Annotated in this window: 57 protein-coding genes and 1 pseudogene (2 of these 58 cut by a window edge); 30 read left to right on the top strand and 28 right to left on the bottom strand. The window is 71.0% G+C overall.

Going from position 1 to position 55,182, the window contains the following annotated elements; all coding sequences use genetic code 11:
• On the bottom strand, positions 1-62 hold the beginning of the coding sequence (locus tag J4573_RS47835) for a DUF2207 domain-containing protein (RefSeq protein WP_208263091.1). It extends 1,735 nt beyond the left edge of the window; the window shows 62 of its 1,797 coding nt (coding positions 1-62); it begins with the start codon at positions 60-62; its stop codon lies beyond the left edge, outside the window.
• A 69-nt stretch (positions 63-131) separates the two neighbouring features.
• Between J4573_RS47835 and J4573_RS47830 the strand changes: the two genes are divergently transcribed.
• From J4573_RS47830 to J4573_RS47815, 4 genes are all read left to right on the top strand, one after another.
• Positions 132-1,157, top strand: coding sequence for a neutral zinc metallopeptidase (locus J4573_RS47830; RefSeq protein ID WP_208263090.1), 1,026 nt, complete (start codon positions 132-134; stop codon positions 1,155-1,157).
• Positions 1,158-1,289: 132 nt separating this feature from the next.
• On the top strand, positions 1,290-1,682 hold the full coding sequence (locus tag J4573_RS47825; RefSeq protein WP_208263089.1) for a helix-turn-helix domain-containing protein: 393 nt from the start codon (positions 1,290-1,292) through the stop codon (positions 1,680-1,682).
• The gene (locus J4573_RS47820; RefSeq protein ID WP_208263088.1) at positions 1,679-2,185 is read left to right on the top strand and encodes a hypothetical protein; all 507 of its coding nucleotides are present in this window, start codon (positions 1,679-1,681) and stop codon (positions 2,183-2,185) included. Before J4573_RS47825 ends, J4573_RS47820 begins: the two co-directional genes overlap by 4 nt.
• 191 nt (positions 2,186-2,376) lie before the next feature.
• Positions 2,377-2,739 (top strand): DUF2516 family protein, encoded by a 363-nt coding sequence (locus tag J4573_RS47815; protein WP_307797499.1) that lies wholly within the window; start codon positions 2,377-2,379, stop codon positions 2,737-2,739.
• Here J4573_RS47815 and J4573_RS47810 read toward each other — a convergent pair.
• A complete protein-coding gene (locus J4573_RS47810) occupies positions 2,724-3,494 on the bottom strand; it encodes an SGNH/GDSL hydrolase family protein (protein ID WP_307797498.1) in 771 nt (256 codons plus the stop codon). The genes J4573_RS47815 and J4573_RS47810 overlap by 16 nt on opposite strands.
• Positions 3,495-3,551: 57 nt before the next feature.
• Between J4573_RS47810 and J4573_RS47805 the strand changes: the two genes are divergently transcribed.
• A complete protein-coding gene (locus tag J4573_RS47805) occupies positions 3,552-4,286 on the top strand; it encodes an alanyl-tRNA editing protein (protein WP_208263087.1) in 735 nt (244 codons plus the stop codon).
• A 248-nt stretch (positions 4,287-4,534) separates the two neighbouring features.
• Here J4573_RS47805 and J4573_RS47800 read toward each other — a convergent pair whose 3' ends face one another.
• Entirely contained in the window at positions 4,535-5,239 is a 705-nt protein-coding gene (locus J4573_RS47800; protein ID WP_208263086.1) for a TetR/AcrR family transcriptional regulator, read from the bottom strand.
• Positions 5,240-5,310: 71 nt separating this feature from the next.
• On the opposite strand from J4573_RS47800, the gene J4573_RS47795 reads away from it, so the two are divergent.
• The 3 genes from J4573_RS47795 to J4573_RS47785 all read left to right on the top strand — a co-directional run bounded on the left by J4573_RS47795 (position 5,311) and on the right by J4573_RS47785 (position 9,265).
• Positions 5,311-7,626 (top strand): MMPL family transporter, encoded by a 2,316-nt coding sequence (locus J4573_RS47795; RefSeq protein ID WP_208263085.1) that lies wholly within the window; start codon positions 5,311-5,313, stop codon positions 7,624-7,626.
• A gap of 82 nt (positions 7,627-7,708) precedes the next feature.
• On the top strand, positions 7,709-8,011 hold the full coding sequence (locus tag J4573_RS47790) for a hypothetical protein (protein WP_208263084.1): 303 nt from the start codon (positions 7,709-7,711) through the stop codon (positions 8,009-8,011).
• 66 nt (positions 8,012-8,077) lie between these two features.
• Complete coding sequence (locus tag J4573_RS47785; protein ID WP_208263083.1) at positions 8,078-9,265, top strand: type III PLP-dependent enzyme; 1,188 nt, start codon at positions 8,078-8,080, stop codon at positions 9,263-9,265.
• On the opposite strand, the gene J4573_RS47780 is transcribed toward J4573_RS47785, so the two are convergent.
• Together J4573_RS47780 and J4573_RS47775 are read right to left on the bottom strand one after the other, a co-directional pair.
• Complete coding sequence (locus tag J4573_RS47780) at positions 9,219-10,115, bottom strand: cytochrome d ubiquinol oxidase subunit II (RefSeq protein WP_208263082.1); 897 nt, start codon at positions 10,113-10,115, stop codon at positions 9,219-9,221. The genes J4573_RS47785 and J4573_RS47780 overlap by 47 nt on opposite strands.
• Complete coding sequence (locus J4573_RS47775; protein WP_243774759.1) at positions 10,112-11,506, bottom strand: cytochrome ubiquinol oxidase subunit I; 1,395 nt, start codon at positions 11,504-11,506, stop codon at positions 10,112-10,114. The genes J4573_RS47780 and J4573_RS47775 overlap by 4 nt, the downstream gene beginning before the upstream one ends.
• A gap of 92 nt (positions 11,507-11,598) precedes the next feature.
• Between J4573_RS47775 and J4573_RS47770 the strand changes: the two genes are divergently transcribed.
• The 3 genes from J4573_RS47770 (at position 11,599) to cutA (ending at position 13,544) form a co-directional block, all read left to right on the top strand.
• The gene (locus J4573_RS47770) at positions 11,599-11,982 is read left to right on the top strand and encodes a BlaI/MecI/CopY family transcriptional regulator (RefSeq protein WP_208263081.1); all 384 of its coding nucleotides are present in this window, start codon (positions 11,599-11,601) and stop codon (positions 11,980-11,982) included.
• Complete coding sequence (locus J4573_RS47765; RefSeq protein WP_208263080.1) at positions 11,979-12,887, top strand: M56 family metallopeptidase; 909 nt, start codon at positions 11,979-11,981, stop codon at positions 12,885-12,887. Before J4573_RS47770 ends, J4573_RS47765 begins: the two co-directional genes overlap by 4 nt.
• A gap of 333 nt (positions 12,888-13,220) precedes the next feature.
• Positions 13,221-13,544 carry a divalent-cation tolerance protein CutA gene (gene cutA / locus J4573_RS47760; RefSeq protein WP_208263079.1) on the top strand — a complete coding sequence of 108 codons (324 nt, stop codon included), beginning with the start codon at positions 13,221-13,223 and terminating at the stop codon, positions 13,542-13,544.
• Here cutA and J4573_RS47755 read toward each other — a convergent pair.
• The 7 genes from J4573_RS47755 to J4573_RS47725 form a co-directional block, all read right to left on the bottom strand.
• On the bottom strand, positions 13,519-14,685 hold the full coding sequence (locus J4573_RS47755) for an NsdA family TPR-like regulatory protein (protein ID WP_208263078.1): 1,167 nt from the start codon (positions 14,683-14,685) through the stop codon (positions 13,519-13,521). The two genes, cutA and J4573_RS47755, sit on opposite strands and share 26 nt — an antisense overlap.
• An 822-nt stretch (positions 14,686-15,507) precedes the next feature.
• Positions 15,508-15,975: a pyridoxamine 5'-phosphate oxidase family protein gene (locus J4573_RS47750; protein ID WP_208263077.1), complete on the bottom strand. Its 468-nt coding sequence runs from the start codon at positions 15,973-15,975 to the stop codon at positions 15,508-15,510.
• 31 nt (positions 15,976-16,006) lie between these two features.
• Entirely contained in the window at positions 16,007-17,464 is a 1,458-nt protein-coding gene (locus J4573_RS47745; protein ID WP_208263076.1) for an MFS transporter, read from the bottom strand.
• A 72-nt stretch (positions 17,465-17,536) separates the two neighbouring features.
• On the bottom strand, positions 17,537-18,025 hold the full coding sequence (locus J4573_RS47740; protein ID WP_208263075.1) for a MarR family winged helix-turn-helix transcriptional regulator: 489 nt from the start codon (positions 18,023-18,025) through the stop codon (positions 17,537-17,539).
• 31 nt (positions 18,026-18,056) lie between these two features.
• Positions 18,057-18,671 (bottom strand): TetR/AcrR family transcriptional regulator, encoded by a 615-nt coding sequence (locus J4573_RS47735; RefSeq protein ID WP_208263074.1) that lies wholly within the window; start codon positions 18,669-18,671, stop codon positions 18,057-18,059.
• Positions 18,671-19,510: a class I SAM-dependent methyltransferase gene (locus J4573_RS47730; RefSeq protein ID WP_208263073.1), complete on the bottom strand. Its 840-nt coding sequence runs from the start codon at positions 19,508-19,510 to the stop codon at positions 18,671-18,673. The genes J4573_RS47735 and J4573_RS47730 overlap by 1 nt, the downstream gene beginning before the upstream one ends.
• A gap of 72 nt (positions 19,511-19,582) precedes the next feature.
• Positions 19,583-21,019, bottom strand: coding sequence for an MFS transporter (locus J4573_RS47725; RefSeq protein WP_208263072.1), 1,437 nt, complete (start codon positions 21,017-21,019; stop codon positions 19,583-19,585).
• A 107-nt stretch (positions 21,020-21,126) separates the two neighbouring features.
• Between J4573_RS47725 and J4573_RS55800 the strand changes: the two genes are divergently transcribed.
• Genes J4573_RS55800 through J4573_RS47710 form a run of 3 tightly spaced genes read left to right on the top strand, consistent with a single transcriptional unit; the run spans position 21,127 to position 25,943 of the window.
• On the top strand, positions 21,127-24,171 hold the full coding sequence (locus J4573_RS55800; RefSeq protein WP_208263071.1) for a helix-turn-helix transcriptional regulator: 3,045 nt from the start codon (positions 21,127-21,129) through the stop codon (positions 24,169-24,171).
• Between the two features lie 37 nt (positions 24,172-24,208).
• Entirely contained in the window at positions 24,209-24,847 is a 639-nt protein-coding gene (locus J4573_RS47715) for a TetR/AcrR family transcriptional regulator (protein ID WP_243774758.1), read from the top strand.
• Positions 24,837-25,943, top strand: coding sequence for a winged helix DNA-binding domain-containing protein (locus J4573_RS47710; protein WP_208263070.1), 1,107 nt, complete (start codon positions 24,837-24,839; stop codon positions 25,941-25,943). The genes J4573_RS47715 and J4573_RS47710 overlap by 11 nt, the downstream gene beginning before the upstream one ends.
• An 18-nt stretch (positions 25,944-25,961) precedes the next feature.
• On the opposite strand, the gene J4573_RS47705 is transcribed toward J4573_RS47710, so the two are convergent.
• The 4 genes from J4573_RS47705 to J4573_RS47690 form a co-directional block, all read right to left on the bottom strand.
• A complete protein-coding gene (locus tag J4573_RS47705) occupies positions 25,962-26,603 on the bottom strand; it encodes a response regulator transcription factor (RefSeq protein ID WP_208263069.1) in 642 nt (213 codons plus the stop codon).
• The gene (locus J4573_RS47700; RefSeq protein WP_208263068.1) at positions 26,581-27,873 is read right to left on the bottom strand and encodes a sensor histidine kinase; all 1,293 of its coding nucleotides are present in this window, start codon (positions 27,871-27,873) and stop codon (positions 26,581-26,583) included. Before J4573_RS47700 ends, J4573_RS47705 begins: the two co-directional genes overlap by 23 nt.
• A complete protein-coding gene (locus J4573_RS47695) occupies positions 27,874-28,350 on the bottom strand; it encodes a hypothetical protein (protein WP_208263067.1) in 477 nt (158 codons plus the stop codon).
• 86 nt (positions 28,351-28,436) lie between these two features.
• A complete protein-coding gene (locus J4573_RS47690; protein WP_208263066.1) occupies positions 28,437-28,946 on the bottom strand; it encodes a MarR family winged helix-turn-helix transcriptional regulator in 510 nt (169 codons plus the stop codon).
• Between the two features lie 82 nt (positions 28,947-29,028).
• Between J4573_RS47690 and J4573_RS47685 the strand changes: the two genes are divergently transcribed.
• Positions 29,029-29,820, top strand: coding sequence for a dioxygenase family protein (locus J4573_RS47685; RefSeq protein WP_243774757.1), 792 nt, complete (start codon positions 29,029-29,031; stop codon positions 29,818-29,820).
• An 88-nt stretch (positions 29,821-29,908) separates the two neighbouring features.
• On the top strand, positions 29,909-30,235 hold the full coding sequence (locus J4573_RS47680) for a Cif family virulence factor (RefSeq protein WP_208263065.1): 327 nt from the start codon (positions 29,909-29,911) through the stop codon (positions 30,233-30,235).
• Between the two features lie 142 nt (positions 30,236-30,377).
• Here the strand turns inward: J4573_RS47680 and J4573_RS47675 are convergent, their stop codons facing one another.
• Complete coding sequence (locus J4573_RS47675) at positions 30,378-31,226, bottom strand: NAD-dependent epimerase/dehydratase family protein (protein WP_208263064.1); 849 nt, start codon at positions 31,224-31,226, stop codon at positions 30,378-30,380.
• A gap of 359 nt (positions 31,227-31,585) precedes the next feature.
• Between J4573_RS47675 and J4573_RS47670 the strand changes: the two genes are divergently transcribed.
• Positions 31,586-32,095 carry an O-acetyl-ADP-ribose deacetylase gene (locus J4573_RS47670; protein WP_208263063.1) on the top strand — a complete coding sequence of 170 codons (510 nt, stop codon included), beginning with the start codon at positions 31,586-31,588 and terminating at the stop codon, positions 32,093-32,095.
• Positions 32,096-32,173: 78 nt separating this feature from the next.
• On the opposite strand, the gene J4573_RS47665 is transcribed toward J4573_RS47670, so the two are convergent.
• The 3 genes from J4573_RS47665 to J4573_RS47655 all read right to left on the bottom strand — a co-directional run bounded on the left by J4573_RS47665 (position 32,174) and on the right by J4573_RS47655 (position 35,224).
• A complete protein-coding gene (locus J4573_RS47665) occupies positions 32,174-32,635 on the bottom strand; it encodes a universal stress protein (protein ID WP_208263062.1) in 462 nt (153 codons plus the stop codon).
• A 96-nt stretch (positions 32,636-32,731) separates the two neighbouring features.
• Positions 32,732-33,520 (bottom strand): TIGR03084 family metal-binding protein, encoded by a 789-nt coding sequence (locus J4573_RS47660; RefSeq protein WP_208263061.1) that lies wholly within the window; start codon positions 33,518-33,520, stop codon positions 32,732-32,734.
• 18 nt (positions 33,521-33,538) lie between these two features.
• Positions 33,539-35,224 carry an AMP-binding protein gene (locus J4573_RS47655; RefSeq protein ID WP_208263060.1) on the bottom strand — a complete coding sequence of 562 codons (1,686 nt, stop codon included), beginning with the start codon at positions 35,222-35,224 and terminating at the stop codon, positions 33,539-33,541.
• Positions 35,225-35,315: 91 nt separating this feature from the next.
• Here J4573_RS47655 and J4573_RS47650 point away from each other — a divergent pair, with 91 nt between their 5' ends.
• Positions 35,316-36,122 (top strand): class I SAM-dependent methyltransferase, encoded by an 807-nt coding sequence (locus J4573_RS47650; protein WP_208263059.1) that lies wholly within the window; start codon positions 35,316-35,318, stop codon positions 36,120-36,122.
• A gap of 51 nt (positions 36,123-36,173) precedes the next feature.
• Here J4573_RS47650 and J4573_RS47645 read toward each other — a convergent pair whose 3' ends face one another.
• Positions 36,174-36,932, bottom strand: a complete 759-nt coding sequence (locus J4573_RS47645; RefSeq protein WP_208263058.1) for an SDR family NAD(P)-dependent oxidoreductase — start codon at positions 36,930-36,932, stop codon at positions 36,174-36,176.
• A gap of 17 nt (positions 36,933-36,949) precedes the next feature.
• Positions 36,950-38,494, bottom strand: a complete 1,545-nt coding sequence (locus J4573_RS47640) for a CocE/NonD family hydrolase (RefSeq protein ID WP_208263057.1) — start codon at positions 38,492-38,494, stop codon at positions 36,950-36,952.
• Positions 38,495-38,678: 184 nt separating this feature from the next.
• On the opposite strand from J4573_RS47640, the gene mshA reads away from it, so the two are divergent.
• The 3 genes and pseudogenes from mshA to J4573_RS47625 all read left to right on the top strand — a co-directional run.
• The gene (gene mshA, locus J4573_RS47635) at positions 38,679-40,064 is read left to right on the top strand and encodes a D-inositol-3-phosphate glycosyltransferase (protein WP_208263056.1); all 1,386 of its coding nucleotides are present in this window, start codon (positions 38,679-38,681) and stop codon (positions 40,062-40,064) included.
• Positions 40,061-40,555 (top strand): type III secretion system chaperone family protein, encoded by a 495-nt coding sequence (locus J4573_RS47630; RefSeq protein WP_208263055.1) that lies wholly within the window; start codon positions 40,061-40,063, stop codon positions 40,553-40,555. Before mshA ends, J4573_RS47630 begins: the two co-directional genes overlap by 4 nt.
• A gap of 55 nt (positions 40,556-40,610) precedes the next feature.
• Positions 40,611-41,348: pseudogene (locus tag J4573_RS47625) on the top strand (phosphoglyceromutase); the annotation flags it as partial.
• A gap of 362 nt (positions 41,349-41,710) precedes the next feature.
• Here the strand turns inward: J4573_RS47625 and phoU are convergent.
• Complete coding sequence (gene phoU, locus J4573_RS47620) at positions 41,711-42,370, bottom strand: phosphate signaling complex protein PhoU (RefSeq protein WP_208263054.1); 660 nt, start codon at positions 42,368-42,370, stop codon at positions 41,711-41,713.
• A 192-nt stretch (positions 42,371-42,562) separates the two neighbouring features.
• Here phoU and J4573_RS47615 point away from each other — a divergent pair, with 192 nt between their 5' ends.
• The 3 genes from J4573_RS47615 to J4573_RS47605 all read left to right on the top strand — a co-directional run bounded on the left by J4573_RS47615 (position 42,563) and on the right by J4573_RS47605 (position 45,340).
• Positions 42,563-43,831 carry a sensor histidine kinase gene (locus J4573_RS47615; RefSeq protein WP_208263053.1) on the top strand — a complete coding sequence of 423 codons (1,269 nt, stop codon included), beginning with the start codon at positions 42,563-42,565 and terminating at the stop codon, positions 43,829-43,831.
• An 86-nt stretch (positions 43,832-43,917) separates the two neighbouring features.
• Complete coding sequence (locus tag J4573_RS47610; RefSeq protein WP_504740202.1) at positions 43,918-44,589, top strand: winged helix-turn-helix domain-containing protein; 672 nt, start codon at positions 43,918-43,920, stop codon at positions 44,587-44,589.
• A 223-nt stretch (positions 44,590-44,812) separates the two neighbouring features.
• Positions 44,813-45,340: a hypothetical protein gene (locus J4573_RS47605; RefSeq protein WP_208263051.1), complete on the top strand. Its 528-nt coding sequence runs from the start codon at positions 44,813-44,815 to the stop codon at positions 45,338-45,340.
• Positions 45,341-45,430: 90 nt separating this feature from the next.
• Here the strand turns inward: J4573_RS47605 and J4573_RS47600 are convergent, their stop codons facing one another.
• Positions 45,431-46,279 carry a hypothetical protein gene (locus tag J4573_RS47600; RefSeq protein ID WP_208263050.1) on the bottom strand — a complete coding sequence of 283 codons (849 nt, stop codon included), beginning with the start codon at positions 46,277-46,279 and terminating at the stop codon, positions 45,431-45,433.
• 131 nt (positions 46,280-46,410) lie between these two features.
• Positions 46,411-47,163, bottom strand: a complete 753-nt coding sequence (locus J4573_RS47595; RefSeq protein ID WP_208263049.1) for a hypothetical protein — start codon at positions 47,161-47,163, stop codon at positions 46,411-46,413.
• A 343-nt stretch (positions 47,164-47,506) separates the two neighbouring features.
• Between J4573_RS47595 and J4573_RS47590 the strand changes: the two genes are divergently transcribed.
• A complete protein-coding gene (locus tag J4573_RS47590; RefSeq protein ID WP_026414839.1) occupies positions 47,507-47,989 on the top strand; it encodes a CarD family transcriptional regulator in 483 nt (160 codons plus the stop codon).
• Positions 47,990-48,011: 22 nt separating this feature from the next.
• Positions 48,012-48,494, top strand: coding sequence for a 2-C-methyl-D-erythritol 2,4-cyclodiphosphate synthase (gene ispF, locus J4573_RS47585; RefSeq protein WP_208263048.1), 483 nt, complete (start codon positions 48,012-48,014; stop codon positions 48,492-48,494).
• Between the two features lie 85 nt (positions 48,495-48,579).
• Here ispF and fahA read toward each other — a convergent pair whose 3' ends face one another.
• From fahA to J4573_RS47570, 3 genes are read right to left on the bottom strand one after another with little or no spacing between them, the layout of a single operon-like run.
• The gene (gene fahA, locus J4573_RS47580) at positions 48,580-49,782 is read right to left on the bottom strand and encodes a fumarylacetoacetase (RefSeq protein ID WP_208263047.1); all 1,203 of its coding nucleotides are present in this window, start codon (positions 49,780-49,782) and stop codon (positions 48,580-48,582) included.
• Entirely contained in the window at positions 49,769-50,599 is an 831-nt protein-coding gene (locus J4573_RS47575; protein ID WP_208263046.1) for a hypothetical protein, read from the bottom strand. Before J4573_RS47575 ends, fahA begins: the two co-directional genes overlap by 14 nt.
• A 29-nt stretch (positions 50,600-50,628) precedes the next feature.
• Complete coding sequence (locus J4573_RS47570) at positions 50,629-51,867, bottom strand: DUF2637 domain-containing protein (protein ID WP_208263045.1); 1,239 nt, start codon at positions 51,865-51,867, stop codon at positions 50,629-50,631.
• A gap of 172 nt (positions 51,868-52,039) precedes the next feature.
• Between J4573_RS47570 and J4573_RS47565 the strand changes: the two genes are divergently transcribed.
• From J4573_RS47565 to cysS, 4 genes are all read left to right on the top strand, one after another.
• On the top strand, positions 52,040-53,230 hold the full coding sequence (locus J4573_RS47565) for a homogentisate 1,2-dioxygenase (protein ID WP_208263044.1): 1,191 nt from the start codon (positions 52,040-52,042) through the stop codon (positions 53,228-53,230).
• 3 nt (positions 53,231-53,233) lie between these two features.
• A complete protein-coding gene (locus tag J4573_RS47560) occupies positions 53,234-54,121 on the top strand; it encodes a DUF6585 family protein (protein ID WP_208263043.1) in 888 nt (295 codons plus the stop codon).
• A gap of 59 nt (positions 54,122-54,180) precedes the next feature.
• The gene (locus tag J4573_RS47555; protein WP_243774755.1) at positions 54,181-54,585 is read left to right on the top strand and encodes a PPOX class F420-dependent oxidoreductase; all 405 of its coding nucleotides are present in this window, start codon (positions 54,181-54,183) and stop codon (positions 54,583-54,585) included.
• A gap of 121 nt (positions 54,586-54,706) precedes the next feature.
• On the top strand, positions 54,707-55,182 hold the 5' end (the start) of the coding sequence (gene cysS, locus J4573_RS47550) for a cysteine--tRNA ligase (protein ID WP_208263042.1). 922 nt of this gene lie beyond the right edge of the window; only the first 476 of its 1,398 coding nucleotides appear in the window; its start codon is at positions 54,707-54,709; its stop codon lies beyond the right edge, outside the window.

Below are 55,182 nucleotides of genomic sequence, written 5' to 3'. Positions count from 1 at the left end.
GTCAGGGGGAGAAGGGCGGCGATGGCCATCGAGATGGTCAGCGTCCGCAGGCGACCCAACATGGCCGGAAATGGTAGCGGTACCCGGCATACGTGCGGTTACCTGCGCGTCTTATGCGATGATTTTTCGCTATGGCAGGCCACTATCCCCCTCCGGCGGGCCCGTATCGCCCCCCGCCGCCCCCGGCGGCTCCGCCGTACGGCCCGCCTGGTCAGGTCGTGCACCCGTACTACTACGCGCCTCCCAGGCGGCCACCGCAGCGTTCGGCGGGCGGCGCGATCGTGGGCATCATCGGCGGCCTGGCGGCCCTCGCGGTGATCGCGATCGTCGGCCTGTCGGTGCTGGGCTCCCTCGCGAGACAGACCACAAGCGGCCAGACCGGGTCGTCCGGGACCACGTCCGGAAACTCGCAGACCGGTGCGGGCGTCGGCGCGCAGTCCGGTCAGGCGGCGGCCACGAACAACAAGCTGTACGCCACCGGCTCGCTGAGCCCGGTCGGCTGCCGGCTGCCACCGATCGGCCCCGCTCCCGCGTCCATGAACCGCTTCATGAACACCCTCAGCGACTGCCTCGACAAGTCGTGGAGCTCCCAGTTCGCCAAGGCGGGCATCTCCTACGCGCCGCCGCAGCGGGTGTTCTGGCTGCAGTCGGGGCGCAGCCCGTGCGGCACCTACCCGGCTCCGGGCGCCTCGGCGTTCTACTGCCCGGCCAACAACACCATGTACGTGGGGCTGCGCAACGTCGTCGAGACCTCGGGCGGCGAGTCGCTGGACCACTACGCGGTGTTCGCCCGGGTGATCGCGCACGAGTACGGCCACCACGTCCAGGACCGCTCCGGGATCCTGGAGTACGGGCACGAGCAGATGGAGCAGTCGGGCACCGCGGGCCGCACCGAGGCCAGCCGCCGCATCGAGCTCCAGGCGCAGTGCCTGGCGGGCGCGTTCCTCGGCGTCGAGGCGCCGACCCTGCCGATGACCCGCGACCAGTACGTCGCGATGGTCATCGACGTGCAGGGGCGCGGCGACGAGCGGCAGCCGGTCGACAAGCGCGACCACGGCTCCGGGCGCAACTACGCAGGCTGGGTGATCCGCGGTTACCAGCGCCACCAGCTGACGTACTGCAACACCTGGACCGCCACCCCGTCGATGGTGAACTAAGCCCCTTTTCGCACGTTGTTCCTGGTGTGAGGCACTCACTCCGGCGGCGCCCGCCACCGGTGTGAGTGGACTCACAGCAAAGTGCTAGCAAGCGTGCTTGCAATTGCAAGCACCCTGACGCAGGGTGGAGACATGGCAAGTTCGAAGGTCGGCTCCATCGGGGAGTACATCCGGGAGCAGCGCACGCGGGCGAAGATCTCGCTCCGCCAGCTGGCCGATGTCTCAGGGATCTCCAACCCGTACCTGAGCCAGATCGAGCGCGGCCTGCGCAAGCCGAGCGCCGAGATACTGCAGCAGATCGCGAAGGGTCTGCGCATCTCGGCCGAGGCGCTCTACGTGCAGGCGGGCATTCTCGAGGAGCGCGAGGCCGACACCGACGTGGAGGCCGCCCTCCGGGCCGACCTGCTCCTCACGGAGCGGCAGAAGCAGGTGTTGCTCGACATCTACCTGTCGTTCCGCAAGGAGAACGAAGTTGCCGGCGTGCAGTCCGAGGACTCTATAGATGGAAAGGAAGAGGTCGGATGACGCTTGCCAGCAACCTCCGAGACAACAACTTCGTGTACACCGTGGCGGGCGCGGGTGACCTCGCGGCGGAGAAGTTCCGCGACCTCCCCGAGCAGGTGAACAAGGCTCGCGAGACCGCCAGCAAGTACCAGGGCGACCTGCGCGGCACGGTCGACAAGTACCGCGACCAGGCCCGCGAGACCGCCACCAAGTACCAGGGCGAACTGCGCGACACCGTCGGCAAGTACCGCGGCGAGGTCCGTGAGAACGTCGGCAAGATCCAGGACCGGGTCGAGGTCAAGGACCTGCCCGGCGCCGCCGTCGCGTACGTGACCCACTTCGGCGCCCAGGCCGCCCAGTTCCTGAACGAGCTGAACGAGCGGGGCAAGAAGGTCGTGCACCGCGAGGCCGAAGAGGTCGCCGAGATCACCGCCGAGAAGCCGGCCCCCAAGGCCAAGGCCGCTCCGCAGAAGAAGACGACCGGTCAGGCCAAGGCCTCCACGGCCAAGAAGACCGACGCCTGATCTCGCTGCTCAGACGAAGCCGTTTGGCGTGCGAGAGCCCGGCCGGGACCACCCGGCCGGGCTTTTTCACGCCTTGCCAGGCGCCGCTAGGATGCGGGGCCCGGCTAGACCTGGTGCGTAGGCTGGGACAGGGATCCAGACGGCCGGCGGTACCGAGCCGCCGTCGATGACGGCGGGAGCGCTGATAACCGGTGACATTGACAGTCTTGGGCTACTTCTTCTGGCTCCTTCTGATCATCGCGTTCGCGCTGGAGGCCTGGGCGCTGTTCGACGCGCTGACCGTTCCCGTGGACGCCTATGCCGCCGCGAGCAAGCAGAGCAAGAAGCTGTGGATGATTATTCTGATCGTCGCCACCGTGCTCGGCTTCGCCAACGCCGTCGCGCCGCTGTTCGGCGCCTCGCCGCTCAGCCTGTTGCTCGGAATCCTGCCGGTCGCCGCGTTCATCGCGGCCGCTGTCTATTTGGCCGACGTACGTCCCGCTGTGGCGCCGTACAAGAAGCGCGGCGGTGGCCGTGGCGGGCGTGGCAACCAGGGCCCCTACGGCCCCTGGTGACCCTGACCCGCGTTCACATGCGCTGAGTGGCGCGCCCGCCCGGCGATCGGGTGCGCCAGGCCGAGCCCGCGCAGGTCGGTGACCAGCCGCCCGGCGAGGTAGCGGTTGCCCGCCGGGTTCGGATGCGTGCCGTCGGAACGGATGAAGCGCCGCGCGTTCCCCGCCCGGGTGTGGATCTTCCCGGTGATCCAGCGCTGCCCGAGCGGGTCGATGAACGGGATCCGCAGCCGCCCGGCCGCGTCGCGCAGCACGTCCCGCACCCTGAGCGCGGTCGGCCCCGGATCGCCGCCCCACAACGGCCCCATCAGCACGACATGGGCGCGGGGCCAGCGCTGCTTGATCTCGCCGAGCAGCGCGACGGCCCTTTGCTCGACCAGGCCCGGCGGGTACCAGACGTCGTTGTGGCCGCCCGAGACCATCACCATGTCGGGCGTCGGCCGCCATCCCAGCTGCTCGTCGAAGAGCGTGCCGAACGTCTTGCCCGTGAGCCCCGTGCCGACGAACCCGGTGCCCACGTGCCCGGCGAGCACGATCTGCCAGCCGAGAGTGCGGGCCGCCTCCGCCGCGTACGCCCGTTCCGGCGTGATCCCGCGGATGCCCATCGTGTAGCTGTCGCCGAGCGCGAACACCACCGGCGGCCTTCGCGGATCGGGCTGCTCGGCGCGTACGAGAGGCGGCGACATCCGTACCGTCGAGGCCACGCACGCGCCCAGGACCAGCAGTGCCGCCAGGACGGACAAGACCGGTCGGCGCACCGCTGCCCTTTCGTGATCGCTCCTGCCACCAGGCCGCACAGGCCTAAAGTGACGATTATGGGCACTCACCAACTCGGGCGTACGGCTCGCCTCGAACTCGATGACCAATCGCTACGCGAATGGGACGCGCTCGTGCTCGATTCCGGACCCGAGGGGGTGGTCCTCGACAGGTCCGCATTTTATCCCGGCGGCGGAGGCCAACCGCCCGACCACGGCGTGCTCCTCTGGCAGGGCGTCCAGACCCGCATCGCCGGCGTCCGCAAGGGCGACGACATGGTCCTGATCCCCGTCGAGGACGACCCGCTGCCCCCGGTCGGCACGACCGTCCAGTGCGCCGTGGAGGACGACCGCCGCACCGCCCTGATGCGCACCCATTCCGGCCTGCACCTGCTCTGCGGCGTGGTCTTCCGCGACTACGGCTGCCTGGTCACCGGCGGCAACATGGAGCCGCTGAGCGCCCGCATGGACTTCGACCTGCGCGAGGTGCCCGAGGGCTTCAAGCAGACCGTCGAGGACGCGTGCAACCTCGAGATCGAGGCCGACCGCCGCATCGACGTCAAGGAACTCCCGCGCGCCGCCGCGTTCGAGATCCCCGACATCATCCGCACCGCCACCAACCTGGTCCCGCCCGAGGTCAAGGACGTCCGGATCGTCGACATCATCGGCCTGGACACCCAGGCCGACGGCGGCACCCACGTCGCCTCCACCCGCCAGATCGGCCGCATCCAGGTCGCCAAGGTCGAGAACAAGGGCCGCGGCTTCCGCCGCCTCCGCATCAAGATCTCCGACTGACCTGACCAGGACGCTCAGCCCGCACGCGAGCGCGCTACCTGCCGCCGGACGCAAAGCCGGAGGCGAGCGTCCGGCGGCAGATCGCGAAGCCGGAGGCGAGCGTCCGGCGGCAGATCGCGAAGCGATGTCGCGCTCGCCGCTTTGGCGGTTCGGGCCCGAGCCGCCAGGCGAGGGCCCGAGGCCGCAAAAGCCAATAATTGAGCCGGGCGCAGGGGAGCGGGCGCCACCGCGCCCCTGCGCCCGACGTATCAGGGGAGCGCGCCCGTGCGCCGCGCCGAGTCGCGCGCGTCCGCCAGGTTGGAGACGTTTCCACCGGGGGCGGTGGGGGCTGGGGCCCTGGTCAGGGGCTCTACGGAACTCAGGCCGTGTTCGACGATGACGAGGGCTCGGTCGAGGGCGGCGCGGGTGGAGGCGGGGTCGTAGCCGTTCTGGCGGCAGTGGATGATGACCGCCTGCATGCAGCCGACCGCGACGCCGGAGACGGCGACGGCGTCGATCTCGGTGATCTCGGGGACGAGCTCGCGCAGGATGGTCTCGATCTCCTGCTGGGTGTCGTTCAGGCGCTGGAGGGCGCGGGCCTGGAGGCCGGGGCGCTCCAGAACGAGACGGACCTGGACGGCGCCGTACTCGCCGTGCTCGGAGACCAGCGCGTCCATCGCGTAGACCATCGCGTGCCGCATGGTCTCCAGCGGCGTTTCGCCGGGCGGGCGGTCGCCCAGGCGCTCGCCGATCTCGGCCAGCCGGTCGTCGACCTCGGCGAAGACGACGTCCTCCTTGCTCGGGAAGTAGCTGAAGAACGTGCGGGGCGACACGTCGGCGGCCGCGGCGATGTCGGCGATCGTCGTCTCCTCGTAGCCGCGCTCGGCGAACAGCCTGAGGGCGGCGGAGGCGAGCGCCCGGCGGGTGCGCTCCTTCTTGCGTTCGCGCAGGCCGGGCCGGTCCACGTGATGCATGTCACTCAATTTACCACGACTGCAAACTTGCAGCTATTGCAAATCTTCATCGTGCGTGTTTTTCTCCGATCATGGCGCGAATACTCGAGAGACTGGGCCGTCTCTGTGTCCGGAGGCGGCGCACGGTCTTCGAGATCTGGATCGTGGTCATGCTCGGGGCCGGCGTCCTGGGGCTCACCCAGGGCGGCATGTTCGTTCAGCAGAGCACCCTGCCCGGAACCGAGACCCAGAAGGCGATCGACACCCTGCGGCCGGACTTCCCGGCGCTGGCGGGGCCGACCGCCACCGTCGTCTTTCATTCCACGGCGAATGCGAGCCCGGGGGACTGGCGGGTCGCGCTGTCGGTCGGCAGGTCCATCGACAACCTGACCAAGCTCGACCGCGTCGCGTTCGCCGAGAACCCGTACGTGCAGGGGATGGGCGGCCTGAAGAGCCACGACGCGGTCGTGGTGCGGGTCAACCTCAAGGGCACGATGGGCGACGTCAGCGCCGGCGACCTCGACAAGTTCAACGAGGCCGTCGAGCCCGCGCGGATGGCGGGCCTGGACGTGAAGTTCGGCGGCATCGTCGCCATGATCCTGAACCAGCCGAAGGGCGGGCCGCAGGAGGGCGTCGGCATCGTGCTGGCGCTGCTGGTCCTGCTGCTGGCGTTCGGGTCCTATCTGGCCGCGGGCATCCCGATCCTGGTGTCGCTGGGCGGCATGGTCGTCGCCTATTCGATGATCCATTTCGCCGCGTCGCTGACCGAGGTCCATCCGACCGCGCCGATGGTCGCGGCGATGCTCGGGATCGGCGCGGGGATCGACTACGCCCTGTTCATCGTCACCCGATATCGCCAGCAACTGGCCGAGGGCGACGACGTGGAGACCGCCGTCGGCCATGCCATGGCGCACTCCGGGCACGCGGTCGTCTTCGCGGGCGGAACGGTGGTCTTCGCGATCTGCGGCCTCTTCCTGTCCGGCATCGCGTTCATCGGCCGCATCGGGCTGGCCTCGGCGGTCGCGGTCGGCATCATGGTCCTGGCCGCGCTGACCCTGCTGCCCGCCGTGCTCGGCGCACTCGGCACCCGCATCGACAAGTACAGGCTTCCGCGCGTACGGCCCGAACGCAGCTCCAAGCGCTGGATGGCGTGGGGCCGTCACGTGGACCGGCATGCCTGGCCGTACGCCATCGTCGCGACCCTCGTGCTGCTGGGGTTGGCCATCCCCACCTTGAGCCTGCGCTTCGGCGTGATGTCCGACAGCATCTCGTCCCCGAAGATGGCCTCGCGGCAGGCGTACGACATCGTCGCCAAGGAGTTCGGCCCCGGGGTCTACAGCCCGTTCGTCGTGGTGGCCAAGGTGCCCGGCGCGGAGAAGCGCACCAAGACCCCCGTTCCCGTTCTGAAGGGGCCGGACGGGCTGAGCGGCCTCACCGGCCCAGCGGGCGCGCAGCCGTCCGCCAAGCCCGAGGCGCCGCTGCCCAAGGGCGCCCCCGACCCGAACAAGAAGCCCGACAAGCAGGCCGTCCTGGTCGGCGAGGAGCTCAAGCAGCGGATCTCCGAGGTGCCCGGCGTCGCGTACACCGCCGACCCCGTCATCACCGGCACCACGGCCACGATCCAGGTGATCCCGTCGACCGCGCCGCACGTCGAGGCCACCACCGACCTCGTGCACCGGCTCCGCACGGTCGAGATCCCGGCCGTCGCCAAGACCCACCCGGGCACCGCCGTCTACCTCGGCGGCGAGAACCCCGCGATCATCGACCTGGCCGACACCGTCGGCGCGCGGATGCCGAACGTCGTCATCGCCGTCGTCGGGGTCGCGCTGCTGCTGCTGATCATCGCGTTCCGGTCGATCATCGTGCCGATCAAGGCCGCACTGATGAACCTGCTGTCGATCGGGGCGTCGTTCGGCGTCGTGACCGCGGTGTTCCAGTGGGGCTGGGGCGTGCACCTGCTCGGCGTCGACCAGGCCATCCCGATCATGTCGTTCGTGCCGCTGTTCATGTTCGCGCTGATCTTCGGGCTGTCCATGGACTACGAGGTGTTCCTGCTGTCGCGGATCAAGGAGGAGTACGACCGGACCGGCGACCCGCACGAGAGCGTCGTGGTCGGCATCGGCGCCACCGCCCGCCTCATCACCTCGGCCGCGCTCATCATGATCTTCGTGTTCGGCAGCTTCGTTCCCCAGCCGGACCCGACCGTGAAGATGATGGCGCTCGGCCTGGCCGTCGCCGTCGCGGTGGACGCCACGATCGTGCGGCTGGTCCTCGTTCCGGCGCTGATGAGCCTGCTCGGCCACGCCAACTGGTGGTGGCCGGGCCGCAAGCGCCCCGTGCCGCCGCCTCCGCCGCCGACCCCGTCCACCCCCGAGCCGCAACAGCTCGAACTCGAACCGGTCCGCTGAGCCCGAGTGCCCCGGCGCGGTGGTGGCGTCATACTCTCAAGCTGACATCGAGGGAGACCCGGCACCCGGCGAGAGGGCCCATGTGAGAGACACCGCGAACGCTCATGGGACCCGGGTCGTCCGGGCGGGTGCTGAGGCCGCCGACCGGGCCCGGACCATGGCGTCGCAGGTCAACGGCTGGGGCGGTCATCTCACGCTCGCGCAGCACACCGAGATGCTCGCCCAACTGGTCGAACTCACCGGCCAGGTCTCCCGCGCCGTACGGTCCGAAGCCGGTTATCTGGGCACCCGCCGCCCGGTCGCCGAGGGCCTTCAGCAGGTCGCGGACGGCATCGACGAGGTGCAGCGCAACCTCCAGCGCCTCCAGGAGGATCTCGCCCCGTGACGGTGGCGTGCTGAACTGATGGTGATCGCGGCAGTACGCTCGCCTGGTGATCGGGGGAGACGCGTGATGATCACGGATGCGGTCCGTGAACGTGCCAGGGCGCTGGCCGAGGATGAGGGACTCCCGGCGTTCGTGTACGACCTGGACGCGCTGCGCTCGCACGCGGCGGCCGTCCGGAGCGCGCTCGACGTGCCGGGCGGGCCGGAGCTCTTCTACGCGGCCAAGGCGAACGCCGACGAGCCGATCCTGCATGCCCTGGAGCCGTACGTCGCGGGCTTCGAGGTGGCCTCGGGCGGCGAACTGGAGCACGTGCGGCGCGTGTTGCCCGATGCCCGCCTGGCGTTCGGCGGCCCCGGCAAGACCGACCAGGAGCTGGCGACCGCGCTGCGCCTGAACGTCGAGCGCATCCACGTCGAGAGCCCGTACGAGCTGGCCCGCCTCGCGCAGCTGGCGCAGGAGATCGGCCGCGAGGTCGACGTCCTGCTGCGCGTCAACCTCAAGAGCGACAGCGGCAGGAAGGGCGTCGCGCTCTCGATGTCGGGCCCGTTCGGCATGGATCCCGAGGCGATGGAGGCGTGCCGCCCGATCCTCGAACGCGCGCCGTGGATGCGGTTCCGCGGCGTTCATGCACACCTCGCGTCGGGCCTGGACGCGCCGGACATGGTGCGGCAGTCCGCCGAGATCGTGGACTGGGCCCGCTCGTACGGCGACGTCGAGGAGGTCAACGTCGGCGGCGGGATGGCCGTCGACTACGCCGACCCCGGCCGGATCTTCGACTGGGCCGCGTACGCCAAGGGCGTGGCGACGCCGGACGTGCGGCTGCGCATTGAGCCGGGCCGCGCCCTGAGCGTCTACTGCGGCTGGTACGTCACCGAGGTGCTGGACGTGAAGCGCGCCCACGGCGACTGGTACGCGGTGCTGCACGGCGGGACCATGCACCTGCGCACGCCCGTCACCAAGCAGCATGACCAGCCGTTCACCGTGATCCCCACCGGCGGCCCCACCGGCGACTCGGGCGGCCACCCCGGCGGCGACTCGGGAGGTGACGGCCCGGCCACCGCCGAGCCCGTCACCCTCGTCGGCCAGCTGTGCACGCCCAAGGACGTGTTCGCCCGCGAGATCTCAGCGGGCCGGATCGCCGTCGGCGACGTGGTCGCGTTCGCCATGGCGGGGGCGTACGGCTGGAACATCTCCCACCACGACTTCCTCATGCACCCGAAGCCCGGCTTCCACTACCTCTCTGAAAGAGGATGAACAGCCAGGTCATCGACGGCACGAGGATGAGCGCCCCGACCCCGAGCGCCACGAACACCACCTGCAGCACGCCGTTCTCGGCGGCGGCCGAACGCAGGTGCAGATCGGCCATCTCGGCCGCGCCCCACAGCACGGTCACGACCGCGAGCGCGCCGGTCACCCGTACGGCCAGATAGGCGCGGCCCGCGAGCAGTCCCAGCGAGACCGCGCCCGCCACCGCCGACAGGATGATCAGCGGCGAGTGGACGCCGAACGCGGCGGCGCCCGGCAGCGCGAACAGCCCGACCGCGACGCCCGACATGAGCGCGTAGCCGCGGAAGCGCTGGGCCGCGGTCTCGTCGCCCAGCCGCCGCGCGTCCCAGATCAGGTAGACGGCCGCCAGGTAGGCGCACAGGGCGGTGGTCAGCACGCCGCCGTACAGCCCGGCCAGGCTCAGCCAGCTCGACTCGCCGGTCGCCACCGTCGTCGCCACCGACCCCAGGCAGTACGGCGTGAGGACCGACGCGACGCCGAAGATCCACGCGTAGGCGCGCTGGTCCGGCACGGCCTTGCTGAACACGAACGTGCTGCCGCGCGCGACGATGCCCAGCACCGCCAGCGACAGCGGCACCCAGTGCGCCGCCATGACGTCGGCGAAGACGGGCGGGAACGCCGTCCACGTCATGACCATCACGAAGATCAGCCAGACGTGGTTGGCCTCCCAGATCGGCCCCATGGCGTGCTCGATGACCTTCTGGTCGCCGCGCCGGGGCGAGATCAGGTGCCACAGCCCGGCCCCGAAGTCGGCGCCGCCGAACAGCAGGTAGGCCGACAGCCCGACCAGGATCAGTCCCAATGCGATGTCGGTCATGAGACCGGCACCTCCTCACGCTCTGGAAGCTCGGCGGGCTCGGGCGGTTCGGGGCGGCGCATGCGGCGCAGCACGCTGATGGTCGCGACGGTGAGAACGGTGTAGACGGCCAGGACCACGTACAGGCCGTAGCGCAGGCCCGGGTTGGGGTTCACGGCCTCTTCGGTGCGCATGACCCCGTACACGATCCAGGGCTGGCGGCCGACCTCCGTCGTGGTCCAGCCCGCCTCCATGGCGATCGCCGCGGCGACGCCCGCCAAAGTGGCGGCGCGCAGGAACCAGGGCTTCCACGGCAGGTCGCGGTGCTTGCTCAGCTCACCGGCACGCGCCACCGACCGGCGGCGGCGCCACCAGCTGTAGGCCCACCAGGCGGCGAGGCTCAGCAGTGCCATGCCGATGGTGATCATGATCTCGAACGACGTCTTCACGACCTCGGCGGGCGGCCGGACGTCCTCGGGGAAGGCGTCCATGCCGCGCAGCGTGGCGTGCGCGTCGAACTTCAACATCATCGACAGCGCGTTCGGCACCTCGAAGAAGGCGAACCGGAACGGCACGCCGGACTGGGTGTGCTCGATCCCTTCCATCGCGGCGAACTTGACGGGCTGGTTGTCGGCGACGAACCGCGACGCCCAGTCCCCGACGATCACCTGCAGCGGCGCGCAGACGGCGCCGAGCGAGAACGGGATCGCGAACCCGAGCCGGTGGTAGCGGTCCACCCGCCTGGCCCGGTGGTCGCGCAGCAGCGCCACCGCGTAGACGGAGGCGACGATGAAGCCGCAGACCATCAGCGACGCCAGGATCAGATGCGTCGCTTGCACCGGCGTCGCCGGATTGAACATCGCCGCGAGCGGATCGACATCGGTCACCTTCCCGTTCACCAGCTTGAAGCCGCGCGGCTGGTTCATCCACGAGTTGACCGTGACCACGAACGACGCCGACAGCAGGCCCGCGATGACGACCGGGATCCCGGTGAGGAAGTGCACTCGCGGCGAGAGCCGGTCCCACCCGTACAGGTAGATGCCCATGAAGATCGCCTCGATGAAGAAGGCGATGCCCTCCAGGGCGAACGCGGCGCCGAAGACCTGGCCGTACTTGTCCATGAAGCCGGGCCACAGCGTGCCCATCTCGAACGACAGCACGGTCCCGCTCACGGCGCCGACCGCGAACAGCACACCGGCCGCCTTCATCCAGCGCCGGGCCAGCTCGGCGTAGACATGGTCGCCGGTACGCAGGGATCGCCACTCGGCCAGCAGTGTCAGCGCCGGGAGCCCGATCCCGATGCTCGCCAGCACGATGTGGAATCCCAGGGTGAACGCCATCTGCTGGCGTGCGGCCATGAAATCGGCCGGGGTCGCGGCGCCATGGGCCGTGAGGAGCGCTATGGAGCTCATACGACAGAATGTAGTACTACAAGCTGTAGTACTTGACCCAGTAGTACTACCCGCCGTGGTGACATCCCTCATAGTCGGCTAATCTGAATCCCGTGAAGGGTCTGGGAGAGCTTGAACGCACGGTCATGGAGGTCCTCTGGGCAAGGGAGGACGCCGGTCTCGTAGCCGCGACGGCACGCGACGTGAGCCGCGCCCTGGCCCCCGAACGGGATCTCGCGCACACCACGGTGATGACCGTCCTGGACAGGCTCGCCAAGAAGGGCTTCCTGGAACGAGAGCGGGACGGCCGCGCATGGCGCTACAGTCCGGTCGAAAGCCGCGAGGGGTACATCGCCGAGCTGATGCTGGGCGCCCTCAACGAGACCGGCGACCGCGACGCGGCGCTGGCGCACTTCGTCCGTTCCGTCTCCGAGACCGAGGCCGACGTGCTCCGGCAGGCGCTGCTCGGCCTCACGGGTAAGGAGCCACCGGCATGACCGGAGTCGCCCTGCTCGCACTGATGTCAATGGGGACCGTCGGCGGGGCGCACCTGCTCTCCAAAGCAAGGTGGACCTGGCGCACGCCGCGCACCGCGATCGCCCTCTGGCAGGCCCTCGGCCTCGGCTGGGGCGTCGCCACGATCGGCACGCTGCTCAGCCTCGCCCTCCTGCCCTACGGCAAGGGCATCATCGGTGGCCTGCCCACCCTCCTGAACGACCAGGCGGCCCGCCTGGACGCCACCCACGCCGCCGCGCTCCTGGCAGCCGTCAGCCTCACCGCCGTCCTCCTGGCCATGCTGGCCTACGCGGTCTTCCGCGTGGTCCGCGCCCGCCACCGCCACCGCGCCCTCCTCGCCCTGGTCTCCCGCAAGGACTCCGCGGTCCCCGACACCCTCGTCCTGGACCACCCCGAGGCCGCCGCCTACTGCGTCCCAGGCGTCCGCTCGTCGAAGGTCGTCGTCAGCGCGGGCACCCTGGAACTCCTCGACCCGGCCGAGCTCGCCGCCGTCCTGGCGCACGAACGCGCCCACGCCCGCGAGCGCCACGACCTGGTCCTCCTCCCGTTCGCCTCGCTCCGCCAGGTCTTCCCCCAGATCCGCCTGGTCGGCCGCTGCCTGGACGCCGTCGAGCTGCTGATCGAGATGGCCGCCGACGACCGTGCCAAGCACCACCGCGAGCCGAAGGAGCTGGCCACCGCCCTGCTCCGCTTCGCCGCCGCCCGCCCCCCGGCCGCCCCCCAGGGCGCCCTGGGCGCCGTCTCCCGCGACGACATCCCCGTCATGGCAAGGGTCAACCGCCTCATCGAGCCCCAGCCCGTAAGCCGCCCCACCCGCTACGCCGCCATGATCGCCATCCCCCTCATCGCCGGCGCCCCCCTCTTCCTCTACGCTCTGTCGATCTAGCCTTCGCGGCTTCGGGTCCTCGCCTGGCGGCTCGGACCCGAACCGCAAAAGCGTGCGAGCGCGACATCGCTTCGCGATCTTCGCCCGGTGGCTCGCCTCCGGCGTCGCCCCCAGCCTCAGGTAGCGCGCTCGCGTGCGTGGCCGGGCTTGCTGGCCAGGCCCCTCCCGCGTCGAGGGCGCCCTCCAGACCCGGTTCACCGCTCACCCGTGACCTCCAAACCCGTTCAGCACGTCCACGATCTCCCGCACCGGCGGTCACGGCAGGCGAGCTCGGGCCGCGTCTCGGCCCGGTTCGGCTCCTGCTGGACCGGCCGTGTAAGTAGGGTCGCCACCATGACCGACTTTCTCCAGGTCTCCACCACAACGGCCAGCCGCGAAGAAGCCATGAATCTCCTTCGATCTGCCGTCGGTGCCAAGTTGGCAGCGTCGGGGCAGGTTTTCGGGCCTGCCGGGAGTGTGTTCTGGCATCTCGGGGAGCTCGGTGACGGTGAGGAGTGGCAGTTGTTCCTCCGAACCACCCGCGACCGGTATGCCGACCTGGAGGCGCACCTGATCGAGCATCATCCGTGGGACAACCCGGAAGTCACCTTTACGGTGATCGACGGCGGTTCGGAGCGCTACCTGGAGTGGCTCAGCCGAGAAGCGTCATCGTCCTAGCCCGTTCGAGCACCTCGGCCACTTCGGGCACGTCCGCATGGACACGAAGCCGCTCGGCGACCTCCGCGATCCGCTCGCCGGGCCTGGGCGAGGCGACATCACTGCCAAGGTCGATCGCTTGCCCCAGCGCGTGAGCGCCCTGTTCGATCTCTTGGGCGTCGATATGGGCATCAGCCAGCCAGGTTGAGTAAAGCGCCTTGTCGCGCGCATGGGTGTCGTCGTATCGAGCCAACGCCCACCGAAGCGCGGGGATCGCTCGAACCGGGCGACGCAGCACGGCCCAGCAGCGGCCGGTCATGATCTGTAGCTCGATCTCGTCGACCCATCGCGCCCAGTCAGGATCAGGACCCTCCAGCCGATCCTCGGCGAGCGCGTCGGCCGCCTGGCCGAGTGCCTTCTCCACCTCGTCGCTATGCGTCGGTCCCGCGACCGCGTGCGCCCACGCTGCCCGCTCGTGGAGAAGGGCGCGGACGGCTGGTGGTGTCCGCCGGTCAACGACCCGGCATGAGGCGTCTGCCTCGTCCGTGCCAGGCCGGCCCGTGCTCACTCGTTGGTAAGCCATGAGGGCGAGCGCGTTCCCGATGAGGCCGGTGTCGCCGATGTCCGAGGCTGCGGTCATGCTGTCTCGAAACAAGCTGCGAGCGGCAGCCATCCGGCCTGAGTCCAGCGCCGCCCACCCGGCCTGCTGAGCCTGCTCGGCTGCCACGCCCACTAGGCCGCGACCCGTGGCCTCGGTGTAGGTCGCATTGCTGATCAGATTCCGAGTGGCGGACAGCTCGGCGGCATACACGCTGTAGGTCTGCGACCCGCCAAGGACGTCATCCAGACGGCGGAGTCTGGCCGTACGGCGTCTGAGTCGCTCGACCAGCTCCATACCGATGCGGCTGCTCTCCTGGTCGGCGAGCCCGGCGGGGGCGACCGCGAGGCCGGCCGCGGCGACGGACAGTCCGAGGAAGTCGCGGCGTTCCACGGGATCATCATCGTCCGCGGCGACCGTCGGGGCAAAGAGGTGTCTCTGCGGCACCGCGAAGGCCTGTGCGTAGGCCCGTCGGTTTCGGCTGCTGATCCCGACTTTGCCACGCTCCCACCGCTTCACGTAGTCGATGACGGTCGCCAGGTCGGGTTTCTGCTGACCTCGCATTGCGGCGTCCCATTGTGCCCCTGCCTCTCTGCGAGAGATGCGCGTTCACTGGCAGTGACCAAAACACCGCTCCCCAGAACTTCGGAAGGTCTGGGGCTCGCCGGACCGCAGGAGGCCTGACTGTGAACGACGTAGCGGAGTGCAAGGCAGCGCTACGTACCGAGTTTCCTGGGTGGTCGATCATCACCGCGAAGCCGTCCGGGCGGTGGTGGGCGACGCGCGGGCCCAAGGCCGGTGAGGCCGTCCGGCATGGCGCATCTTGTTTCGATGCCGATACTCCGGAGGAGCTTCGGGTCAAGCTGCTCGGGGTGGCCGGTGAGTAGGCGGATGACCGGGCAGGAGCGGCAGGAGTTGGTTCGGCTCCGCGCCGACTTTCCCGGTTGGTTGGTCGCTTTCCCTGCGTCGACGTTGCGGTGGCAGGCCTGTCGAAGGACGGGTCTGCCATCCGGAGTGCGTGCTGGGTACGGGGCAGTGGAGGCAGATGCTCCCGAGCTCTTGCGGGACCTGCTGGAGGAAGCCGCTGCCCTGGACGTGATGTACGGCGGGACCGGCGGAAGGCCATGACTGGGCCTGGTGAGTGGCAGATCGATGTGTACGCCGAGGGTGAGGGATACATCGCGGTGGACCGTGAGAGCGGCTGCACTGTTGGTGCGTTCGTTGATGAGGGCGGGGGCTGGTTTCGCGTACGGATGCCGTCTGGCACTGTACGCGGCATGTGGGTCCAGCCGAATGTCAAAGAACCTTGGCGGGACATCGTCCACCGGATGCTCGGCGTCTAAAGGCCCGCCCTCCCTAGAGAGGACGGGCCAACGTGTCACTCGGTTAGGCGTCCAGGGCCGTTCCGTAGAGGCGGTCGACCTTGAGTCTGATGACCAGGCGGCGGCCCTTCGTCATCTCCTCCAGGAAGGCGGTTTCGTCGGCTGGGTCATCGAAGCCGCCCGCCATCGCCAGGAGTTCGCGGCCTACCGCGTCGCCTGGTGTTTCGGTCACCTCTGAGAGCTCCGCCTTGCCTTCGGCGATGGCGTAGGAGAAGACGTTCTCGCCCTGGAGCTGCACTGTTGCGCGGGGGTCGTTCTGGAGGTGCTTGACCTTGATCCGGCCCTCGGCGGAGGAGATGCGGATGAGCCGCTCTTCGGGATTCCAGTTGATGACCATCGTGGCCAGGTGGGGCTGGCCGCTCCGCTTGAGCGTCGCCAGGGTGCCGAACGGCTGGGTGGCCAGGATCTTCAGGATCTCGTCCTCGGTGAGGGCGCGGGCGCCGGGGCCCTGTCCAGGTCCGTACTCGGTCATCGGAATCTCCTCTTGATCGTTTCTTAGTCGTTCAGGCTGCGAGCGAGCGTTCGGCGGACGGCTCGGTGGGTGCGGTGGGCTGCTGCTCGGGCTTGGCGGGGCGGAGGACGACCAAGGTCACGATGAACGCGGCCACTAGCAGGCCGCCGGAGGTGGCGAAGGCCAGGTGGAAGCCGTCGGTGAGCGCGGTCGCCTGGTCTTTGCCTGCGGCGAGGTGGTCTTCGGTGCGGGACGCGGCGAGGGTCGACAGGACGGCGACGCCCAGGGCCATGCCGATCTGCTGGGTGGTGTTGAACAGGCCGGACGCCAGGCCCGCGTCGTCATCGCGTGCGCCGGACATGCCGAGTGTGGTCAGGGCCGGGAGTACGAGGCCGCCGCCTGCGATGAGCAGCATGACCGGCAGCAGGTCGGTGACGTAGTTCGCGTGGACCGGGATGCGGGTCAGGTACGCCATCGCGGCGAAGAGGAGGACCAGGCCTGCCAGGAGGGTGGCACGGGTGCCGAAGCGGGCAGCTAGGCGGGCGGAGATGAAGAGCGAGACGGCGCCGATCGCGACGGCGGCCGGGAGCATGGCCAGCCCGGTCTCCAGGGCGCTGTAGCCGAGGACCTTCTGCATGTAGAGAGCCACGATGACCTGGAAGGCGAACATGCCCGACAGCGCCAGCATCTGCGCGACATTGGCGCCCGAGACGTTCCGCGAACGCAGGATCCGCAGCTTCATCAGCGGGGTCTTGGCGGTGGCCTGCCGGACGAAGAACGCGGCGAGCAGCAGCAGCGAGACGGCGCCGAGGCCGAGGGTGTGGGCTGAGAGCCAGCCGTACGACTCGACCTTGACCATCGTGTAGATCCCCAGCATCAGGCCGGACGTGGCGAGCAGCGCTCCGGCGACGTCCGCGCCGGAGGCGAGGCCCAGGCCCTTATCGGCGGGGAGTACGGGGAGGGCGAGGGCGATCACGGCGATGCCGATCGGCAGGTTGATGAAGAAGATCCAGTGCCAGCTCAGCGCGTCGGTCAGGACCCCGCCGAGCACCTGCCCGATCGAGGCACCGGCGGCGCCGGTGAAGCTGAACACCGCGATCGCCTTGGCCCGTTCGCGCGTCTCGGTGAAGAGCGTGACCAGGATGCCGAGCACGACCGCCGAGGACATCGCGCTGCCGACGCCCTGCAGGAACCGGGCCGCGATCAGCAGGTTCTGGCCGGTGGCGGCGCCGGCGAGGAGCGAGGCGGCGGTGAAGACCGCGTTCCCGGCCAGGAACATCGTTTTGCGGCCGATGAGGTCGCCCAGCCGGCCGGCCAGCAGGAGCAGCCCGCCGACCGCGATCAAGTAGCCGTTCATGATCCAGCTGAGCGAGGCGGGCGAGAAGCCCAGGTCGTGCTGGATGGCGGGCAGCGCCACGGTCACGATGCTGCCGTCCAGGATCGTCATCAGCATCGTGGTGGACAGCACGCCGAGCGCGAGCCAGCGGGATCGGGGAGTTGCGAGCGACATGGTCTTCTCCTGTTCAGGGTCAACAAGAGAGACCGTAGCAGATAGTTCCGTTACAGACGATCCCTAACCGACCTACTTTGTTCGCTCGCGTGCCCGGCGGGCCCCCTGAGGGCTCTCGGCGGGCACGGCCAGGTGGTCCTCGACCAGGGCGTTCAGGGCGCCGAGCAGGGCATTGCGGTCGGTCTCGGGAAGCGAGCCCAGAGCGTCCCGGTGAACGCCGTCGACGATGTCCTGGCTCTGCCGGGCGACCTCGGCGCCCTTCTCGGTGACCGCGATGATCCGCGCGCGCCGGTCGGTGCTGGACGGGCGGCGCTCGGCCAGCCCGGCCTTCTCCAGGGAGTCCACGGTCGTCACCATCGTGGTCTTGTCCATGTCGCCGATCTCGGCGAGCTGGATCTGGGTGCGCTCCTCTTCGAGCGCGTGCACGAGCACACAGTGCATCCGCGCGGTCAGCCCGATCTCGCCGAGCGCCGCCGCCATCCGCGTGCGCAGCACGTGGCTGGTGTGGTCGAGCAGGAACGACAGGTCGGGTTCGTTGCGCGAGGGGGCCATGGCGGTCATGGTCCCAGTGTATCGTCCCGTACTGGATTATCTATCGAAGTCCTATCCCGTCCAGGACGGCGGTGATCAGGTCGTCCAGCCGCTCCGGGGCGGGCGGGCTCGCGATGGCCTGGAAGAGCAGGCCCAGCACGGTCTCGTGACACACCCCGACGATCATCGAGGCGGCGGCGTCCACCTTGGCATCGGACGCGAGCCGCCCCAGCTCTTGTTCGGTGTGCAGATAGTCGCGCAGTCGGTCGCGCCAGTCGCCGGTCCCGTTGCCGTGCATGTCGGAGAAGCGGGCCAGAACCTCCGGCTGAGAGAGGAAACCCGCCATCGCCGGGAGGATCGCCCGGTGGAGAGCCAGGCCGTGCTCGATGTGGGTGTGGAGGTTCTCGGCGACGGTCGCGGTCCCGGGCTCGGGCAGGTCGCCGAGGGTTCGCTCTACCGAACCGACGTGCGCGTTCAGCGCGTGCGCCAGCAACTCCTCCTTGTCGGAGAAGTGGTTGTAGAGGACACCGTCGGCGACCCCCGCCTCACGTGCGATGGCGCGCACGGTGAGCCCGGCCGACCCGCGTTCGGCGATCATGCGTTCCGCCGTGGCGATCAGGTGGTCGCGCAGGCTCACGTCTCCGCCCCGCAGGGCCGCGGCTCGTCTCGGTGACATCACCCCGCATCGTAGTGAGCCGTTGTGAGCCAGGCGGTGCCGGTGAGGCGCACTGCGTGGTCGCGTTCGAAGGGGCGGAAGGCGGTCTCGACGGCTTCGTGGGCTGGGGCGGGGTCGGCGTCGCCGAGGTTGAAGCGGACGGGGCCCCAGCCCATGAAGAAGCCGGCTGCGTCGGCGGCGTCGGAGCCCCAGATCGACTCGCCCTCGATGTGCTCGGTGGCGACGTCATGGAAGCCCGCGCTGGTGAGGATGGTCTTGATGTGGGCGGGCTCGGAGAGGGACAGGGGACTGCTGCCGTGGCTGCCGAACTGTCCGGTCGGGGGTAGGTGCGGCGCCAGGGCCTGCATGATCGTGGCGAGGTCTGTGCCTGCCAGGTCGGTCATGCTCAGGAACGCCAGGCGGCCGTTCGGGCGCAGGGCGCGAGCGATGTTGGTGAACGCGGCCACCGGGTCGGCGAAGAACATGATCGCGAAGCGGCTGATCGCCGCGTCCAGGGATTCGGGCTTGAACGGGTGGACCTGGACGTCGCCCTGCTCGAAGGTCACGTTGGTGATGCCTTCGCTTTCGGCTAGGTGGCGGGCCGTGGTGAGCATCGGGCCGGAGAGATCGACACCCAGGGCGGATCCGTGGGAGGCGCGGCGGGCGGCCTGCCTGGTGACCTGGCCGTTGCCGCAGCCGATGTCGAGGACGTTGGTTTCGCTGCCGACGCCTGCGGCGTCCAGGAGGCGTTCGTTGTACGTGCTGTTCAGCGCGTCGTAGCGGTCGTGGTGGTCGGCCCAGTGGCGGCCCTCGTACCCGTTCCACGCCTCGGACTGGTGGGTGTTGACGATCCCGGCCATCGCTCCTCCTCGGTATGAACGCTTGTTCATGAACGTTTGTTCATAATGGGTGGAGGGTGGCCGGGATGTCAATCAGAGGCGGCGGTCCAGCACGGGCTCGCGGGGTGCGGGGGAGGGCGCGGCGGGCTTGGCGGGGCGGATCAGGAAGAGGGTGAGGACCACGGTTCCGGCGGCCAGGGCCAGGTCGCCCCAGAGCGCGATCTCGGCGGCGCCGGTGTAGTCGGGCCTGGCCGGGTGCGAGCCGAGGGCGGCGAAGAAGATCGCGCCGATGACGGCCACGCCCGTCGCGCCGGAGAACTGCTGGGTGGTGCTCAGGACGCCCGAGGCCGAGCCCGCCTGATCGGGCTTGACGCCGGACAGGACGGCGCCGATCACGGACGGGAGGGTGAGGCCGCCGCCGATGCCCGTGAGGCAGAGCGCGACCAGGATCCAGACCGCGTTGACGTCGTCGCCGAGCGCGCGGAGCTCGACCGCCATCGCCAGGATGCCCAGCGCGAGGAAGAGGGCGCCCGCAGGCAGGACCTTCGTGCCGTACCGCGTGATGAGGCGGCGGCCCAGGAGCGAGGTGACCATCGTCAGGATCGCCATCGGGCCGAAGCTGAGCCCGGCCTGGAGCGGGCTGAGGCCCAGCCCGGCCTGCAGCAGCAGCGTGAGCACCACGTTCATGCTGGCGAACGAGGTCATGAACGTGACGTTGACCGCGAGGCCGAGGTTGAACGAGCGGGCGCGGAAGAGGCCGAGGTCGAGCAGCGGCTCGCCGCCCGTGCGGGTCAGCCGGCGTTCCCACAGCAGCGTCGCGGCCATCGCGGGGATCGAGGCGGCCAGGCAGATCCACGTCCAGGCGGGCCAGCCCTCCTCGCGGCCGGCGGCGAGCGGCACGAGCGCGAGGGCCAGCGCGCCGGAGATCCCGACGACGCCGACCGGGTCCAGGCGCGGACGCCGCGTTCCGCGTCCACCGGGGAGCAGGCGCAGCGCCGCGGTGACCGCGACCACGCCGATCGGCACGTTGATCAGGAAGATGGGGCGCCAGCCGAGCCCGGCGATGTCGGCGTCCAGCAGCAGGCCGCCGAGGACCTGCCCGCACACCCCGCCGCCGCCGAGCACCGCCCCGAACCAGGCCATCGCGCGGGGACGTTCCGGCGCCGGGACGGCGGTCGTGACGAGCGCCAGCACCTGCGGCACCATCGCGGCGGCCGTGAGGCCCTGGAGGAGCCGGAACGCCACCAGCTGGGCGGGCGACTGCGCGAGCCCGCAGAGGAGGGAGGCGACGGTGAACGCGGCCATGCCGAGCGCGAACATGCGCCGGTGCCCGAACAGGTCGCCGAGGCGCCCGCCGGTCACCAGGCCCGCCGCGTAGGTGAAGGCGTAACCGGCCACGACCAGCTCCAGCGCGACCGGACCGGCGTGCAGGTCGCTCTGGAACGAGGGCGTGGCGACGTTGACGACCATGTAGTCGAACGACGACATGAACGTCGCTGAGAGGATCACGGGAAGCAACAGACGATTCATGCCTCGAGAGTCGGATCATGAAGAGGGCCGGCGCATGGGGAGGAATACCTAGTGCGGCGCCCGGGGTTCTTCAGATCCCGACGAGGCCTCTTTAGGGACGTGGCTGGATGGCGATGAGCTTCGTCGCGCGCGATGCCGAACTGGACGCGCTGCACGAGGCGTTCCGGCGTGCCCGCGAGGCCGGGCCGGTGACCGTCCTGGTCGGCGGCGAGGCGGGCATCGGCAAGTCCAGGCTGGTCGCGGAGTTCGCCGCGCGCCCGCGCGACACCGGTCCGCGCGACACCGGTCCGCGCGACACCGGTCCGCGCGACACCGGTCCGCGCGTCACCGGTCCGCGCGTCACCGGTCCGCGCGTCACCGGTCCGCGCGACACCGCGCTGCGCGACGAGGCGGATGGGGCGTGGGTGCTGGAGGGCGGGTGCCTGGAGCCGGGGATCGACGGGCTCGCGTACGCCCCGCACGTGATGATCATGCGGCTGCTCGTTCACCGGCTGGGCGCCGAGCGGGCGGCGCGGCTGCTTCCGGGCGGCGGGCGGCACGGGCTGGCGCACTGGCTGCCCGTGCTCGGGGAGCCCGAGGGCGACCCCGATCCCGTGACGGGGCGGACGCGGCTGTTCGAGGACGTGCTGGCCCTGCTGGAGGGCGCCGCCGCGGAACGGCCGCTCATCCTGATCTTCGAGGACCTGCACTGGGCCGACCCGTCGAGCCGCGAGCTGCTGGCCTTCCTCGTCCGCAACCTGACCCGCCCCGGCGTCCTCATCGTCGGCACGTACCGGACCAGCGACCTGGCCGACGCCGACCCGCTGCGTTCGCTGGTCGCGGGCCTGGTCCGGCTGCCGAACGTGGTCCACCTGGCCCCGGCGCCGCTCGCCCGCGAGGAGGTCCGCGAGCTGCTCGCCGCGCGCCTGGGCCGCGACCCGGCGCCCGCCCTGGCGCACGAGATCCACCGCCGGAGCGAGGGCAATCCGCTCTTCGCCGAGGCGCTCGCGGACGAGGGACCGGCGACCGCGACGCCCGTGCCGCTGCGCGATCTCCTGCTGTCGGGTCTCCGGCGGCTGCCGGAGGAGACGCGGCAGGTCGTCCGGGCCGGATCGGTGATCGGCGGCACGGTCGGGCACGAGCTGCTCGCCGCCGTCACCGGGCTGGACGACCTCGCGCTGGAGGCGGCGCTGCGGCCCGCCGTGGACATCGGCCTGCTGCGGCCCGCCGACGACTGTTACTGCTACCTCTTCCGGCACGATCTCGTGCGGCAGGCCGTCTACGAGGATCTGCTGCCGAGCGAGCGCCGCCGCCTGCACGCGCGGGCGGGCGGGGCCCTGGACCTCGACGCGGCCCTCGTGCCGACCGGCCGCGCGCCCGCCGCGAAGGCCGCGCACTGGTACGCGGCGGGCGACCGGCGGCGCGCCCTCATCGCGGCCTGGCGCGCCGCCGCGGCCGCCGGTGCCGCCTACGCCCATCCCGAACGCAGGCGGATGCTCAGCCGCGTCCTGGAGCTGTGGGAGCGCGTCCCGGACGCCGCGAGGACGCTCAGCATCGACCATGTGGTCGTGCTGGAACGCGGCGTCGAGGCCGCGCTCGCCTCCGGTGAGGCCGAGTGTGGGGTCGCGCTGGCGACGGCGGCGATCGAGGAGCTCGGCGACCGCGACGCCTCGCGTGTGGCGGCGTTGCTGGAGCTGCGCAGCACGCTGCGGCACCGGCTCGGCGAGGACGCCCTGGACGATCTGCGCTCTGGCATCGCGCTGCTGCCCGCCGATCCGCCCAGCCGTGCCCGCGGCCGCCTGCTCGGCATGCTCGCCAACCGGCTCTTCCTGCTGTCCCAGCCCGCCGAGGCCCGCACGGTCGCGACCGAGGCGCTGGCCGCCGGCCGGGCCACGGGCGACGCCCGCATGCAGGCGTGGGCGCTGGTCACGCTGGCCTCGCTCGCGGGCTTCGACGGCGACCTGGACGCGAGCATCGAGATGTACGAGCAGGCGGTCGAGGTCGCACGCGGCGGCGCCGACACCGCCGCCGTGCTGACCGTGGCGATCATGGCCGAGGCCGACGCCCACCACGGCGCGGGGCGGCACGAGCGGGCGTGGGAGCTGGCGGCGCAGAGCATCGCCGCCGCCGAACGTTCCGGACTCGCGCGCGACCAGGGCGTCGGCTCGGCCGCGCACGGCGCCGAGCCGCTCGTCGCGCTCGGTCGCTGGGCGGAGGCCCGCGCGCTCATCCGTGACAGCCTCGCGCTGGACCCGCCGCCGCTCTTCCGCGCCGTGAGCCTGATCAGCCTCGGCGCCGTGGCGCTCGCCGAAGGAGACCTGGCCGAGGCCGAACGCGCCGCCACCTCCGCCCGCGCGGTGCTGCACGACGGCTACGGCGGCAAGATGTTCCACTTTCGGCTGTACGACCTGGAGGCCGCTCTCGCGATCGCGCAGGGGGATCTGAAGCGGGCAGACGACGCGCTCGAACGGGCCTTCGCGGACCTGGACGTCTCGTTCCACAGCCGCTTCGCCTGGCCCCTGCTGGTGACCGGCGCCCGCCTGGCCGCGGAACTCCGTGCCCTCGCCGTGCGGGACACGGCCGCCAAAGCCCACGCGGACGCCCTGCTCGGCAGGGTCAAAGCCCTCGCCGCGCAGCTTCCCGTGCACGGGCCCGTGCAGGTGGCGCAGCGCGCGACCTTCCAGGCGCTCACGGGGGAGTCGGACTGGGACGTGGCCGCGAAGGCATGGCGTGACCTCAAACAGCCCTACGAACTCGCATGCGCCCTCTGGCATGCCGCCGAGGCCGCGGCGGAGGCGGGCGACAAGGCGGGTGCGGCCGAACGCCTTCAGGAGGCGCAGTCCATCGCGTCCGGCCTGGGCGCCGTACCGCTGAGCAAGGAGCTTGAGCTTTTCGCCACCCGCGCCCGCCTCACACGAGAGCAATCGGCGGACCCGCCGCTCGCCGTGCCCGAGGACAATGAGGCCTTGGGGCTGACCCCGCGCGAGATGGAGGTGCTGCGGCTGGTCGCCGACGGCCTCAGTAACCGCCAGATCGCCGAACGGCTCTACATCTCCGCCAAGACCTCCGGCGTCCACGTCTCCAACATCCTGGCGAAGCTCCAGGTCGCGTCCCGTACGGAGGCCGCGGCCCTCGCGCACCGCCTCCGCCTCTTCGACGCCGACCAGGGGTGACTAGAACGGAATTCTCTGTTCCCCTACACTGGGTGGCATGGAGACCAGGACGCAGCCGCCCATGAGCGGCCGGAAAGCCCAAGCGGCCAGGAACGACGAGCTGATCCGCGAGGCGGCGCGGGCCGTCTTCACCGCGGATCCCGGCGCGCCGATCTCGGCCGTCGCCGAGCACGCCGGAGTCGGGATCAGTGCCCTCTACCGGCGCTACAAGAGCAAAGAGGAACTGCTCCAGCGGCTCGCCGACGACGGGATGGACCGCTACCTGGCCCAGGTCCAGCAGGCGCTCGCCGACGACCGTGACGCCTGGGTCTCGTTCGCCGACTTCATGCGCCGCTGCCTGGACATCGGCGCGGGCTCCCTCACGATGCGCCTGGCGGGCAGTTTTCCGGTCACCGAGGAGATGTCGCAGAAGGGCCGCGACATCCACATGGCCACCGTTCAGCTCCTGGAACGCACCAAGGGGGCGGGCGCGCTCCGGTCCGACATCGAGGTCGGCGACATCTCGGTCATGCTGGAGCACCTGCACACCATCCGGATCGGCGATGATGCCCGGATGAACCGGCTCCAGCACCGCTACCTGGAGCTCTTCCTGTCCGCGCTCCACATGCCCGAAGCGGAGGAGCTCCCCGGCCCCCCTCCGAACTGGCAGGAGCTGAGGGGGCGATATGACGATTGACCTACTGGACCGCCGCGCGCTCAACCGGGCCTACCTCGACCGCCAGCTCCTGCTCCGGCGGCACGAGATGCCCGCGTTGAGTGCGATCGAGCATCTCGTCGGGATGCAGTCGCAGGCGCCCAACCCGCCGTACGTCGGGCTCTGGACCCGTCTGGAGGGCTTCGGCTTCGACGAGCTGGCGGGCCTGATGCACGACCGGAGCGCGGTCCGGATCGTGCTGATGCGCGGCACGCTCCACCTGGTCAGCGCCCGCGACGCGCGCTTCCTGCGGCCGCTCACCCAGCCGCTGATGGAACGCGCCGTCGCGACCGGGTCGGGCGGGCGCGACGTGAACGGCATCGACCTGGCCGCCGTACGGGACACGGCCGCCAAGCTGTTCGCCGAGCAGCCGCGCACCGACAAGGAGATGCGGGCGCTGCTGGCCGGGCACTTCCCCGACCACGAGCCCGACGTGGTCAACTGGGCGGCCCGTTCGATGATCCCGCTCGTCCAGGTCCCGCCGCGCGGTATCTGGGGCAAGCCCGGCCTGGCCACCCACACCACCCTGGACGCGTGGCTGGGCGAGGCCACGGACGCCGTCGAGTCGTCGCTGGAACGGATGGTCCTGCGCTACCTGGCCGCGTTCGGACCGGCGACCGTGATGGACATGCAGCACTGGTCCGGGCTGACCGGCCTGAACAAGGTCGTCGAAGCCGTCGCGGGCGACCTGGTCACCTTCACCGACGAGAACGGCAGGACGCTCTACGACCTGCCCGACGCTCCCCGCCCCGCTCCCGACACCCCCGCGCCGATCCGGTTCGTTCCGGACTTCGACAACCTGACGCTCTCGCACGCCGACCGGACCCGCGTCATCAGCGAGGAGCACCGCAAGCGCGTCTTCACCATCAACGGCATCATCCGCGCCACCGTCCTCGTGGACGGGTTCGTCGCGGGGATGTGGAAGATGGAGAAGAAGCGCGGCGTGGCCACGTTGCGGATCGAGCTCTTCGACCGCGTCTCCTCCTCCGACGAGACCGCGCTGGCCGAGGAGGGCGCCCGCCTGCTGAACGCCGCGCACCCCGACGCCAAGGAGCACGCCGCGGTCGAATTCGTCTGAGACGGCTCGCCCAGGCCGCTAGGCCTCCAGGTAGCGCAGGACGGCCAGGACCCGGCGGTGGCCGGTGCCCGACGGCGGCAGGCCGAGCTTGGTGAAGATGTTGGCGACGTGCTTCTCGACGGCACGGTCGGTGACGACCAGCGAGGCCGCGATCGCGGCGTTGGTACGGCCCTCCGCCATCAGGGCCAGGACCTCGCGTTCGCGCGGGGTCAGGCCCGCGAGGGCGTCGGCGCGGCGCGAGTTCAGCAGGTGGGAGACGACCTCGGGGTCCAGGGCGGTGCCGCCGCCCGCGACCCGGGTCAGCGCGTCCACGAACTCGTTCAGGTCGGAGACGCGCTCCTTGAGCAGGTAGCCGACGCCCGCAGGCGCCTGGGCGAGCAGCTCGGCGGCGTAGCGCGTCTCCACGTACTGCGAGAAGAGCAGCAGCCCGAGGCCCGGATGGTCGCGGCGCAGTTCGAGCGCGGCGCGCAGGCCCTCGTCGGTGTGCGTCGGCGGCATCCGGATGTCGATCACCGCGACGTCGGGCGCGTGCTCGGCCACGGCCGCGCGCAGCGCGTCCGCGTCGCCGACCGAGGCGACCACCTCGTGGCCGCGCATGCCGAGCAACTGGGTCAGTCCCTCGCGCAGGATGACGGCGTCATCCGCGATCACGATGCGCATACTTCTCCGCGGCCGGTAGTGGGAGGTCGACGGTGACAACCGTAGGGCCGCCGGGCGGGCTCTGGATGTCCAGGCGGCCGTCCACCGGTCGGATCCGGTCGAGCAGCCCGGTGAGGCCCGTGCCGGCGCCGAGCGCCGCGCCGCCCCTGCCGTCGTCGGTGACGCGGACGCGCAGGTTCGTGCCGCCCTGAGCGACGACGCTGACCAGGGCCTGCGTCGCCTCGGCGTGCTTGGCGACGTTGGCCAGCAGCTCGGCGACGCAGAAGTAGGCGATGGACTCGATGGCCGCGGAGGGACGTTCGGGCAGGTGGGTGTCCAGCTCCACCGGGACCGCGCTGCGGGCGCCGAGCGTGGCCAGCGCCACGTCCAGGCCCTTGTCCAGAACAGGCGGATGGATACCGCGCACCAGTTCGCGCAGCTCGCCGATGGCCCCGCGCGCCTCCTCCTCGGCGGCGGCCACCATGTTCCGCGTCGCCTCCGGAACGTCGGGCGGCAGCGTCTCCTTCATCATCGCCAGGTTCATGACCAGCGAGATCAGCCGCACCTGCGCCCCGTCGTGCAGATCCCGTTCGATGCGCCGGAGCGTCGCCACGGCGTCGTCGACCGCCAGCGCCCGCGTCTCCTCCAGGTCGCGGATCCGCTCGGTCTCGTTCGGGCCCAGGAGGGTGCGGATGAGCAGCAGGTCCAGGCTCGCGATCAGCCGTACGGCCCAGGGCGCGACGAGCAGCAGGACCGCACCCCCGGCCGCCACCAGCAGGCTGCGCTGCCAGGTGTCGAAGATGACGTCGCCGAGGACGAAGCCGTGCCGGACGCCGCCGTCGGGAGCGACCGTCTTCACGTCGTTCAGACGCAGCGGGAGCTGGATCGGGTAGGTCAGGCCGACGAAGCCCCAGCCCCAGGTCACCGAGACGGCGTAAAGCGTGGCGAGGCCCAGGGGGAGCTTCACCGCCAGGTAGCCGAACGCCCGGTACCCGGCGGGGTCGTAGGCGGCACGGCCGGGTGGAGCGGGGGCGGGGGACGCGACGCGTTCGTGCAGCAACCGCGCGGCCAGCTCGCGGTAGAGGTCGCTGAGCCGCCGTGCCCCGCGCAGGCCGACCGCTTCCATGCGCGGCCCGGCCCTGGTGACCGCCAGGATCGCCATCGGAAGCCCGGCGACGATGACGTAGGCGAGGGCGACGAGCGAGAGCGGCATCGAGATCAGCGCGTAGAGCAGCTCCCGCCAGGCGCGTCCCGTGAACGGCGCCCGCAGGATGGCCCTGACCGTGCTCATTCACACATCTTTCACTACGCGCACGATCAGTCGCTCCTGGACGCGCGTCACCCACCGGAGCAGCAGCGGAGTGATGAACAGGAACGCGAATCCGCCGAGGCTGTGGACGGCCCATGCCCCCGCAAGCGTCGGGCCTCCCCAGGCGTCCTCCCACGTGCCGCCGAAGACGGCGATCCGCAGCGGGTAGAGGAGGTTGGCCAGGACCAGGCTCCAGCCGTACATCGCGATGAGGAACGCCAGCAGGTTGAGCGGCAGGCTCACGAGGGCATGGAGGGCCGTACGGAAGGGGCGGCGCCGGGCCGGCAGGGGCGTGCCCAGGAAGCGCCGGGCGAGCGCAGGCTGCGCGGGGCGGCCGATGAGCGAAGGCAGGGTCGCGGGGAGCGCGACGACGGCGTAGGCCGTACGACGCCAGGTGTCGGCGGTGAAGGGCGCCGCGAGGACGGGCCGGGCGGCGGGTGCTGCGAGTGACGAGCGCATGCCTCAAGGCTCGCGTTCGGGGTGTGCCCGGGTCGATCGTGGACGTACGGGGATCGGGGGTTCGGTTTACCCCACCTGGCAGGTCCTCAGCAGGCCTCTACGGTGTCCGCCTCGGCTCCGCTGGCCTCGCAGGTCTCGACGTCGGCGTTCAGGGAGTCCATCAGCGTCTGCAGGGTCCCGCGCAGCTCCGCGACCTGGTCGCGGGTGAGCGGGTCGAACAGGACCTCGCGTACGGCCTTCACGTGGCCGGGCGCGGCCTCCTTCAGGACCTCGAAGCCCTCGTCGGTCAGCTCGGCGATGGTGGTGCGGCGGTCACAGGAGAGCTTGGTGCGGCGCACCCAGCCCGACTCCTCCAGCCGGTTGACCGCGTGCGAGAGGCGGCTCGGGGACGAGTGGACGATCCGGGCGAGCTCGGTCATGGTGAGCTTGCGGCCGGGGGCCTCCGACAGCATCGCCAAGATCATGTAGTAGGTGTGCGGCATGCCGGAGTCGCGCTGGAGCTGGCGGTCCAGGGCGTCGTTCAGCAGGCGGGTGGTCCACAGGAAGGCCCGCCAGGTCCGCTGCTCGTCGTCGTCCAGCCACCGCGTCTCGCTCATGGTGTCCAGTTTATCCGATCATTTGAGCGTTCAAAATTTGAACAATCAACCCCGGTCGCGTACTCTCTTCAGGGAAGCTTGAATGCTCAACTATGTCGATCGGGAGGTCGCCATGTCGCGGATGCCGGTGCTCTACCTCAGCCATGGCGCGCCGCCCCTCGCCGACGACGAGGTCTGGACCGGCCAGCTCGCGCGCTGGTCGGCGGAGATCCCCAAGCCGACCTCGATCCTCATGGTGTCGGCCCACTGGGAGGAGGCGCCGCTCAGTATCGGCGCGACCCGCACGGTGCCGCTGATCTACGACTTCTGGGGCTTCCCGCAGCACTACTACGACGTTCAGTACGCGGCGCCCGGCGCGCCCGCGCTGGCCGCCGAGGTGGGCAAGCTGCTGCCCGAGACCCACCAGGACACCGAGCGCGGGCTCGACCACGGCGCGTACGTCCCGCTCGTCGAGATGTATCCGGACGCGGACGTGCCGGTGCTCCAGATGTCCATGCCGACGCTGGAGCCCGAGCGGCTCTTCGAGGTGGGACGGCGCCTGGCGCCGCTGCGCGACCAGGGCGTGCTGATCGTCGGCAGCGGGTTCACCACCCACAACCTGCGCGAGATGCGGCCGGGCGCCGACGCCGAGCCGCCCGCGTGGTCGGTGGAGTTCGACGACTGGGCGGAACGGGCCGTCGGCGGCGGCGACGTCGACGCGCTGCTGGACTTCCGCGACAAGGCCCCCGCCGCGCGGATCGCGCACCCGCGCACCGAGCACTTCGCGCCGCTGTTCGTGTCTTTGGGCGCGGACGCCGACGCGCCGTCCGGGCGCCGGTCGGTGATCGACGGATTCTGGTTCGGGCTGGCCAAGCGGTCGTTCCAGTTCGGCTGAGCACTAGACGGGGCGATTCGCCCTGATCACCGCATTCTTGACCCTCGTGAGGGCTGTGGGTGAACGAGCGGCGCGTTGACTGGTCCCCATGACGACGTCCACCTTCCGCCTGCCGGCCCATCCGGTCGTGCGTGCGTTCGCAGAGGCCATCAACAACGGCGACCGGGCGGCCTTCATGGCGCTGCTCACCCCGGGGGCCACCATGACCGACGACGGGAGCCCGCGAGACCTCGCTCAGTGGGCCGACCACGAGATCTTCGACGCCAACGGCCGGTTCGACGTGCGCCGCGAGGAGCCCGGCGGCCTCGGCATGATCGTCAAGTTCGGCAACGACACCTGGGGAGCGATGAACACCCGCTGGGACTTCACCGTCCAGGGCGACCGGATCAGCCGCTTCGACACCGGCCAGGCATGACGCCATGGCCCGCCGTACGAACGCCGGGCGCCGAGGCCTGGCGCTGAGCCCGCACCCGCAGGCCGGGCGCTAGGCCGGGAACGCGGGCCGGGCGCTAGGCCGGGAACGCGGGCCGGGCACGGAGGCCGCGACGCCGGGCCGGTCAGGCCTGACCCGCGGTCTCCGCGTCGGTGAAGCCGATGCGCCAGGACGGGATCCGCGGCTTCCAGCCCAGGTCCAGGGCCTTCGCGTTGGACACCGCCCGTCCCGTGGCGGCGGCGTGCCGGGCCTTGCCCGGAACGGGAGCACCCAGCGCCGCGCTGTAGACCGGCAGCCACTCGGCGGTGGTCGCCGGCTCGTCGTCGACGATGTTGACCGGCCCGGCGGGCCAGTCGAGCGCGGCCAGGGCGGCCGCCGCCGCATCGTCGGCGTGCACGAACGACGTCCACGCCGGGGTGGGCCGCAGGCTCCCGGCCCGCACCCGCTCGGCGATGGCGCCGTCCGGCGCGTACCAGGTGCCCGGTCCGTAGAGCGCGCCGTACCGCAGCACGACGCCGCGCGGCATCTCGGCGACCGCGTTCTCCAGCGCGGCGACGCCCTCGTAGGGCGGCAGCGTCGGGTCGAGCGGGTCGGTCTCGACGGCGGGCGAGTCGCCCGGCACGTACAGCCAGGCGATGCTCTGGGCGATCATGGCCTCCACGCCGGCCGCCTTCGCGGCCTCGACGAGGTTGCGGGTGCCCTCTACCCGCAGCCGGGAGTTGGCCGCGAAGTCCTCGGTGCTGAGGTCGGTCAGCTGGTGCACGATGACGTCCGGCCGCTCGGCGGCGATCGTCGCGTACACGGCCTCGGCGTCCAGGACGTCCAGGACCAGGGGCTTGGCGTGCTGCTGCGTGATGGAGCCGGCCCGCTCGGGACGCCGGGTCGTCCCGGCGACCTCGTGGCCGGCCTGGACCAGCTGGGGAACCAGCCGGCGGCCGACGACACCGGTCGCGCCGGCGACAAGAATCTTCAAGGGGGGTACCTCCACGACTACACGTCCTTGTGGCCGCCTCTCGGCAGGATAGGCAGAGACTCTCTCCAGGTCACGCCCGGCACGGCGAATCGGTGCCTACTCGCCGTATCCGGTCGGACTACAGGCGGCCATCCTTTTCAGTCGGACCGTCGCCCGGGTGCAGCCCCCGACCCAGGAGAGCCTTCCCACCTGGGACGGCTCTGGCACGACCATACCGCCATGAGCTCGCGAAACGGGGATCGGGCTGGTTGTCCGAAACTCATCTTGCGAATGGCCGAATACGGGCCAAACACGAGATGACGCCGGTCTCGACGGCCTGATCGCCGGATGAAAGTCTGGTGCGGGGAGGTGAGGACCGGATGCAGATCACGTTGATCCGGGGGGACATCACCGGGCAGAAGGTGGACGCGGTGGTGAACGCGGCCAACTCTTCCCTGCTCGGCGGGGGTGGCGTCGACGGCGCCATCCACCGCAGGGGCGGCCCGGCGATCCTGGAGGACTGCCGCAGGCTCCGCGCGTCCCATTACGGGGGCGGCCTGCCCACCGGCCAGGCGGTCGCCACCACGGCGGGCGAGCTGCCCGCCACGTGGGTGATCCACACGGTCGGCCCGGTCTATTCGGCGGGCGAGGACCGTTCCGCCCTGCTGGCCTCCTGCTATCGCGAGTCGCTGCGCGTCGCGGCCGAGCTCGGCGTCCGGACGATCGCGTTCCCGGCGGTATCCGCGGGGATTTACGGCTGGCCGATGAACGACGCGGCGCGCATCGCGGTCGGGACCGTACGGGCGACGCCCTCGCGGGTCGAGGAGGCCAGGTTCGTCCTGTTCACCGCCGAGGCGTTCGCCGCGTTCGAGCTCGCCCTCGCCTCCTAGCCCCCCACAACCTCGCCGATCTTGCTCTCAGCGCCCTCATCCGACGGATTCAAGGGCGCTCAGAGCAAGATCGGCGGGTTAGTCGTCGTCGTGCCGGATGATCAGGACCGGGCGTCCGGCGTGATGCAGGATGCGGTCGGAGACGCTGCCGAGCAGCACCGACTTGGCCCGCCCGAGACCTCGGGTTCCGGTCACCAGCAGGGTCGCCTCGATGTCGGCGGCCACGTCCACGATCGTCGACCAGATCGGGCCGCTGGTGGCCTCGGACCGCGCGACGGCGTCGGGCAGCCCGGCCCGGCGGGCGATGTCCGCGCCCTCCTCGGCGGTCTGCGCGGCCTGCTCCTGCTGCTCCTTCTGGAGCTCCATGTCGTTGCCGTCGATCAGCGGGCCGGGCGCGACCAGCGTGGTGCGGGCGAGCTGCATCAGCAGCGGCTCCCAGACGGTGAGGACCACGGCGGGCACGGGCCGCAGCAGCCCGGCGGCGCGCTCCACCGCGGTCTTGGAGTCGTCCGACCCGTCATAGGCGATGAGGATGGTCATACCGGACCCATGTCCGCTTTCCGGCCGGTCCGAACGTCGCCAGAGTCAAGACTCGCCAAGATCGCAGCCCGTCGGGTCGGGGCCCGCGAGCCGGGCTTATACGGCGGCGGGCGCCCTGCCGGGGCCGGGCGGGCCCGCGAAGGCCTGGGCCAGATCGAGCCACCGGTCCGCGTCCTCGCCCTCGGTGGCCAGCGCGAGATCGGCGCGGTGCCGCCGCTGCGTCACCAGCAGGCAGAAGTCCACAGCCGGTCCGGTCACCGACTGCGCGGCGTCCTCGGGCCCCCAGGCCCACTCGCCGCCGTCCGGCCCGGCCAGCGCGACCCGGAACTGCTCGGCGGGCGGCGTGAGACCGCGGATCTGGAACGCGAAGTCGCGCGTACGGACCCCGATGTGGGCCACGTGCCGCAGCCGTGCGGTGGGCTCGCGCCGCACGCCGAGCGCGTCGGCGACGTCCTGGCCGTGCGCCCAGGTCTCCATCAGCCGGGCGGTGGCCATGGACGCGGCGCCCATCGGCGGGCCGAACCACGGCAGCTTCGTGCCCGGCGGTACGGCCGCCAGGGCCTCGACCATCCGGCGCCGCCCGTCCCGCCAGCCCTCCAGAAGTTGTCGCGGGCTCTCCTTGGCGCCGTCCTCGGCGCCCTTGTCGACGAACCCGTCCGCGTCGGCCAGCGCCTGCTCGAAGATCTCGGCGAACGCCGCCGCGTCCGTGGCCGCCGCGACGGACTGCCGGTCGGTCCAGGCCAGGTGCGCGATCTGGTGGGCGATCGTCCAGCCCTCGGCGGGCGTCGGCGCCGCCCAGCCGGCCGGGGCCAGCGGCGCGACGAGGGCGTCCAGTGATTCGCCCTCGGCGGACAGGTCGGCGAGCAGGTCACGGAGATCGGGCATGGTCAAACCGAATCAGATTCAGAGGCCGTCCACAAGGGCGCGGGCGGCGGCGTAGTCGGCCTTGCCGTTCGGCAGCCGCAGCCCCTCGCCCGTCCGCACGAACGCCTTGGGAATCTTGTAGCGGGCCAGATGGACCGCGCAGCCCTCGCGCAGCCGCTCGTCGCTCGTCTCGCCCCCTGCCTCGTCTGCCTCGCCGCCTGCCTCGTCTGCCTCGCTGCCTGCTTCGCCGCCCGCCTCCGCGCCCGGCGCGAGCCGCAGGACGGCCACGATCTCGGTGCCCCAGCGTTCGCTCGGCCGCCCGACCACCAGCGCGTCGGCCACCCCCGGCAGGTCCCGCAGCACGCCCTCGACCTCCTCGGCGAACACCTTCTCGCCGCCGGTGTTGATCGTCGTGGCCTCCCGCCCGTGCACCTCCACGGTCCCGTCGGCGAGCAGCCGAGCCCGGTCCCCGGCGACCACCAGCCGCTCTCCGTCCACCGTGATGAACGTCGAGGCCGTCTTGTCCGGGTCGTTCAGATAACCGAGCGGCACCCGCCCGCCGCCCTTGGCCAGCCACCCCAGCTCGTCCTCGCCGGGCGCGAGCCGCCGCGTGCGGTCCGCGCTCAGTACCGCCGCCCCCGGCGCGGGCGCGAACGGCCGGTCCGCCGAGCCGCTGCGGGTCACCGCGAACCCGCTCTCCGACGACCCCAGCACGTCGACGATCCGCGTGGTGGGCAGCCGCTCCATGAGCCGCCGCTTGACGTCGGGGCTGATGGCCGCGGCCGAGTTGAGCATGGTGCGCAGCGTGGACAGGTCGTACGAGCCGCGCTCCAGCACCTCGACGATCGGCCGCGCGAACGCGTCGCCGACCATCGGCATCCGGGTGACCCGTTCCCGCTCGGCGGTCGCCATCAGGTCGGCCGCGTCCATGCCGTCCACCCGTTCGGGAAAGACCACGCACGCGCCGCCGCACCAGCCGCCGAGCGCCGACCAGGTCCCGGCGCCGTGCATCAGCGGCGGCCCGATCAGCACCCGGTGCGCGCCCCGTTCCGCCCGCGCGACCGCCTCGGTGAGGTCGTCGATCGCGGTCCCGTCGCGGCGGGTGAGGCCGAGCGGCCCGACCATCAGGTCGCCGATCCGCCACAGCACGCCCTTGGGCAGGCCCGTGGTCCCGCCCGTGTAGAGGATGTGCAGGTCACCCGCGTCCGGCCGTACGTCCAGCGGCTCGGTCGAGGCGGCCGCCAGCGCGGCCTCGTAGTCCAGGGCGCCGTCCAGCAGCCGTTCACCCGAGGAGTCGGCGACCTGGAGGAGCAGCGGCGTGATGCCGAGGCGCCGCACGACCCGTTCGATCGCCGCGGCGAAACAGGCGTGAAAGACGATCGCGCCGGGTCGCGCATCGGCGAACAGCTGGGCGAGCTCGTCGTCCACGTAGCGGTAGTTGACGTTGAACGGGGCGACCCGCGCCTTGTGCGCGCCGAGCAGCCCTTCCAGGTATTCGGGCCCGTTGTGCAGGTAGAGCGCCACGTGGTCGTGCTGCGACTCCCACGGCTCGACTGCCCGCTCGTGGCGGCCGAGGCCGTGCCCGTGCAGCACGTGCGCCAGCCGCCTGCTCCGCTCGGTGACCTGCCGCCACGTCAGCCTGCGGTCCGGAGTGACCACGCATTCGCGGTCGGGGATCGCGGCCGCGATGGCCTCGTGCAGGGTCGCGAGGTCGAGTTCGGGCATCGGCGCTCCTGGGGTGAGGTGACCTGGGAATCACCGTAACCGACCGCTTACCGAATCTCGTTCAGTGGGGTCGGAACGGCAAGATGAGCCCGTGGCCAGGACGCAGAAGCCCGAGGGGGAGATCACCCGCGGCACGACCGCCCCCAACCGGCTGCGCCGCATCGACCGCTGGATAGCGGCCACCCAGGCCGGCCCCCTGCATTCGCGGTCACACCCCCTGGCGATCGACCTCGGCTATGGCGCTTCCCCGGTGACCACGGTCGAGCTCTACACGCGCCTTCGCGCCGTGGCCCCGGCCCTTGAAGTCGTGGGAATCGAGATCGAGCCCGACCGAGTTGCTGCGGGGCAGGCTTATCTGGCCGAGCACCCCATCGACGGCCTGTCGTTCAGGCGCGGCGGCTTCGAGCTCCCAGTGAACCGCCCGCCCGTCCTGGTGCGGGCCCTCAACGTTCTCCGGCAGTACGACGAGGAGGCCGCATGGCATGCCTGGGAGGGCCTGTGCGCCAAGCTGGCCTCGTCAGGCGTGCTCGTTGAGGGAACGTGCAACGAAGTCGGCCGCCGGGCCGTCTGGGTGACGCTGAACGCCCTCGGCCCGCAGACCATCACCTTCGCCGCGCATCTGCCGACCCTGGACCACCCGTCGGAGTTGGCCGAACGGCTGCCCAAGACCCTCATCCACCGCAACGTGCCGGGGGAGCGGGTCCACGCGTTCCTCACCGACTTCGACCGCTGCTGGGCAACGGCGGCACCCCACTCGGCCTTCGGGCCACGCGCCCGCTGGATCGAAGCGGTGAAGCTCCTGGCCCACACCCACCCCGTCCTCACCAGCCCCCCGTACGGAGGACGGGGGCGCTGGCGCCTCGGCGAGGTCACCCTCCCCTGGGAAGCCGTCAGCTGAGGGCCAGAGCTCGGAGCTCGAGGCTCAGGGCATAGAGCTCGGGCAAAGGGCTCAGATGCGGTGGAGCTTGTGGGGAGCGGCCTGGACCCGCGGCTGAACGTCGATGCGGTCGATGTTGACGTGCGCCGGACGGGTGACGGCCCAGGCGACGCAGTCGGCGATGTCGTCGGCGACCAGCGGGTCGGGCACGCCCTCGTAGGGCTTGTCGGCCTTGGAGGAGTCGCCGCGGAACCGGACCAGGCTGAACTCCTCCGTCTTGACCAGGCCCGGCGCGATCTCGGTGATCCGCACCGGCTCGGCGACCAGCTCCAGCCGCATGACCTCGTTCACCGCGTACGCGGCGTGCTTGGCGGCGTTGTAGCCGGCGCCGCCCTCGTAGTTGGCGTGCGCGGCCAGCGAGGTGATGTTGACGACGTGGCCCGCGCCGCTCGCGATCATCTTGGGCAGCAGGGCCTTGGAGACGCGGAGCAGGCCGAGCACGTTGGTGTCGTACATCGCCTGCCAGTCCGCGGGATCGGCGCTGGCGACCGTCTCCAGGCCGATCGCGCCGCCCGCGTTGTTGACCAGCACGTGGCAGTCGGCGAGCCCGGCGGCCATCGCGTCCACCGACTCCTGCGAGGTCACGTCCAGGACGACGGACGCGACCCTGCCCGCGCCCGGCGCCCCCTCGGAGATCTCCTTGGCGAGGGCGTCCAGGCGGTCCTTGCGGCGGGCCGCCAGGACGACGTTGAAGCCCTCCGCCGCCAGGCGCCTGGCCGTGGCCGCGCCGATTCCACTGCTTGCTCCGGTGATCACCGCCGTCTTACGCATGCCCACCAGATTAGGGATCAGGACGTGGGCACGGTCAGCCGGGACGGGTCCTTCGCCGGTGAGGTGAGCGTGACGGTGCCGGACTTGCTCATCGTTCGGTAGCGGACGTCGGTGGTGTCGACGACCAGCGCGAGGTGGTGGCCCGCCGGTACCGTCCAGCTGACCGGCTCGAAGCTCACGTTGATCGCGCGCGGCTTGCCGGGCGCGGCATCGCGCAAGGTGTACGGCTTGTGGGAGATCAGCTGGCCCTCGCCGTTCGGCGCGACGTCGTAGAGGTAGGCGAAGACCGAGGAGTTCGCGGCGCTGGGCGTCACGGTCGTGTGCAGGCTCGGGCTGCCGCCGACCGTGGTGGCCCTGGCGTACGGGGCGGTCTGCCAGACGGCGCCCGCCTTCGGGTCGACCTGCCGGACGTTGATCTTCCACTGGATGCCGGCCTGCTGGGCCACGCCGCTGGCGAAGATGATGCCGCTGTCGGCGACGGTCGCCTTGCCCGCGGCGAGCCTGCGGGTGCCGTCCAGCCGGTACGAGGCGGCGGCGCGGCTCACGGCCCGCCAGCTCGCGTAGCCCTTCCAGCCGCCGCCGTTGTTGGGCTTGAGGTTGACCGGCGTCTCGCGGTCGATGCCGTTGTCGGCGCCCTTCAGGTAGTGGTCGAACCAGCGGCCGGTGGCGGCCCACACATCGTTAGGTAGACCCGCCGCGCCGAGCGCCTCGCCGGTGGCGTGGTCGCCGGGCTGCAGCATCAGGCGCTTGGGGACGTCGAGCCGGTTGTAGAAGGCCGCGATCTGGCTCGGCGGGAAGATCCCGTCGCCCCACTGGTTGGCGATCATGACGGCCGGGCGGTTGGCGTTGATCTGCGGGACGAACGTGGCGGCGCCGCGGTTGGTGGCGAGCGGGAGCACCGGGCCGAGCTTGTCGGCGAGGTAGGCGTCCTGGAGGCGCTTGAGGTCCTTGCCGGGGCGGCCCGTGACGTTCCCGGCGAGGAGGAGCGTGGCGGCGGCCTGCTCGTTGACGGTCTCGTTCGGGTAGAGGGAGGCCTTGAGGTCGGCCCAGCCGCTCATCGCGGAGACGGCCTTGATGCGCTTGTCGAACGCGGCGGCGAGCAGGCTGATCCCGGCGCCGTAGGAGATCCCGGCGGCACCGACGCGGGTCTCGTCGGCGCCCGCGTTCTTGACGGCCCAGTCGATGACGCGGCTGACGTCGGAGATGTCCTCGCGGCCCGCGACCTCGATCGTTCCGGCGGAGTCCCAGAAGCCGCGGCTGGTGTAGCTGACGACCGTGTAGCCGGACTCCTTGGCCAGCTTGGTCGCGGCGAGCACGTACTCGGCGTGCGGCATCGACCAGCTCGCGGGCATGACCAGCAGGGGAGAACGGCCGGTGCCGTAGCCGGTCGGCCGGACGACGAGGGCCTTCAGCGCGGCGCCGCCGTCGCCGGGGATGCTCTCGTACGAGACCGTGGCGCCCTTGTCCTCGGCGTGCGCGGCTGTGGCACTCGTCACAGGGAGGGTCGTGATCGACAGCGCCGTCACTCCGGCGGTGACCGCCCCCACCAGCAGCCTTCGCATTGCGCGCCTCCACTATTGGACTTTTTGTCAGAGCTGGAGCAAGTAAAGACCTACTGACTGGTCAGTAGCAACAGACTGTGGCGCGGGTCACTGTTGCCCGGGGAGTCACGTATGTCACGCATGGGACTCTCTGGGCGGGAACACCTAGAGCGGCCGATAGGTTGCACAACCGGAGGTGGTGTCCGTGTCACGTCGTGTCAACCGGGTCGCGACGATCAGCGTTCACACCTCGCCCCTGGACCAGCCCGGCACGGGCGACGCGGGCGGGATGAACGTCTACATCGTCGAGGTCGCCAGGCGGCTGGCCGCCCGGGGGATCGAGGTCGACATCTTCACCCGCGCCACGTCGCGGGCGCTTCCGCCCGTCGCCGAACTGGCGCCCGGCGTGCTCGTGCGCAACGTCGTCGCGGGCCCCTTCGAGGAACTGGACAAGAGCGAACTGCCCGCCGAGCTGTGCGGGTTCACCTCCGGCGTGCTGCGGACCGAGGCGTCCTACGACCCCGGCCACTACGACCTCCTCCACACCCACTACTGGCTTTCGGGGCAGGCGGGCCTGGCCGCCAAGCGCCGCTGGGGCGCCCCGCTCGTGCACTCGATGCACACCATGGCCAAGGTCAAGAACGCCGCGCTCGCCGAGGGCGACACCCCCGAGCCGCAAGGCCGCGTGCTGGGCGAGCAGCAGGTCGTGGACGCCGCCGACCAGCTCGTCGCCAACACCGCCAAGGAGGCCCGCGAGCTCGTCGAGCTCTACGGCGCCGACCCCGCGCGGGTGGCCACCGTGAACCCCGGCGTCGATCTTTCCCTCTTCCGCCCCGAGGCGGCCCTGCTGTCGCGCAGCACCGGCCTTCTGCCGCACCGGACCGGGCCCGCCCGGCGGCGGCTGCGCCTGCCGCGCGACGCGTACGTGCTGCTGTTCGTCGGCCGGATCCAGCCGCTCAAGGCCCCGGACGTGCTGCTGCGCGCCGCCGCCCGGATGCTGAAGGACGACCCGGCGCTGCGTTCCAAGCTCGTCGTCGCCGTCGTCGGCGGGCCGAGCGGCAGCGGCCGGTCCCGGCCCGAGGGACTCCAGGCGCTGGCCGCCGAGCTCGGCATCTCCGACGTCGTACGGTTCGAGCCGCCCTGCCCGCAGGAGGAGCTCGCCGACTGGTACCGCGCCGCCGACGTCACCGTCGTCCCCTCGCACAACGAGTCGTTCGGGCTGGTCGCCGTTGAGTCGCAGGCCTGCGGCACCCCGGTCGTCGCCGCCGCGGTCGGCGGCCTCACCACGGCCGTACGGGACGGGGAGTCCGGCCTGCTGATCGGCGGGCACGACCCGAACGACTACGCCGCAGTCCTCGCCCGCCTGCACGCCGACCCCGTACGCCACACCAGGCTGGCCCGTGGCGCCGTACGACACGCGCAGAGCCTCGGCTGGGACCACACGGTCGATCAGCTCGTCGGGGTGTATACAGGCGCCTTGACCACGTTCTCGCCCGCCCCCGTCCGCAAGTCCGCCTCCACTTCCACATCCACTTCCGCATCCGCTTCCGCGTCCCTGACCGTTCCCGTCGCAGCCGAGGTGTCCGCATGACGTCTGACCCAGTGAGCGTGATCGAGGAGTCGCTGAAGGCCGCCGAGCTCGAGTTCGAGGTGCCGCGGCCCGGCGCGTTCTTCGTCAAGCTCCCCGGGCAGCACAAGCTGGCCACCATGACCTGGCTGATCGTCGGCGAGCACAGCCTGCACGTCGAGGCGTTCTTCTGCCGCCGCCCGGACGAGAACCACGCCGACTTCTACCGCTTCCTGCTGGAGAAGAACGGCCGGATGTACGGGGTGGCCTTCGCCCTCGACGAGATGGGCGACGTCTACCTGGTCGGCAGGCTGCCGCTCGCGAGCGTGTCCCCGGACGAGGTCGACCGGATCCTCGGCTGCGTCCTCACCTACTCCGACGAGAACTTCGACAAGGCGCTGGAACGGGGCTTCAAGTCCTCCATCCAGCGCGAGTGGGACTGGCGGGTCAAGCGCGGCGAGAGCCTGGCCAACCTGCAGGCCTTCGCCTCGTTCGCCGACCCCGAACGCCGCTAGCCGCCGGGTCTGGCTGACGTTCGGGCGCCCCAGGGCTCCCGATAGGCTTTCAGGCATGGCGACCCTGGTACTGCTCCGGCATGGCGAAAGTGTGTGGAACGCGGAGGGCCTGTTCACCGGATGGGTGGACGTGGACCTTTCCGCCAAGGGCGAGAGCGAGGCCACCAAGGGTGGTGACCTGCTGCTCGACAACGACATCACGCCCGATGTCGTGCACACCTCGGTGCTGAAGCGCGCGATCCGTACCGCCAACATCGCGCTGGACGTCGCCGATCTGCTGTGGATCCCGGTGCGCCGGTCCTGGCGGCTGAACGAGCGGCACTACGGCGCGCTCCAGGGCAAGAACAAGGCGCAGACGCGCGAGGAGTTCGGCGAGGACCAGTTCAAGATCTGGCGCCGCTCGTACGACACCCCGCCGCCGCCGATCAAGGACAACGACCCGCTGTCCCAGGTGAACGACCTGCGCTACGCGGGCCTGCCGTCGGAGCTGATCCCGCGGACCGAGTGCCTGGCCGACGTCGTGGACCGGATGCTGCCGTACTGGTACGACGCGATCGTTCCCGACCTGGCCGCCGGCAAGACCGTGCTGGTCGCCGCGCACGGCAACTCCCTGCGCGCCATGGTGAAGCACCTGGACGACATCTCCGACGAGGACATCAGCGAGCTCAACATCCCGACGGGCATCCCGCTGGTGTACGAGCTGGACGACGACTTCGCGCCGCTGAAGCGCGGCGGCGAGTACCTCGACCCGGAGGCCGCCAAGGCCGCCATCGAGGCGGTCAAGAACCAGGGCGCCTCCAGCAAGGCCCCGGCCCGGGGAGCCGCCCCCAAGGGCGCGCCCGTCGCGCCCCCGGCGCCTGGCGCCCCCGCCGCGCCCAGGCGGCCCGCCGTTCCGCCGACACCGCCGGTTCCGCCGCCTCCGGGCTCGGACCCGCTGGCGCTCAAGCCGGTGCCCAAGTCAGGTCGCGGCCGCCGCAAAAAGAAGTAGCAAGCCCGCCCAGCCACCAAGAAGGCCGATCCCGCCCAGCGGGATCGGCCTTTCGCGCATCCTCTGCATCCCCGAACCGCCCCGAACCGCCCAGAACCGCGCCGATCTTGCTCTGAGCGCCCTTCCACACCCCCGGAAAGGGCGCTCAGAGCAAGATCGGCGTTGTCCTACTGGTCGACGATCTCCTCGGGGCGCTGCCCGGTGACCATGTAGACGACGTCCTCGGCCACGTGGACGGCGTGGTCGGCGAAGCGCTCGAAGTAGCGGCCGGCCAGCGTGATGTCCACGGCGGGCTCGACGCCGTGCTTCCACTTGGGCGACAGCAGGATCTCGAACAGCTTGCGGTGGAGGCGGTCCATCGCGTCGTCGTCGGCGTCCAGCTCCAGGCCCATCTCGACGTTCTTCGCGGCGATGACGCTGCCCGCCTTGGCGATCATGCGCTCGGCGATCTGGCCCATCTCCAGGACGGTGGCCTGCAGCTCAGGCGGCACGGCCGACTCGGGGTGGCGGCGCCGGGCGGTCTTGGCGATGTGCACCGCCAGGTCGCCCATCCGCTCCAGGTCGCCGCTCATCCGCAGCGCCGTGATCAGCGTCCGGAGGTCGCCCGCCACGGGCTGCTGCCGCGCCATGAGGTCGAAGACGGTCGCCTCGATCTCGGCGTCGATCTTGTTGACCATCTCGTCGCCGCTGATGACCTCTTCGGAGAGCCTCAGGTCGGCGTCGAGCAGGGCGGTCACGGCCCGGGCCATCGCGGAGCGAACCAGCCGGGTCATCTCGACCAGCTTGTCAGAGAGGGAGTCAAGCTCCTCGTGGTAGGCGTCGCGCAACGAAGCATCCTTTGTCAGGGGCGGGGTTCTGCTATGACGCAGCATCGTACGTCCGGACGCATTCGTCCATGGCACACCCTGCCTGACCTGCATGAACTAACTCGTATTAAGAGGTGAACTTTGGGCTAACGAGACCGTGTTGTGTACCTCCGTGGTGCAGGAAGGGCCCGATTGGCACTTACGATCCGAAGTGTGGAGGTCGAGATTGTCGCAGGTCTGACCGGGCTTGCCGGGCTCGCGATCGGGCTCGCTACGGGATTGGCGGTGCGTGTGAGCGAGCGAGCCCAGCAGGTCACGGCTCCCCCTGCGCCTCAGAGCGGGCTGCCGCCGGGCGTGGCCTCGGTGCTGAGCGTGCTGCGGTCCTCGGCCGTCGTGGTCGACGGCGAGGACCGGGTTCTGCGTGCCAGCTCCGCCGCTCGCGCGTTCGGCATGGTGAGCGACGACCGCCTGGTGGTGGACGAGCTGCTGGCGATGGCCCGCCTGGTCCGCCGCGACGGCGAGATCCGCGAGACCGAGATCCAGGTCGGCCCGAGCCGCGGCCGCAGCCGCGCCGACGGCCGCTGGTTCGCCGTCCGCGTCGCACCGCTCGGCTCCCACGGCCTGGTCCTGGTGCTCGCCGAGGACCTCACCGAGATGCGCCGGGTCGAGGCGATCCGGCGCGACTTCGTGGCGAACGTGAGCCACGAGCTGAAGACCCCGGTCGGCGCACTGTCGCTGCTGGCCGAGACGGTCGAGGGCGCGGCCGACGACCCCGACGCGGTACGGCGCTTCGCCGGCCGCATGCAGATGGAGTCGGTCCGGCTGACCAACCTCGTCCAGGACCTCATGACGCTCTCCCGGATCCAGGGCGACGAGCCGCTGCCCGAGCTGCATCCGGTCTCCCTCGACGAGGTGATCGTCGAGGCGCTGGACCGGTGCCAGATCAAGGCCGGCGCCCGCGGCATCGAGCTGAGCAGCGGCGGCCGCGACGGCCTCAAGGTGCGCGGCGACGAGGAGCTGCTCACGACCGCCATCCGCAACCTGATCGACAACGCCGTCGCCTACAGCCCCGAGAACACCCGGGTGGTCGTCGCCACCCGGCAGTGCGAGGACGACCACGTCGAGATCAACGTGACCGACCAGGGCATCGGCATCCCCGACGGCGATCTGGAACGCATCTTCGAGCGGTTCTACCGGGTCGACCCGGCCCGTTCCCGCCAGACCGGCGGCACGGGTCTCGGCCTCGCGATCGTCAAGCACGTCACCACCAAGCACGGCGGGGAGGTGACGGTCTGGAGCAAGGAAGGCTCCGGCTCGACCTTCACCATCCGGCTCCCGCTGCTGAACGCACCCCGCGAACACGTCCACTCCGACGACGCCGAGCGCGCGCCGGAGCCCGGGCATCCCGCCGATATCTCGGCCGACCACGGTCCGGCCGCAGGTGACGCCTCGATCGTTTTTCCGACCCCACCCAACCCCTGAAGGTCCGGCGCCGTAATGACGACATCGAGGGGCCCGCGCCGGTCCGCCGAAATAGAAACCGCCCGGGAGGCAACACCGTGACCCGAGTGCTCGTCGTGGAAGACGAAGAGTCGTTTTCCGACGCATTGTCGTACAACCTGCGCAAAGAGGGCTTCGAGGTGGCCGTGGCGGCCACCGGGCCCGACGCGCTGGACATCTTTGAGCGCAACGGTGCCGACCTCGTGCTGCTCGACCTCATGCTCCCGGGCCTGCCCGGTACCGAGGTGTGCCGGGAGCTGAGGGCCAAGTCCAACGTTCCCGTGATCATGTTGACCGCCAAGGACAGCGAGGTCGACAAGGTCGTCGGCCTCGAGCTCGGCGCCGACGACTACGTCACCAAGCCGTTCTCCACCCGTGAACTGATCGCCCGGATGCGCGCCGTGCTGCGCCGCCAGGGCGAGGTGGAGGAGCTGGCCCCCGCCACGCTGGAGGCCGGTCCCGTCCGCATGGACGTGGAGCGCCACGTGGTCAGCGTGAACGGCGACCACGTCCAGCTTCCCCTCAAGGAGTTCGAGCTGCTGGAGGTGCTGCTCCGCAACGCGGGCCGCGTCCTCACCCGGATGCAGCTGATCGACCGCGTCTGGGGCGCCGACTACGTGGGCGACACCAAGACCCTGGACGTCCACATCAAGCGCCTCCGCGCCAAGATCGAGTCCACCCCCTCGACGCCGCGCTACATCGTCACCGTGCGCGGCCTCGGCTACAAATTCGAGCCGTAAACCGCCGCCAGAAGGCGCGAAATCAGGCGCGAAATCAGGCGCGAAAGGCGCGAACTTCTCTGGGCCTTCAGGACATCCAGACGCCCGGTCCGGGCCGCGAGTTCGGAACGGACCGGGTCGGATTGATCACGTTCCGCCGCGCCAACTTCGCCGGGCCCCGCCCCATCTCACCCCGTACAGCGTGATCAACAAGGTCGCGCACCGAGACGGGAGCGAGGACCCAATGCGGAAGATCGTGATCGGCGGGATGACGGCGGCACTGGCGCTCAGCCTGACGGCCTGCAACTTCAACGCCGACGACAAGCCCGCGGCGGCGTCACCCTCCTCACCGGCCGCCTCGGCGCCCGCGCCGAGCCAGACTCCTTCGTCGGGCGCCACCTCGCCGGGCAACGGCTCCAACGGCGACTCGGGGAACGGCTCCGACGGCTCCGACGGCTCGGGCGACTCCAGCACCCCGCGTCCCCAGCACAGCCCGCCCAGCCAGGGCGGCGGCCAGCAGATCACCTCGAAGTGGGGCCGGCTGCGGTACGTCGCGCCCGGCAAGTTCAGCGTCGGCGGCGTCGTCTTCTTCACCGCCACCGACACCAGCCTGACCATCGCGGGCGGCACCTGCCCCGACGGCACCCCGCCGAACGCCGAGAACTCCAAGTGCGGCATCGACGGCATCGACGAGTGGGCCCAGCGCGCTCCCCACAACGTCAACGTGCACTTCTCCGGCCAGACCGCGACCTCCATCATGGAGACCCAGTAACTACCCCCGGGCATCGGGGGCACGGGGGAGAGAAACGGCCCGTACGGCAATTGCCGTACGGGCCGTTGTACGTGGTCTGCGGTGGGGCGGTCAGCCCGCGGAAGGCGTGGTGGAGGGCGACGGGCTCTCCGACTCACCGGAGGTGGTGGGGCTCGGGCTGCCCGACCCGCCGGGGGTTGCGGTCTCGGAGGTGCCCGGCTTCGGCGAGGCGGTGGGGGTGGCGGGCTCGGGGGCCGGGGCGTACGTGGCGTACTCGCCCTGGCGCGGGATCACCGGCACCGACAGCTCGACGGACCCGGCGTGCTCGAACTGGAGCCGCAGCCGCACGCTCTCGCCGCCGCGGACCTCGCGGTTGAGACCGGTCAGCAGCACAAGCGGGGCCAGGCCCCCGGTGCCGGTGGCGGCGGACGGCGTCGTCTCCGGCGCGGAGGCCGAGGTCGACGGCGTGGCCGACGGCGAGGTGGTCGGCGAGGTGGTCGGTGCGGTGGACGGCTTGCCCGACGCCTTGCCGGTGGGCGTGGCGGACGGGGTCGCGGCCGGTGCCACGCCGAGCAGCGACACCGCGCTGCCCTTGCCGGAGGGCGCGGCGGCCGGGAGGACCACGGCGCCACCGGCGATCTTCGACTGGCTGAACGCGTCGGAGGTGACGGCGACGAGCCTGTCCTGCCCCTTGACCTGGTTGATCACCGTGGCGTACAGCGGCAGCGAGCTGCCGGGGGCCAGCGTCTGGTCGGGCGCCGGGCCGAGCAGGAACATGTTCCGGATGTCGATCTTCGACACCTTCTCGTCCTGCGGCACGTGGGCGTTCACGCCCTCGGTGAGCTGGGTCGGTGCGGCGGTCTGAGGGCTCTCGCCGGCGCCGCAGGCGGAGATCACCGGCGCGAAGGCGACGGCGCCCGCGATGGCGAGCGCGACCACTCGACGGCTGTTACGGGTCACGGCGTCGAACTCCTCGAGGGGCGTATGGGGGCGTCTGAAGTACGGGGGTCGGCGCGAGAGCGCCAGGGGAAGCGTAGCGAGGTCGGGGCCGCGGCCCGGCCTCGGGGGTGGTTTTCGATGCCCTTACGTGCTCATGCGTTGGTGAGCGCCTTCACCTGGTCGCTGAGCTGCCTGCCCGGGGTGGGGTCGGGGATCACGGCGGTGACGATGGGGCCGGGCTTCACCAGGATCGCGGTCGGGCCCGCTCCGTCCGGTACATAGGTGGTCGCGAGGAGGTTCGTGGCGTCGTCGACGAGCTCGACCACGCCGCCGTGCGCGGCGCCGCCCAGCGCGCGGAGCTGCTTGTCGGCCTCCGCGGCGGAGACCGACGGGCCGTACCGCCGGTCGATCACGAGCCAGAACTGCAGGTGCGACTCCTGGGTCCGGGTGGCCAGCTCGTTCACCAGCTTGCCGCAGCCGCAGTCGGGCGGGACGACGGCGATCACGCCGTGCGCCATGTCCGAGATCGATCCGCGCTGCCGGTTCCTGCCGACCATCGAGACCACGCCGGTGGGCAGGTAGCCGCCGACATAGCCGGGGGAGGCGGTCGGGGTGGCGGTTCGCGTGGGGACGGTGGCGCGCTGCGTCGGGCGGGGGCCGAACGCCGTCATGAGCAGCCCGCTGACCAGCGCGATCAGCAGGGCGCCGCTGATGATCGGCACGGCCACGCCGAACCGGGTGAACGGGCGGGCCAGGCGGGCGAGGCGGGCCCGGCGTCTGCGCTGCCGCTCCTCGCGCCGGTAGGCGACGATGTCGCGGTCGAGCTCGCGGGCGTCGTCGGGCACCACGACGTCGACATGGGGGAGCCCATAGTCGTCCGGCTCGGGGTCGCCGTCTGGCCTCACTCCGCACCTCGCTATCTTGAGTTCGCCGTGCGCGCGGGTCGCCGCCCCCTTCGTCCTTCCGCTACCCGGTTAAAGACCTTTTGCGCGCTTCGTACCCGCGTGGACCGGCCTGTGCACCTCCCAGTATGAGCTGCTTCGCGCCCGGTGGCAGAGAGATGTCCGGTGCGGGCAGGATCCGCGCTCCCATAGGGGCTGCGGACCGCCCAGGAGGGGTGATATGCACCATTCAGAACCTTTGTCAAGACCCCAATTAGTGGGTTGACCTGGGCATTTGTCCTGAAGGTCGGTGCAGCCACCGCTGGGTCCGTGCTATTCTGGGTGTAGCGGAAGGGGTACTTGTCACATGACTTTCCAGGTCGGCGACACCGTCGTCTACCCCCACCATGGGGCTGCTCGGATCGAGGCCATCGAGACTCGCACCATCAAGGGTGAGGAAAGGACCTATCTGGTCCTGAAGGTCGACAAGGGCGACCTGACAGTGCAGGTTCCGGTTGAGAACGTCGAGGACGTGGGTGTCCGTGACGTTGTCGGCCAAGAGGGCCTGGAGAAGGTGTTCGAGGTGCTTCGCGCACCCTACACCGAAGAGCCGACCAACTGGTCGCGGCGCTACAAGGCCAATCTGGAGAAGCTCGCCTCCGGCGACGTCAACAAGGTCGCCGAGGTGGTTCGCGACCTGTGGCGGCGCGACAAGGAGCGAGGCCTCTCCGCCGGCGAGAAGCGCATGCTGGCCAAGGCTCGGCAGATCCTGGTGAGCGAGCTCGCGCTCGCCGAGAAGACCAATGAGGACAAGGCCGAGGCCCTCCTCGACGAGGTTCTCGCCAGCTAACGTGCTTTCACAGCTTCCACGGGTGGGCGTCGGTACCGACGTCCACCCGTTCGCTTCCCATGACCGCCCGCTCTGGGTCGCCGGCCTCGAATGGCCCGGCGAGGGCCCGGGCCTGGCCGGGCACTCCGACGGCGACGTCGCCGCGCACGCCGCGTGCGACGCGCTGCTGTCGGCCACCGGCCTCGGCGATCTCGGCGCCGTCTTCGGCACCGCCGACCCGCGCTGGTCGGGCGCCTCGGGCGCCGACCTCCTGCGTGAGGTCCACCGCCTGGTCACCGCGTCGGGCCACGTCATCGGCAACGTCGCCATCCAGGTCATCGGCAACCGCCCGAAGATCGGCAAGCGCCGCGCCGAGGCAGAGAAGGTCCTCAGCGAGGCGCTTGGCGGCGCATCGGTGAGCCTCTCGGCCACCACGACCGACGGCCTCGGTCTCACGGGCCGGGGCGAAGGTCTCGCGGCGATAGCCAACGCCCTCGTCGTCCCTGCCGGAGCCGTCTCCACCTGAGCCGTGCCCACGCGAGCCGTTCCCACCTGAGTCGTGCGCGCCTGAGCCGTCTCCACCTGAGCCGTCTCCACCTGAGCCGTCCTGTCTAAGGATTGGCGGGGAGGACGGTGCCGGTCACCTCACCGAGGCTGATCCTGGAGCCGCTGAGGCCGGGCGCGGTGGCGCGGATGGTGACGGTGTCGCCGTCCTCGAGGAACGTGCGCTTGGTGCCGTCCGGCAGGTCGATCGGGTCCCGGCCGTTCCAGGTGAGCTCCAGCATGCAGCCGCGGTCGGTGCGTTCGGGGCCGGAGACCGTTCCCGAGGCGAACAGGTCGCCGGTGCGGAGCGGGGCGCCGTTCACGGTCGCGTGCGCGAGCTGCTGCGGCGAGGTCCAGTACATGCGCGAGAACGGCGGCGTCGCCACGACCTGGTCGTTGATCAGGACCTCCAGGGTGAGGTCCAGGCCCCAGTCCTCGTTCATCTCCAGGTAGGACAGCGGCGCCGGATCCTGCGGCGGCTGCGGGATGCGGGCGGCCTCCAGGGCGGCGAGCGGAACGACCCACGGCGAGATCGAGGTCGCGAAGGACTTGGCGAGGAACGGGCCGAGCGGCTGTGACTCCCAGGACTGGATGTCGCGCGCGCTCCAGTCGTTCACCAGCAGGAAGCCGAAGACGTGATCGGCGAACGCTGCGGTCGGCACGCGTGTTCCGGGCGCGGACGGGACGCCCGCCACGAAGCCGACCTCCGCCTCGTAGTCGAGCTTCAGGCACGGGCCGTAGGCGAGCCTGGAGTCGACCTTGCGCTGGCCGCACGGCCGGACGACCGGGGCGCCCGAGGCGTAGATCGTTCCGGCGCGTCCGTGGTAGGCGACGGGCAGGCTCCGCCAGTTGGGCGCGGGCGCCGGGGCGTTCGGGCGGAAGATCTTGCTCGTGTTGACGGCGTGGTCGGGCGAGGAGAAGAAGTCGACGTAGTCGGCCACCTCGATCGGGCGCAGCAGCTCGACGGTGGTCAGCGGGATCAGGTGCGGCTCGACCCGATCGCGGAACGTCTCGTCGCTCAGCAGCTCGGTGATCCTGGCGCGGTTGGCCTGCCAGGCCGCGCGGCCCGCCACCATGAAGCCGTTCAGGGAGCCGGCCGCGAACCAGCGGTTGTTCTCGATCAGCCCGTCGGCCGACAGGCCCGCCAGATCGAGGACGAACGAGCCGATCGCCACGCCCACCCGGGGCAGCTCGCCGGGACGCGAGAAGACCCCGTACGGGAGGTTGTCCATTCCGAAGCCGCTGTCGTCGTCGACCTCAACCCAAGTCATGCCGTTCTATGTTCCCGTGTCCGATCAATCCCAGTCGCCCGAGATCGGTTTGTGGCACAGCGATGTCGCATGATCCGAACGAGGTCATCAGATGGCGTGTGAAGGCCGCGTCGGCGCCGCGAGCCGCCCTGGTCAGGGGTGCCGGATCGTGCTCTTCAAGGATCTCCTGGAGGGCGCCGGAAGGGGCTTGAGACGTCGCCACGAGGATGTTGAGGAAGCCGTGGTGGCCGGTCGATGCGTTCCGTACGGCGTGATGGAGCCCCGCGGTGCACTTGAACGGGAGGTCGCGTTCGGCGCAGGCGGCGATGAACGCGGCGAGCTCGGCGGTGGACGGGAACGCCTCCGGCACCATCCCGCCGGTGCGGAGCTTGGCCGCCAGCGGTGCGCCGTGCTCGCGTGCGGCGGCCAGGCGGTCGAGCACGTCCCGCCAGCCCGGCGTTCGCCGCACCTCGAAGTAGGTGGGGATCTCCTCGTACGGCAGCCCGGCGATCGTCACCGCGACCGCCCGCGCCTGGTCGGCCTCCTCGGGCAGCGCGATCTCGACCGAGGCCGGGCGCACGCGAGGCTCGGACGCGGCCGCCTCGACGGCCTTGGGAAGCTCCTCGGCGTCGGCGATGATCCCCAGGTCGAGCAGGTCCTCGGGGATCAGGTGCGCGCGCAGCTCGGCGACCCTGGAGGCCGGGCAGAGGAAGCGCCCCAGGATCGTGTCCGGCTGCGCCAGGGCGGCCCGGTAGGCCGCCAGCGCGTCGTCCATCGGCGCTCGTTCGGGCGGAAAGAGCGCGGCGTCGTCGACGAGGCGATCGAACAGGGGCCCCATGCCGGGTGTCCTACCCCCGGCCTCCCCGCTCAGTCCGAGGGCGGCAGGGGAGAGCTCCGGAACTTGCCGGACGGCGGGTTCCAGTCCCAGATCGGCAGATCATCGTCGTTGCCGTCACCTGTGTCGAGCTCGAGTTCGTGGTCGGGCCTGGTCTCCGGCTCCGGCGCGGAGTCCGAACGAGCGCGCAGGCGATGCCGCCCCTTGCCCGCCGGGTCGTCCTCGTCCCCGGCGTCCGGGTCCTCCGCCCGTTCGACGACCGGCCACTCCGCGTCGTCCTCCGCCAGATCCTGAACGCCCGGCACGACGATGTCCGGCCGCGTCGTCTTGGCGTGCGACGCCGCCGAGATGGGGGCGGAGGGCCTGCGCACGAGCTCCACGTCCGTGGGAAGCAGCGCGGGCGCCTGGTGGTCGCGCGCCCGTTCCGCCTCGGACTCCTCGCCGCGCGGCTCCTCCCGTTCCGGCTCCTCGGCGGCCGCCTGCTCGGCCGCGCGCCAGCCTGCGGCGGGCTCGTCGGGGGCGGGCAGCTCGGCGGCGGGCTGGTCTGCGGCGCGCCAGTCTGCGGCGCTCGGGCCTGCGGCGCTCGGGCCTGTGGCGCTCGGGCCTGTGGCACGTAGGGCGGGTGCCTCGGCCGGGGTGGCGGGGGCGGTCAGTTCGGGGCGGGGTGCGCGTTCGGGGAGGGCGGTGGGGTCGATCGGGTCGTCGAACTCCACCGTGGTCTGGGTGTCTAGCTCGCGGCGCGGGGGGACGACGGTGACCGTGCCGGTGGCGGGGAGCTTCTCGAGCACCGGCGCGGGCTTCCCGGCGGAACGGGCCGGGGCGTTCCGGATCTGCTTGAACATCGTCAGCCACAGCCAGACCGCGATCAGCAGCATCACGTGCGGCGCGACCGCGACGCCCGCCTTGACCTGGTCGTCGGGCAGATCGTCCAGCCCCCACACCGCGCGCTGGACGGCGATCGCGGCGACCCCGGCGAGCAGGATCAGCAGCAGCGTCCACCGCAGCAGCCGCGTCCACCAGCGCCCGTGCCGCGACACCACCAGCGAGAAGAGCGTCATCACCGTGAGGGCGTCCACCATGACCGGGTAGACCGGCGCCCAGCGGTGGCTCACCCGCCCCTCCAGGGCGAGCTCGCGCAGGATGTCGTACGTCAGCACGAACGCGCCGCCGGCCAGCACTGCGACGACCAGGCCGGCCATCACGGTGAGAAGCCTCCGCTGTGCCTTGCTGTAGCGGGGGGCTCCCTGGGGGGTCGAGCGATCAGAGGCCATCTCTTCAACTCGTCTCGGGGGAGTGGAGTCGGCGGGGAAGGGGCGGAGAGGTCGGGGGAGTCTCGCGGCGAGGTGTGGCACCTCTATCTTCGCGGTGATCATCCCTCACTGCGTGCGACACGCTGGGAGTCGTACGGTAAGGGGATAAAGGTGTCCCGACAGGAGGCGGTCGATGCCCTACTACAGGGTCGTAGGCGAGATCCCGCGGAAGCGCCACGTTCAGTTCCGGCGGCCGGACGGTGGCCTTTATGCCGAGGAACTGATGGGAGAGGAGGGTTTCTCCTCCGATTCCAGCCTGCTCTACCACCGGTACGCTCCCACCGCGATCATCAAGAGCGAGGGTGTGGACGACGCGGCCGGGGCCGCCGACCTCGCTCCGAACCATCCGCTCGCTCCCCGCGGCTACCGCACGCAGGACCTGCCGGTCGGCGGTGACCTGGTGCTCGGCCGCCAGATCCTGTTCGGCAACGAGGACGTGCGGGTGTCGTTCGTGGCGGGCGCCGGCACGAGCGAGCTCTACCGCAACTCGACCGGCGACGAGGTCGTCTACATCCAGACCGGCGCGGCCCGGTTCGAGTCCACCTACGGCGCGCTGGACGCCCGCGAGGGCGACTACGTGGTCGTCCCGACCGGCACGATCCACCGCTGGGTGCCCGACGAGAGCGCCGGAACGCTGCGCGCGCTGGTGATCGAGGCGCGCGGGCACGTACGGCCGCCCAAGCGCTACCTCTCGCAGTACGGCCAGTTCCTGGAGCACGCGCCGTACAGCGAACGCGACCTGCGCGCGCCGACCGCCCCAATGATCGCCGACGGCGGCGAGGTGCCGGTGATCGTGCGGAACCGGGGCGGGCTGAGCCGGCTGACCTACCTGCACCACCCGTTCGACGTGGTCGGCTGGGACGGCTTCCTCTACCCGTACGCGTTCAACATCGCCGACTTCGAGCCCATCGTGAAGCGGACGCACGCGCCGCCGCCCGTCCACCAGACCTTCGAGGGCCCGAACTTCGTGATCTGCTCGTTCTGCCCGCGGCCGCTGGACTTCCACGAGGAGGCCGTGCCGATCCCCTACAACCACCACAACGTCGACTCCGACGAGATGATGTTCTACGTCGGCGGCGACTACACGGCCCGCAAGGGCTCGGGCATCGGCATCGGGTCGATCTCGCTGCACCCGTCCGGCTTCACGCACGGCCCGCAGCCCGGCGCGGTCGAGGCGGTCCTGGAGGCCGTCAAGGCCGGGCACCGCGAGGCCACCGAGGTCGCCGTCATGATCGACACGTTCCGCCCGCTCGCGCTCGGCCCGGCGGCGCGACGCTGCGAGGACCCCGAGTACGCCTGGACCTGGGCGCGCTCGGCGGGCTGAGCGGTGTCGCCCCGGAGGGTTCGCGAACGCGCGCGCCGGGCGGCCGATGATCGCGCGCGCCGGGCCGATGATCGCGCGCGCCGGACGGCCGACGATCGTACGGACCGGACGGCCGATGAACGCGCGGCGCAGCGGCGCCTAGGCGCGCCGATCCGGGCGTTCGACGCCCGGATCGGCCGCCGCCGCGCGCTCGCCTGGCTGATCGCCCTCGGCGTCGCCGGGCTGTTCCTGATCCCGGCCGCCGCCGTGTACCTCGCGTCCGGCGACCTGTGGCTCGGCGTCCCTGCGACCGCCCTGGCCGTCGCCTACCTGGGCGGCGTGACCTGGATCCTGTGGCGCGGCTCGCGGTCGGGCGGCGGGCTGCCGGGCGGGCGCCAGGCCGTGCGGCTGTACGAGTCGGGCCTGGTGGTGACCGTACGCGGCGAGACCGCCGCCTACCACTGGGACGACCTCGCCTCGGTCACGGTCGGCGGCGTTCAGAAGGCCTCGCACCGCCCCACCCGCTGGCGCTTCACGATCGCCACGACGAGCGGCGAGACGATCGAGCTGGACGACGACCTGCCGGACGTACGGGAGCTCGGCGAGAAGATCGTCGCCGAGGTGACCGCCCGCGTGGTCCCGCACGCCCTGGACCGGATCCGGGCCGGCGAGACCGTCCGGATCGGCCCGTTCGCGGCGGGCCCGGACGGCATCGAGAAGGACGGCGAACGGGTCCCGTGGCCCGCGCTCGGCGATGTCGGCATCGGCAACGGCGTGGTCTACGTCCGTACCCACGACGGTCTGCGCGCCATGGCCGCCGTCGCCGGCGGCACCCCCAACGCCGTCGCGTTCGTGGAGGTCTGCCGCCAGGTCAGGGCGCTCCGCTCGGGCGAGGACCCCGTTCACCGCTGACCGTGAGACCCCGTCCACCGCTGACCTCCAGGGCCCGTGCGAAGATCGGACCGACAGGCATGATCAACGCAGGGGGGACGGCCATGGCGCTGGACGACAAGGCGCGCAAGCTCTTCGACACGACCAACTTCGTCACGGTCGCGACGATCAACCCGGACGGCGCGCCCCAGGCGAGCGTGATCTGGGCCAAGGTGGACGGCGACGACATCCTGTTCTCGACGGTCAAGGGCCGCAAGAAGCACCGCAACATGGAGCGCGACCCCAGGGTCAACCTGACCACGTACGACCTGCAGAACCCCTACGTCTACGCCGAGATCCGCGGCACCGCCGCCATCGTCGACGACCCGGACGGCGAGCTCATCGAGGAACTGTCGCAGCGCTACACCGGCAAGGCCTGGGTGGAGCACGGCGACGCCGAACGCGTGATCGTCCGCGTGACCCCCAGCCACGTCTACGCCCGCTGAGGGCCCAACAGGCCCAACAGGCCCAACAGGGCCAACAGGCCCAACAGGCCCAACAGGGCCAACAGGCCCAACAGGGCCAACAGGGCCGCGCGTGAAGGCGGCCATCCAATAACCTGACATTGTGAGTCTGCGCCTATACGACACCAGCACCCGTACCGTCCGCACGTTCGAGCCCCTGGAAGAGGGCCGCGTGGGGATGTACGTGTGTGGTGCCACCCCGCAGGCCTCACCCCACATCGGGCATCTCCGCTCCGGCGTGATCTACGACGTCCTGCTGCGCTGGCTGCGCCGGTCCGGCTACGAGGTCACGTTCGCGCGCAACGTCACCGACATCGACGACAAGATCATCGCCGTGGCGGCCGACCAGGGGATCCCCTGGTTCGCCGTGGCCGAGGGCAACCAGCGGGTCTTCACGCAGGGCTATGACCTGCTCGGCTGCCTGCCGCCCACGATCGAGCCGCGCGCGACCGGGCACGTGCCCGAGATGATCGTTCTGATGCGGCGCCTGATGGAGAACGGCCACGCCTACGCGGCCGGCGGCGACGTCTACTTCGACGTGCGCTCCTGGGCCGACCACTACGGCTCGCTCTCGAACCA

The organism is Actinomadura barringtoniae (assembly GCF_017573505.1).
GTDB lineage: Bacteria > Actinomycetota > Actinomycetes > Streptosporangiales > Streptosporangiaceae > Spirillospora > Spirillospora barringtoniae.
The sequence above is the reverse complement of the archived record's forward strand: the minus strand, read 5'-3'. Positions and strand labels throughout refer to the sequence as shown.

Coding starts and splice junctions, on each gene's coding strand:
- J4573_RS47555 (WP_243774755.1), top strand. CDS start 54,181: ATGATCAACGCAGGGGGGACGGCCATGGCGCTGGACGACAAGGCGCGC.
- J4573_RS47590 (WP_026414839.1), top strand. CDS start 47,507: ATGACTTTCCAGGTCGGCGACACCGTCGTCTACCCCCACCATGGGGCT.
- J4573_RS47565 (WP_208263044.1), top strand. CDS start 52,040: ATGCCCTACTACAGGGTCGTAGGCGAGATCCCGCGGAAGCGCCACGTT.
- J4573_RS47660 (WP_208263061.1), bottom strand. CDS start 33,520: ATGCCCGATCTCCGTGACCTGCTCGCCGACCTGTCCGCCGAGGGCGAA.
- J4573_RS47575 (WP_208263046.1), bottom strand. CDS start 50,599: ATGGGGCCCCTGTTCGATCGCCTCGTCGACGACGCCGCGCTCTTTCCG.
- J4573_RS47700 (WP_208263068.1), bottom strand. CDS start 27,873: ATGAGCACGGTCAGGGCCATCCTGCGGGCGCCGTTCACGGGACGCGCC.
- J4573_RS47730 (WP_208263073.1), bottom strand. CDS start 19,510: ATGGCCGGGATCGTCAACACCCACCAGTCCGAGGCGTGGAACGGGTAC.
- cutA (WP_208263079.1), top strand. CDS start 13,221: ATGACCGACTTTCTCCAGGTCTCCACCACAACGGCCAGCCGCGAAGAA.
- J4573_RS47670 (WP_208263063.1), top strand. CDS start 31,586: ATGCAGATCACGTTGATCCGGGGGGACATCACCGGGCAGAAGGTGGAC.
- fahA (WP_208263047.1), bottom strand. CDS start 49,782: ATGACTTGGGTTGAGGTCGACGACGACAGCGGCTTCGGAATGGACAAC.
- J4573_RS47705 (WP_208263069.1), bottom strand. CDS start 26,603: ATGCGCATCGTGATCGCGGATGACGCCGTCATCCTGCGCGAGGGACTG.
- J4573_RS47825 (WP_208263089.1), top strand. CDS start 1,290: ATGGCAAGTTCGAAGGTCGGCTCCATCGGGGAGTACATCCGGGAGCAG.
- J4573_RS47655 (WP_208263060.1), bottom strand. CDS start 35,224: ATGCCCGAACTCGACCTCGCGACCCTGCACGAGGCCATCGCGGCCGCG.
- J4573_RS47830 (WP_208263090.1), top strand. CDS start 132: ATGGCAGGCCACTATCCCCCTCCGGCGGGCCCGTATCGCCCCCCGCCG.
- J4573_RS47735 (WP_208263074.1), bottom strand. CDS start 18,671: ATGTCACCGAGACGAGCCGCGGCCCTGCGGGGCGGAGACGTGAGCCTG.
- J4573_RS47780 (WP_208263082.1), bottom strand. CDS start 10,115: ATGACCGACATCGCATTGGGACTGATCCTGGTCGGGCTGTCGGCCTAC.
- J4573_RS47745 (WP_208263076.1), bottom strand. CDS start 17,464: ATGTCGCTCGCAACTCCCCGATCCCGCTGGCTCGCGCTCGGCGTGCTG.
- J4573_RS47685 (WP_243774757.1), top strand. CDS start 29,029: ATGCTCAACTATGTCGATCGGGAGGTCGCCATGTCGCGGATGCCGGTG.
- J4573_RS55800 (WP_208263071.1), top strand. CDS start 21,127: ATGGCGATGAGCTTCGTCGCGCGCGATGCCGAACTGGACGCGCTGCAC.
- J4573_RS47680 (WP_208263065.1), top strand. CDS start 29,909: ATGACGACGTCCACCTTCCGCCTGCCGGCCCATCCGGTCGTGCGTGCG.
- J4573_RS47605 (WP_208263051.1), top strand. CDS start 44,813: ATGCGGAAGATCGTGATCGGCGGGATGACGGCGGCACTGGCGCTCAGC.
- J4573_RS47710 (WP_208263070.1), top strand. CDS start 24,837: ATGACGATTGACCTACTGGACCGCCGCGCGCTCAACCGGGCCTACCTC.
- J4573_RS47570 (WP_208263045.1), bottom strand. CDS start 51,867: ATGGCCTCTGATCGCTCGACCCCCCAGGGAGCCCCCCGCTACAGCAAG.
- J4573_RS47690 (WP_208263066.1), bottom strand. CDS start 28,946: ATGAGCGAGACGCGGTGGCTGGACGACGACGAGCAGCGGACCTGGCGG.
- J4573_RS47740 (WP_208263075.1), bottom strand. CDS start 18,025: ATGACCGCCATGGCCCCCTCGCGCAACGAACCCGACCTGTCGTTCCTG.
- J4573_RS47785 (WP_208263083.1), top strand. CDS start 8,078: ATGATCACGGATGCGGTCCGTGAACGTGCCAGGGCGCTGGCCGAGGAT.
- J4573_RS47775 (WP_243774759.1), bottom strand. CDS start 11,506: ATGAGCTCCATAGCGCTCCTCACGGCCCATGGCGCCGCGACCCCGGCC.
- J4573_RS47640 (WP_208263057.1), bottom strand. CDS start 38,494: ATGCGAAGGCTGCTGGTGGGGGCGGTCACCGCCGGAGTGACGGCGCTG.
- J4573_RS47630 (WP_208263055.1), top strand. CDS start 40,061: ATGACGTCTGACCCAGTGAGCGTGATCGAGGAGTCGCTGAAGGCCGCC.
- J4573_RS47800 (WP_208263086.1), bottom strand. CDS start 5,239: ATGCATCACGTGGACCGGCCCGGCCTGCGCGAACGCAAGAAGGAGCGC.
- J4573_RS47715 (WP_243774758.1), top strand. CDS start 24,209: ATGGAGACCAGGACGCAGCCGCCCATGAGCGGCCGGAAAGCCCAAGCG.
- J4573_RS47755 (WP_208263078.1), bottom strand. CDS start 14,685: ATGCGAGGTCAGCAGAAACCCGACCTGGCGACCGTCATCGACTACGTG.
- J4573_RS47820 (WP_208263088.1), top strand. CDS start 1,679: ATGACGCTTGCCAGCAACCTCCGAGACAACAACTTCGTGTACACCGTG.
- J4573_RS47665 (WP_208263062.1), bottom strand. CDS start 32,635: ATGACCATCCTCATCGCCTATGACGGGTCGGACGACTCCAAGACCGCG.
- J4573_RS47795 (WP_208263085.1), top strand. CDS start 5,311: ATGGCGCGAATACTCGAGAGACTGGGCCGTCTCTGTGTCCGGAGGCGG.
- J4573_RS47695 (WP_208263067.1), bottom strand. CDS start 28,350: ATGCGCTCGTCACTCGCAGCACCCGCCGCCCGGCCCGTCCTCGCGGCG.
- J4573_RS47645 (WP_208263058.1), bottom strand. CDS start 36,932: ATGCGTAAGACGGCGGTGATCACCGGAGCAAGCAGTGGAATCGGCGCG.
- J4573_RS47805 (WP_208263087.1), top strand. CDS start 3,552: ATGGGCACTCACCAACTCGGGCGTACGGCTCGCCTCGAACTCGATGAC.
- J4573_RS47765 (WP_208263080.1), top strand. CDS start 11,979: ATGACCGGAGTCGCCCTGCTCGCACTGATGTCAATGGGGACCGTCGGC.
- J4573_RS47750 (WP_208263077.1), bottom strand. CDS start 15,975: ATGACCGAGTACGGACCTGGACAGGGCCCCGGCGCCCGCGCCCTCACC.
- J4573_RS47725 (WP_208263072.1), bottom strand. CDS start 21,019: ATGAATCGTCTGTTGCTTCCCGTGATCCTCTCAGCGACGTTCATGTCG.